This window comes from Frankia sp. AiPa1, from assembly GCF_023243075.1.
Lineage (GTDB): Bacteria > Actinomycetota > Actinomycetes > Frankiales > Frankiaceae > Frankia.
In genome coordinates this window covers 1-54,836 of sequence record NZ_JALKFZ020000118.1, presented here as the reverse complement: position 1 = coordinate 54,836, position 54,836 = coordinate 1, and the positions used below count along the sequence as shown (strand labels likewise).

General features: G+C 71.0%; 31 protein-coding genes and 2 pseudogenes. 16 read left to right on the top strand and 17 right to left on the bottom strand.

Annotated features, from left to right (window positions below):
* Positions 1 to 155: 155 nt before the first annotated feature.
* On the bottom strand, positions 156 to 1,028 hold the full coding sequence (locus MXD95_RS09630; RefSeq protein ID WP_250640215.1) for a hypothetical protein: 873 nt from the start codon (positions 1,026 to 1,028) through the stop codon (positions 156 to 158).
* Between the two features lie 938 nt (positions 1,029 to 1,966).
* On the opposite strand from MXD95_RS09630, the gene MXD95_RS29580 reads away from it, so the two are divergent.
* From MXD95_RS29580 to MXD95_RS28900, 6 genes and pseudogenes are all read left to right on the top strand, one after another.
* Positions 1,967 to 2,467, top strand: coding sequence for a hypothetical protein (locus MXD95_RS29580; RefSeq protein ID WP_250640214.1), 501 nt, complete (start codon positions 1,967 to 1,969; stop codon positions 2,465 to 2,467).
* On the top strand, positions 2,440 to 2,940 hold the full coding sequence (locus tag MXD95_RS09620; protein ID WP_250640213.1) for a hemerythrin domain-containing protein: 501 nt from the start codon (positions 2,440 to 2,442) through the stop codon (positions 2,938 to 2,940). Before MXD95_RS29580 ends, MXD95_RS09620 begins: the two co-directional genes overlap by 28 nt.
* Before the next feature lie 1,108 nt (positions 2,941 to 4,048).
* The gene (locus MXD95_RS09615; RefSeq protein WP_250640212.1) at positions 4,049 to 5,509 is read left to right on the top strand and encodes an MFS transporter; all 1,461 of its coding nucleotides are present in this window, start codon (positions 4,049 to 4,051) and stop codon (positions 5,507 to 5,509) included.
* A gap of 65 nt (positions 5,510 to 5,574) precedes the next feature.
* Positions 5,575 to 6,123, top strand: a complete 549-nt coding sequence (locus MXD95_RS09610; protein ID WP_250640211.1) for an alpha/beta fold hydrolase — start codon at positions 5,575 to 5,577, stop codon at positions 6,121 to 6,123.
* A gap of 107 nt (positions 6,124 to 6,230) precedes the next feature.
* Complete coding sequence (locus tag MXD95_RS09605) at positions 6,231 to 7,094, top strand: helix-turn-helix domain-containing protein (protein WP_250640210.1); 864 nt, start codon at positions 6,231 to 6,233, stop codon at positions 7,092 to 7,094.
* A gap of 134 nt (positions 7,095 to 7,228) precedes the next feature.
* Positions 7,229 to 7,455: pseudogene (locus MXD95_RS28900) on the top strand (HNH endonuclease); the annotation flags it as partial.
* Between the two features lie 661 nt (positions 7,456 to 8,116).
* Here MXD95_RS28900 and MXD95_RS09600 read toward each other — a convergent pair.
* A complete protein-coding gene (locus tag MXD95_RS09600; protein ID WP_250640209.1) occupies positions 8,117 to 8,455 on the bottom strand; it encodes a MerR family transcriptional regulator in 339 nt (112 codons plus the stop codon).
* 153 nt (positions 8,456 to 8,608) lie between these two features.
* Here MXD95_RS09600 and MXD95_RS09595 point away from each other — a divergent pair, with 153 nt between their 5' ends.
* Positions 8,609 to 9,040, top strand: coding sequence for an Hsp20/alpha crystallin family protein (locus MXD95_RS09595; RefSeq protein WP_250640208.1), 432 nt, complete (start codon positions 8,609 to 8,611; stop codon positions 9,038 to 9,040).
* A gap of 332 nt (positions 9,041 to 9,372) precedes the next feature.
* On the top strand, positions 9,373 to 9,645 hold the full coding sequence (locus tag MXD95_RS09590; protein WP_250640207.1) for a J domain-containing protein: 273 nt from the start codon (positions 9,373 to 9,375) through the stop codon (positions 9,643 to 9,645).
* A 172-nt stretch (positions 9,646 to 9,817) separates the two neighbouring features.
* Here MXD95_RS09590 and MXD95_RS09585 read toward each other — a convergent pair.
* The 6 genes and pseudogenes from MXD95_RS09585 to MXD95_RS09560 all read right to left on the bottom strand — a co-directional run.
* A pseudogene (locus MXD95_RS09585) lies at positions 9,818 to 10,043 on the bottom strand (IS3 family transposase); the annotation flags it as partial.
* A 55-nt stretch (positions 10,044 to 10,098) separates the two neighbouring features.
* The gene (locus MXD95_RS09580) at positions 10,099 to 10,410 is read right to left on the bottom strand and encodes a DUF6262 family protein (protein WP_250640206.1); all 312 of its coding nucleotides are present in this window, start codon (positions 10,408 to 10,410) and stop codon (positions 10,099 to 10,101) included.
* A gap of 446 nt (positions 10,411 to 10,856) precedes the next feature.
* Positions 10,857 to 11,684 (bottom strand): maleylpyruvate isomerase family mycothiol-dependent enzyme, encoded by an 828-nt coding sequence (locus tag MXD95_RS09575; RefSeq protein ID WP_250640205.1) that lies wholly within the window; start codon positions 11,682 to 11,684, stop codon positions 10,857 to 10,859.
* Between the two features lie 18 nt (positions 11,685 to 11,702).
* Positions 11,703 to 12,596 carry a cytochrome P450 family protein gene (locus MXD95_RS09570; RefSeq protein ID WP_250640204.1) on the bottom strand — a complete coding sequence of 298 codons (894 nt, stop codon included), beginning with the start codon at positions 12,594 to 12,596 and terminating at the stop codon, positions 11,703 to 11,705.
* 43 nt (positions 12,597 to 12,639) lie between these two features.
* Positions 12,640 to 13,761, bottom strand: coding sequence for an HAD-IIIC family phosphatase (locus MXD95_RS09565; RefSeq protein ID WP_250640203.1), 1,122 nt, complete (start codon positions 13,759 to 13,761; stop codon positions 12,640 to 12,642).
* Complete coding sequence (locus tag MXD95_RS09560) at positions 13,758 to 13,973, bottom strand: hypothetical protein (RefSeq protein ID WP_250640202.1); 216 nt, start codon at positions 13,971 to 13,973, stop codon at positions 13,758 to 13,760. The genes MXD95_RS09565 and MXD95_RS09560 overlap by 4 nt, the downstream gene beginning before the upstream one ends.
* A 278-nt stretch (positions 13,974 to 14,251) precedes the next feature.
* Here MXD95_RS09560 and MXD95_RS09555 point away from each other — a divergent pair, with 278 nt between their 5' ends.
* A complete protein-coding gene (locus tag MXD95_RS09555; RefSeq protein WP_250640201.1) occupies positions 14,252 to 14,743 on the top strand; it encodes a hypothetical protein in 492 nt (163 codons plus the stop codon).
* Positions 14,744 to 15,000: 257 nt separating this feature from the next.
* On the opposite strand, the gene MXD95_RS09550 is transcribed toward MXD95_RS09555, so the two are convergent.
* Positions 15,001 to 16,668, bottom strand: coding sequence for an MFS transporter (locus tag MXD95_RS09550; RefSeq protein ID WP_250640200.1), 1,668 nt, complete (start codon positions 16,666 to 16,668; stop codon positions 15,001 to 15,003).
* A 583-nt stretch (positions 16,669 to 17,251) separates the two neighbouring features.
* On the bottom strand, positions 17,252 to 17,416 hold the full coding sequence (locus tag MXD95_RS09545; protein ID WP_250640199.1) for a hypothetical protein: 165 nt from the start codon (positions 17,414 to 17,416) through the stop codon (positions 17,252 to 17,254).
* A gap of 200 nt (positions 17,417 to 17,616) precedes the next feature.
* On the opposite strand from MXD95_RS09545, the gene MXD95_RS09540 reads away from it, so the two are divergent.
* From MXD95_RS09540 to MXD95_RS09520, 5 genes are all read left to right on the top strand, one after another.
* Positions 17,617 to 19,095 (top strand): DEAD/DEAH box helicase, encoded by a 1,479-nt coding sequence (locus tag MXD95_RS09540; RefSeq protein ID WP_250640198.1) that lies wholly within the window; start codon positions 17,617 to 17,619, stop codon positions 19,093 to 19,095.
* A gap of 19 nt (positions 19,096 to 19,114) precedes the next feature.
* On the top strand, positions 19,115 to 19,264 hold the full coding sequence (locus MXD95_RS09535; protein ID WP_250640197.1) for a hypothetical protein: 150 nt from the start codon (positions 19,115 to 19,117) through the stop codon (positions 19,262 to 19,264).
* 448 nt (positions 19,265 to 19,712) lie between these two features.
* Entirely contained in the window at positions 19,713 to 22,478 is a 2,766-nt protein-coding gene (locus MXD95_RS09530) for an RHS repeat protein (protein ID WP_250640196.1), read from the top strand.
* A 336-nt stretch (positions 22,479 to 22,814) separates the two neighbouring features.
* Positions 22,815 to 22,982 (top strand): hypothetical protein, encoded by a 168-nt coding sequence (locus MXD95_RS09525; RefSeq protein WP_250640195.1) that lies wholly within the window; start codon positions 22,815 to 22,817, stop codon positions 22,980 to 22,982.
* 13 nt (positions 22,983 to 22,995) lie between these two features.
* Positions 22,996 to 24,021, top strand: a complete 1,026-nt coding sequence (locus MXD95_RS09520) for a hypothetical protein (RefSeq protein WP_250640194.1) — start codon at positions 22,996 to 22,998, stop codon at positions 24,019 to 24,021.
* 106 nt (positions 24,022 to 24,127) lie between these two features.
* On the opposite strand, the gene MXD95_RS09515 is transcribed toward MXD95_RS09520, so the two are convergent.
* On the bottom strand, positions 24,128 to 24,787 hold the full coding sequence (locus MXD95_RS09515) for a cysteine hydrolase family protein (RefSeq protein WP_250640193.1): 660 nt from the start codon (positions 24,785 to 24,787) through the stop codon (positions 24,128 to 24,130).
* Positions 24,788 to 25,209: 422 nt separating this feature from the next.
* On the opposite strand from MXD95_RS09515, the gene MXD95_RS09510 reads away from it, so the two are divergent.
* On the top strand, positions 25,210 to 25,875 hold the full coding sequence (locus tag MXD95_RS09510; protein WP_250640192.1) for a TetR/AcrR family transcriptional regulator: 666 nt from the start codon (positions 25,210 to 25,212) through the stop codon (positions 25,873 to 25,875).
* Positions 25,876 to 25,938: 63 nt separating this feature from the next.
* On the opposite strand, the gene MXD95_RS09505 is transcribed toward MXD95_RS09510, so the two are convergent.
* The 3 genes from MXD95_RS09505 to MXD95_RS09495 all read right to left on the bottom strand — a co-directional run bounded on the left by MXD95_RS09505 (position 25,939) and on the right by MXD95_RS09495 (position 48,171).
* On the bottom strand, positions 25,939 to 46,146 hold the full coding sequence (locus MXD95_RS09505) for a type I polyketide synthase (protein WP_250640191.1): 20,208 nt from the start codon (positions 46,144 to 46,146) through the stop codon (positions 25,939 to 25,941).
* A 79-nt stretch (positions 46,147 to 46,225) separates the two neighbouring features.
* Complete coding sequence (locus MXD95_RS09500) at positions 46,226 to 47,311, bottom strand: alpha/beta hydrolase (protein ID WP_250640190.1); 1,086 nt, start codon at positions 47,309 to 47,311, stop codon at positions 46,226 to 46,228.
* Positions 47,308 to 48,171, bottom strand: coding sequence for a 2-oxo acid dehydrogenase subunit E2 (locus MXD95_RS09495; RefSeq protein ID WP_250640189.1), 864 nt, complete (start codon positions 48,169 to 48,171; stop codon positions 47,308 to 47,310). Before MXD95_RS09495 ends, MXD95_RS09500 begins: the two co-directional genes overlap by 4 nt.
* Positions 48,172 to 48,675: 504 nt before the next feature.
* On the opposite strand from MXD95_RS09495, the gene MXD95_RS09490 reads away from it, so the two are divergent.
* Positions 48,676 to 50,124: a DHA2 family efflux MFS transporter permease subunit gene (locus MXD95_RS09490; protein ID WP_250640188.1), complete on the top strand. Its 1,449-nt coding sequence runs from the start codon at positions 48,676 to 48,678 to the stop codon at positions 50,122 to 50,124.
* A 148-nt stretch (positions 50,125 to 50,272) separates the two neighbouring features.
* On the opposite strand, the gene MXD95_RS09485 is transcribed toward MXD95_RS09490, so the two are convergent.
* The 3 genes from MXD95_RS09485 to MXD95_RS09475 form a co-directional block, all read right to left on the bottom strand.
* Positions 50,273 to 51,328 (bottom strand): LLM class flavin-dependent oxidoreductase, encoded by a 1,056-nt coding sequence (locus MXD95_RS09485; protein ID WP_250640187.1) that lies wholly within the window; start codon positions 51,326 to 51,328, stop codon positions 50,273 to 50,275.
* A 173-nt stretch (positions 51,329 to 51,501) separates the two neighbouring features.
* Positions 51,502 to 52,542 (bottom strand): LLM class flavin-dependent oxidoreductase, encoded by a 1,041-nt coding sequence (locus MXD95_RS09480; protein ID WP_250640186.1) that lies wholly within the window; start codon positions 52,540 to 52,542, stop codon positions 51,502 to 51,504.
* A gap of 87 nt (positions 52,543 to 52,629) precedes the next feature.
* A partial coding sequence (locus MXD95_RS09475; protein ID WP_250640185.1) for an acyltransferase domain-containing protein occupies positions 52,630 to 54,836 on the bottom strand: 2,207 nt, incomplete at its 5' end.

Genomic DNA, 54,836 nt, shown 5'->3' with positions numbered 1-54,836 from the left:
AAATAATGCAGGACCGCGCCGCCCCGCCCCGCGTAAAAAAGGGGGGGGGGGGGGGGCCGGGGGGGGGGGGCGGGCGGGCGCCCCGCCCCCCCCCCCCCCCCGGCCGTCCTGTGCGCCGCCGCGTCGCGCTGGGTCCGCCTCGCCGCACGACTGGCTCACGGCAGCTTGACCGGCGGAAAGTGCTGCTCATCGCCGGTGTCCTCGACCAGTTGTTCATACGAGATCGAACCAGTGCGGAGTAGGAAGTAGAGCAGGCCCAGGCCATGCGGGTCGTCGCCTTCTCGGGCGACCGGGAATCCGTGGTCCACCGCGACATCCCGCAGCGTCGCCAGGTGGCGTTCATGTTCCGGCCGGGGAAGTGACACCCGGCCGGCCAGGGCCAGGTCGGGGGCCCACAGTTGCGGCTCCGGGTCCGCCGGGAAGCTCAGGTAGGCGCCGTATTTGGCGTGTACCGCCCGGCGCTGGTCGGGCGTCAGGGTGCATGGCCGCTCGCCGGACACCGTCCCCCGGTCGTGCAGTGCCGAGCTGGTCAGAACAGCGGACGGATTGATCAGTCCCAGGCGCCAGCAGCTTTCCGCGGCGCCCAGCCAGATGGTCACCAGCCGGTTGCTCTGCAGGGGATCGGCGGAGACCCGCTGGTCGCCGGATGGCGGTGCCTGGGATCGGCGGATATACCGGTCCAGCGCAAGCGGCTCTCCCCAGGCCTGGTGCCGCCACGTTCCCTGACCGACGTTCAGCACCGTGATCCCGGTCGGCCACCGCGTGAGGGACAGCCGGGAGTTCGGTGGGCAGCAGGACGATGGCGTGAGCCGGTGCGTTCTGGTCGGTAGCTGCGCTGACGGCGACAGTCCTGCCCCGTTCGGACGAGGGCCGCGGCCACCCGCCGGAGCGTCGTTGCAGGCAATCAGCAGCCGGCCGTGACTGAGCTGGATGCGTTCCCGGCCCATCCGAGGATGGTCGACGAGAATTTCGGTGATGGCGCTTGCCCTTCCTTCGCCGGCCACGGACGGTTGCGGCGACTGACTCATGGCGGAGGCCGATCTATCGCGCGCAACGCGCGCGGAGTTGCGGTTCCATCAAGTGAGCCCCCGTCCATCCCCCGTGAATGGTCTGCCGGCGGGCCTGCGTCATCCGTGCATGCTAGCCAGGGCAGTCCGCGACGCCTGGCTGACAGCGGTCGGGATGACGCGGGAAGTCCCCCGACAATTCCGTGCCGGAGCTTAGCACCACTCGGTGCGGGCGGTGAGCCGTGACCGAGCGCCCAAAACGACGTTGCTTGGCTGCAAAACCGCCTCGGTCAACGCTCGAGTCAGAAATTCCAGGTCAGCGCTGGTGGGCGGCACGGACCGGGACGCGAATCAACAGACTGCTGGCCGTTGCGGAAGCGGGGATGGCGGCACACGAGATGGTCCAGCGCCTCGACCCGAATTCAACGGGAGCCGGGTCCGGACCCTGCATGACCTGCGAGTTCGTTCATTCAGCCGGGATCGGCTGCGCCCGGGCGGGCGGGCGGGCGGGGGCCGGCCCTGGCCTGGTGAGCAGGCAGTGGCGAGAGCGGATCAGGGGCCGGTGCGGTGCCAGTCCGTCCAGCCGCCGGGTTGGGGAGCAGGGCTCCGGCACCCCGCGCTGGAGGCGCTGCGCGCGGGCTACCCAACGGCGCGGCCTCGTGTATCTCGGACTGCCGTGGCACACACAGCTGCTGGGGGGCGCCCGGGCCCCTGGGACGAGGTCGATGTCGTCCCGGCCTGGCCGGGCGTGACGAGCTCCGCGCAGGATGTCCGGTTCCGGCAGCGGTGTCGCACCTGACGTCACCTCCCTGCCTCCCGGACGGAGTGCTCCGCGGTGTGGGTCTCTGTTCGTCCAGGCCCCGCTCGGGGTTTGCCTGCGCGGTCTCCGAACAGACCGGAGGAGAGCCGGTCGAATCCGGGAGGTTCCTGGTGCCTGATCGGCCAGCCAGGGAGGCAACGTGAGTTTCAATCCGCTCGAAGAGAAGGGCGTGCCCCTCGGCGACCAGGTACGGAACTGGTCGGAGCTCAATGTCGAGCCGTATGACAAGACGGCGGTCGACCCGTACACCCGGTGTCGGGTGATCGCGATGAACGGCCTCGAGGTCGAGGCGGTGCTGTTCAGTCACCAGTTCGCCCGGCACACCGACGTTCCGGAGGTGAAGGCGGCGCTGGCGGAGATCCGCCGCATCGAGCAGCAGCAGCAGAAAGCCGTGAACTGGCTGATTCCGGGCGAGGAGTCGACGCTGGAGGTGACCCTTGGCTACGAGCAGGTGGGAGAGAACCCGGCCGCGGTCTCGCCGGACAAGCTGGCCGTGGCCGCGGTGAACACCAGCGATCCGGTTTCGGCGCTGCTGATCAAAGGATTCCGCGCCCGCCCGGGGCGGGGGACCGGCTGCGCGGAGCGCTCATCTCAAGATTCGGAGGCCATGAAATGTCGACGGACGCCATCGTGCTCCTGAAGGAAGATCATAAGGCGATCAAGGCTGCGTTCAAGCGTTTCCAGGAGGCGGGGAAGAACGCCCACGCCACGAAGGGCAGGCTCGCCGATAAGATCATCGCACTGCTTACGGTGCATACCTACATCGAGAACGAGGTCATGTATCCGGAGGTGTGCGGTCTGCTGCCGGCGCTGGAGGACGACATCCTCGAATCGTACGAGGAGCATCATGTCGCGGACCTCCTTGTCGCGGAGCTGGCCGCGCTGTCACCTGAGGCGGAGCGTTTCAGTGCCAAGACGGCAGTTCTGATCGAGAACGTCACGCGTCACATCGACGAGGAAGAGCATCAGTGGTTTCCCCGGGTTCGTGAGGGACTCGGCCGCAAGCAGTTGTCCGAGATCGGGGAACGGTTGCTGGAAGCGAAGGAGAGGGCTCCGCACAGCCCAGCCCAGCCGAGTGCCCTCAAGAAAACTGTTGACGCCGTCATCAAGTAGCCACGCCGTGCCAACGCGGTGGATGGTGTCGTCACCGGTCGGGGCCGGAGGCGCGGTCGGGGCCCGCTCCGCTGGAGACCCAGCGCTGTGATCCACTGCGCTGGTGCTCGCCCCAGACGGGCCGCAGCGAGCTGGAGGCTGTGGCCCTCGGGTGAGCTACTGGTGGCGTCGCCGGCCGAGGGCCGCCGCGGCGGCCGCGGCTCGGACGCCCACGGCGGCGGTGACGGAGATCGTCGCGATAAGGCCTGCCGCGCGCCACGGCCCGTGACCGCCGCCGCCCCCCGTACGGCGCGCCGGGCCGTGCGGGCATGAGAGCCGTCGGCTCCGGCGGCTCTGGGCGGCGGCCAGTGGGCAACCCGAGGGCATGGGTCATGTGACCGACGAATCGGATCCTCGGCTGTTGGGCACCTATCTCACGACGTGCTGATCCTGTGCTGCGACGGCCTGTCCGGCCTGCCCGAGGCCGCCGTCGCGGTGTTCCCGACACCGAGGTGAGCCGGAGCGTTTCGCTGCTGGATTTCGGGTTCTGGTGCGGGAAAACGATTGCAAGGGTAGTGGCAGGAATTTCGATCCGCCAGAATTGCATTCTGGGTCAACTTCGAGCTGAACCCGACGGGCGAATTGCTACCAAACGGTGACGCGGTGACGCCCAACGGTCGTGCGAGTTCGGTGCCAATGCGACTTTGCGGGCTGTAATCCCCTATTAATCTAACGCTGGCTTCGGTCGCCCGTCAACCTGCTTACAGATCGCGCCGACCGTTGCGAATCGGTCAGCTGTCGGCCGAACAGAGTGGCAGTACGATCAACCAGCAAATATGTTGCTCGTAGTGATCTTCGTCACGTGGTCCTGGGGCCGCCGGGAGGCTCGGAGCCGCAATTTCGATTGTGACCTGGAGTAGCCGGTGCCGGTTCTGTCGTCGCTGTCCGAGTAGCCCTGTGGGGTACCGCGAGCAGGCGGAGGGCGAGACGTGGGTTGGCCGGCAATGGTGGTCACTTCATTACCTCCGAGGTAGGCGTCGAATTACCTCTGACGTAATTGACGAGCCGACGGCGAGGCGTGGAGGGTGGCGACGCAGACATTTTTCGGCCAGCCTGTAGGAGATCGCCCATGACCTCTGGCACGAGCACGCCCACCGCAACCGGGGAAGCATTGGCAGACCCGACTACGGCGGCCGAGGCAACCGCCTGGGGCACGCTGGCCGTGCTGATGGTCGGAACCTTCATCACCGTCCTCGACTACTTCATCGCCAACGTCGCCGCGCCGTCCGTCCAGCGTGACCTGAACGCCAGCTCGGCGCAGATCCAGGGCGTGATTGTCGGCTACGGCGTCGCGTTCACCGCCGGCATGATCACCGGCGGCCGGCTGGGCGACGTCTACGGCCGTCGGCGCATGTTCGCGCTGGGCCTCCTGCTGTTCACGGTGGCCTCGGCGGCCTGTGGCGTCGCGCCCAACGCCGAAGCGCTGATCGTCGCTCGGGTGGTACAGGGAACCGCCGCCGCGCTGATGGTTCCGCAGGTGCTCGGCATCTTGGGCACGGTCTACACCGGGCCGAGTCGGGCGCAGGCATTCAACGTGTACGGTCTCGTCATCGGGCTTGCCGGCGTGTTCGGGCAGGTGATCGGCGGAGTGCTCATCACGGTCGACGTCGCGGGCCTCGACTGGCGGGCGGTGTTCCTGCTGAACGTGCCGATCTGCCTGGTGGCGTTGGCCTACACCTACCGCGTGGTGCCCGAGTCGCGCGGCTCGGCCCGCACGCGTCTCGACCTGACCGGCGCGGCGTTGGTGACGGCGACGCTGGTGCTCCTGGTGGTCTCCCTGGTCGAAGGGCGCGAGCAGGGGTGGCCGGCGTGGAGCTTCGGCTGCCTGGCTCTCGCGGCGGTACTGTCCGGCGCGTCCGTCCTCCACCTGCGTCGCCGTGCCGCACGCGGCGCTGACCCGTTGATCGACCCGGCGTTGTTCCGGGGGCGCGGCTTCTCGGTAGGGCTGGCCGCCATGGTGGCCTACTTCCTGGCGATGGGTTCCTTCTTCTTCCTGCTGGCCCTCTACCTGCAGCAGGGCCGAGGCCTGTCGCCGCTGGAGTCCGGGCTGCTGTTCCTGGCACTGGGAGCGGGCTACTTCGGCTCGTCGTTGGCGTCGATGCAGCTTGTCGCGCGGATGGGCCGGTGGCTCGTGGTGGCCGGTCCGTTGACGATCGCGGTCGGCTACACGCTGGTCGGGATCACGGTCTGGGCGACCGGCTCGACCGGGAGCCCGGTGTGGCTGGTGCCGGCGTTGGTCGTCGCCGGGCTCGGCATGGGGATGACCACCGGCCCGCTCACGAACGTCGTCCTGACCGGTGTGGCGCCCGAACACGCCGCCTCCGCGTCGGGAGCGGCCAACACCGCGCAGGAGGGCGGTGCGGCGCTGGGCGTGGCGGTCGCTGGGGCGGTCTTCTACCCCGCCCTCGGCGTCGCGGCGCGCGCCACCGACTATCCGGACGCCTTCGACGTCGCGTTGATCCCGCTGGTTGCCTGCTGTCTCGTCGCCGCGACGCTGGCGCTGTTGCTGCCCGGCCGCCGCGCGCAGTAGCCCGCATTCCACATCCGCAGCTCGAGGCTCGAGCTCCGCGCCGGCCGCAGGGAGGAGACGCCGCCATGCCAGTGGTCACCGTCCGGGACGGAACCGAGCTGTACTACCGCGACTGGGGGCGGGGGCCGTTGGTGGTCCTGCTCGGGGCCGCTGTCATGAACTCTCGGATGTGGGAGTCGTTGGCGTACCACCTGGCCGGCAACGGGTTCCGCTGCGTCGCCTACGACCGCCGCGGCACCGGGCGGTCCGACTGGCCCTGGTCCGGCTACGACTACGACACCCTCGCCGACGACCTCGCCCACCTGCTCGAGCACCTTGACGCGAGGGACGCCGCCCTCGTCGGCTACGGGGTCGGCGGTGGGGAGGCGGTCCGCTACCTGGCGCGCGACGGTGACGCTCGCGTCTCGAGCCTTGTCCTCGCCAGCAGCACCACGCCGATCATCATGAAGTCCGCGGACAACCCCGACGGGACGGACGTCGCGGTCTTCGAGCAGACCATCGCCGCCGCCGAGCAGGACCGGGCGCGATGGGTGGCCGAACTCGTCGCGCCCTTTTTCGGCGGGTCCGATGGGTCGCCGAACACGGCTCGGCCCCCATGGTCGGTAAGGCGCTGAAGCGCTGCGGCGCCGCTGCGACAGGTTCGGACGGAAGGTCGCAAACGGGCAGAATCGAAACTTTCGGTTCGAGCTTGCTTCGTTTGGACGATGCTATACTCGACCCAGTGACCATCATCGATACGCGGGCCGGCGTGGGCCCGTTGGTTCGTGACTGGCGTCGTCGAAAAAATCTTAGCCAGTCAGAGTTGGCCTTGCGGTCAGGAACTTCGGCTCGGCACCTGAGCTTCGTCGAAACCGGGCGTTCGAGCCCGAGCCGGGGGCTACTCCTCAGGCTCGCGGAGCAGCTCGAAATTCCGCTTCGACAGCGCAATACGCTGCTTGTTTCGGCGGGCTACTCACCGACGTACCACGAAACGCCGCTCGAAGCTCCCAGATTGAAGATCGTCAAGGAGGCTGTCGACCGGCTGCTCGCCGCCCACGACCCGTACCCGGCGTTGGCCGTCGACGTGGACGAGAACGTGGTAGCCATGAATCTCGGTACCAAGCTGCTGCTACGCGAAGTGTCGCCGACGCTGCTCGTGCCGCCGGTCAATGTGATGCGCGTGTGCTTGCACCCCGAAGGATTGTCCCAGCAGGTAGTCAACGGCAAGGAATGGCGCAGCCACCTCGTCGGTCGGCTCTACCGCCAGGCGATCTATTCAGGCCGAGAAAGCCTGCGTGAACTCTACGACGAGGTTTCGCAGTACGCGCCGCGGGGCGGTGGCAGCTGCGAAGGCCTGGCAGACTCGATCGTGGCCTCGATTCGGATCCGCGGGCTCGGCACGGAGCTGCAACTGTTCAGTACCATCACCACGTTCGGTGCGGCGACCGACATCACGGTCTCGGAACTTTCCCTGGAAACCATGCACCCGGCCGACGAGCAGACGGCCGAGGCGTTCCAGGCCGCTGCCGCGCAGGTCAAGGAGCGATCGTTGTCGGGCGTCAACGGGCCGCGCCTGACCTTTCGCCGGCCCGATCGCCCTAGCTGACTGTCCAGTTCGGGCTCGATGCCCTCCTAGTAGATCGTCGCTGCTAACGTTTGGGGTATAGGTGGCGGAGTTTGGTTCGGGCGTCGTTGGTGGTGAAGTGCCACTGGACCTGCCGCTGGTCGGCGTTGGGGCCTGAGGCATGCGGAGCAACGACAATGTGGAAGTCCACCACATCCGTCATCTCGCAGACCTCAACAAACCAGGACGACGCGAGAAACCGGCGTGGGCTCGGCTCATGGCGATGCGGCGGCGCAAGACGCTTGTCGTCTGTGTCCCTGCCAGTCCCTGCCACGAAGCGATCCACGCCGGTCGGCGGACCACGCAATCCACGGCACAACCACTGGAGAGCGATATGCGCTGAAAGGCGCACGTATCATGCTCGGTGGGAGGCCGACGGAAAAGGACCCGTGAAGCGGGGACCTCGCCGGCGGCCTACTCGACTCTGAGTCAGCGGCGGGTGAAACTCCCGCCGCTGACTCACCTCGTAGCAGATTCCGGTCCGGTCGACGGACTGGCGGATCCCGAGTTTGTTCAACGTAGCAGCGAACTGGGCGGAAGTATTAGTTACTTCCGCGGTCCGAGTGGAAAATGGCTCCGTCGGTGAGCTGGTGGTTGCGGGCGACCATGATGAGACCGCGCACTCGCCCTACTCGCCAGCCTTTTGCGGGACTTCGAGGGCGACGAGCAGCACCACCTGATCAAGCTCATTGACGACACCACTGCCGCGGACCGCGCGGCCGCCGCGACCGGAGGATCTCCGCGTCGCTTCGTGGATGTCGGTACTCGTCGGCGTCGCTCCAGGTCGGACTCAGCCGCTCCCAAAGAATGAAGGGGGCGCAGCACTCGCCAGTAGATGGCCAATGGCCGCGATAGTCGGCCACTCGGCATGGTCACCGCGCTGGTTCAGGCGCGAGAGACGGGAAGACCGATCGGCGGGAGCGCGATCTTCCTCGGGTTCGTCGCCGGGCTCGTGCTCGTGACGCTCAACGCGCCGGTCGGCGTCTCGGAGCGGTCCTCCTGCCTCAGTCCGCGCTTCGACGGCGGGCCGGCGGACGAGTCGGCGCCACGTCTGCGGCCTGCGCCAGGTCGAGCGCGGCGCGCAGCCGTGCGTTCTCGGTCTCCAGCTCGAGCACCATGGCGATCCCGGCGAGGTTCAGCCCGGCCGCGAGCAGATACCCGATCCGTTCCAGCCGCGCCAGGTCGTCGCTGCTGTACCGGCGGGTCCCGCCGTCGGTACGGGCCGGCTCCAGCAGCCCGCGCCGCTCATACAGGCGCAGGCTCTGCGGGTCCATCCCAACGAGATCGGCGGCGACCGAGATGCCGTACACCCCCTGGGCCGGGTCCACATCCGACGGTCTCACGGGGCGCCTCCAGGGACTCCGCCCGGACAGCCGACCGGGGAGTTGCCTCAGTGTGCCCCCAGTGCTATACAAGAATCTAGGTCAGCCACAACAGATAAGTGGAGGGCCCAACGCTCTACTCAGCAAGATCGTGATCGTGGAGGTGGAGTTCCGATGTTGGTACGCACCGACCCGTTCCGGGAACTGGATCGGCTCAGCCAGCAGGTGTTCGGCACCCTGGGCACGGTGGCCCGGCCGACCGGGATGCCGATCGACGCGTGGCGCGAGGGCGAGGAGTTCGTGGCGGAGTTCGATCTGCCCGGAGTGGACCCCGCGACCGTGGACCTGGACGTCGAACGCAACGTGCTGACCGTGCGGGCGGAACGCCCGGCGCTGAAGGGGGAGGGCGAGGTCCTGGTCGCCGAGCGGCCGCGCGGTGTGTTCAGCCGCCAGTTGATCCTGGGTGACAATCTGGACACGGAGAAGATCACCGCCAGCTTCCATGCCGGCGTGCTGACCCTGCGGATCCCGGTCGCCGAGAAGGCCAGGCCCCGGAAGATCGCGATCGAGATGCCCAGCGACGACCGCCGGGCCATCCACGCCTGACCCGGGGCGGGACCGACGACGACCCTGCAGGGGGAGGCGCCGGTCCGGCCGGTCGCACCGTCGTCCGGACCACCGGCGAGCGCGGGCTGTCCTCACCCGCACCGATCCGGACCACCGGTAGCCCGACAGCTCCAACGCCGAGCCGGGCAGCGGGCGCCCCAGCAGACCGACCTCGACACCGACTCGGCGGCACAGCGAGGGGAGGCACAGCCACCGCTCACGACCCCGAAGGAATGTCCCTTAACACGTCGATTCGTGCGCAGGTCTGGCCTCCGGCCACCCTTACCGGGGGCCAGACCGGCCTCCCGATCAGGTCAGATGGGACGCGGCCCATGCCCACCGACCAAGACCACTACCTGGTGCTCGGGGTCGAGCCCTCGGCCTCGGCCAGCCAGATCACCCACGCCTACCGCACGCTGATGCGCCGCCATCACCCGGACACCCGCATACCAGCGCGACAGGCCACGCATTCCAACCCCGGCCACGACCCCAACCACGCGCACGACGCGGCTCTCCAGCGGATCGCCGCCGCCTACGCCGTGCTGCGGCGACCCCAGACAGCGAGCCGACTACGACGCCCGCCGCACCGAACGCGCCCGGCGTGATCAAGACGTCCTTTCGCGAGAGGATTCCATGCCAGCCCGCCCGGCCGCCCGACACACCGGGCCGCCCGTCCTCCTCGGCGAGGTAGCCGGCAGCTACCCACCACTCCCACTCTGGACCGTCATCTGAAGAGCTGCCCGTTCCGCGGACACGCGCTAATTGGCCGTACCAGCTTTACGCCGCCTCGGCTATTGATGTCTGGTCTGTCAGGTAGAGGCGTTCGACGTGTTCCGGGGTGTGGTAGCCGAGGGTGGAGAGAAAGTCGCTGCCGGTTGTAGAAGCCTTCGATGTACTCGGCGATTGCACTGCGGGCGGCCTGGCGGGTGGGGTAGGTTTCTCGGTAGACGAGTTCATTTTTGAGTGTGCCGAAGAATGATTCTGCGGCGGCGTTGTCCCAGCATTATCCGGCTAATATCGGGTGCTTTTGTCCGATTGTGTGGGCCGGGTCTTCGGCGTCAGCGCGTGTTGCTGGCGGGCCGGTTCTCGAGCTGGCGGAGTCGTTCTTCGTGCTGCCGGACGCGTGTGGCCAGGGCGTTGAGCGCGTCGGCGAGGTGCGCGATCTCGGTGGCGACGCCGGTGGGGGTGCGCGCGTCGCTCGCGTGGTTGCGGTGCTCTTCGACGAGGACGCGTAGCTGGGCGTTGCGGTAGAGGGTGGTGCGCGAGATCCCGGTGGCCGTCGCGACGGCGGTGAAGGTGATCCGCCGGTTGGTGCTGGTCAGCGTGGCGAGAGCGCGCTCGACCTGGCGGTGGATTGGCTCGTCGGTCATCCGGCCTGTGCCTGGGCGATGAGGGCGTCGAGACGCGCGACGAGCTGGCGATGCCGGTCGGTCTCGGTGATCCAGCCGCGGGCGGCGGCGTCGCGGGCAAGGGCGTCGGCGTCGGCGCGCTGGGCGGAGAGGACCTGCAGGTGTGCGGAGTCGGTGTGGAAGCTCGGGCAGTGCTCGCAGATATTCGCGTAGGTGCATGCTCCCTGGGCGGGGGCGCGCAGGCAGAAGCCGCCGGCGCGGCGGGTTTTCAGCGCGGGGGTGTCTTTCCAATCTGCTCCGCCGGTGATGTCGAGCAGCGGGAGGGCGGGGCGTCCGGTCGGCAGGGTCCCGAGCTGGCTTCTCGCGAGGTCGAGAGCTCGTTGGTATTCGGCGCGGACTGTGGTGTCGAAAAGCCGCTCTGGCGGAGTCGGATATAGCGACTGTCCGAATGCCTTCGGTTTCGGCTGCTAACGGATGATCGACAGGATGTTGAGCGCGGCGGTGGTGAGGTGTTGATCCCCATGAGTGTGGGCGCGGGTGGCGGCCTGGTCGGGGGTGATGCTGCGGGTGCACAGGCGCCAGGCGGTGTCGGCGTCGAGTTCGATCAGCGCGTCGGGAGGGCGCCGGCTGGGGGTGGTCAGTTCCCATCGGGTCGGGGTGCGGGTGGCGGTCCAGGTTCCGCCGGCCGGTCCGGTCACGGTGATCTGCAGGGTTGTTCCCGCGGCGGCGGGGGTGTCACGCAGGGTGTGAGGCAGCGCCCGCAGGAAGGTGTCGAGGACCGGGGCGAGATGTTCGGGCCGGGTCAGCCCGGGGCGGCCGGTGGCCTCGGCGATCTGCTGGTGGTGGGTCCAGTACTCGGTGAGCTCCCGGGCTGCGTCCAGCCAGACGGGTGCCGGGTCGGGGCCAGCCCAGCTGACCGGCCAGCCAAGAGCATCCAGGTCGACGGTGCGCCAGTAACTCATGGCCTGGGCCCCGACACTGGACAGCAGGTCGAGCAGCAGTGGGGGGCTGATACGGCGTGCCGCGATCACCCACTCGTCGTTGATGCGGTCGATGAAGGCGGGGAACGCCTCGTCGTGATGGGGGTGCAGGGGCCCGAAGCCGTCCCGGTGGATGGACAGCCGCCCGAGGTAGTCACCCAGCACGTGGGTGGCCACATCCTGCACGGTCCATCCTGGGCAGGCGGTGGGGCGCGCCCAGTCGCCCGCGTCGAGGCCGTCCAGGAGCGCGAGGAACGCGGCGTGCTGCGGGGCGAACAGGGGCCGGACATCGAGGCGAGGGCCGAGCCAGGACATATCGCTGATCATGTGACCTCACTGGCCTTCCGGGGTATGCAGCGACCGGCGGGCGACGTCGGCGGCGTAGCCGGTCCAGTCTCCGTTGCTGGCGCGTTGCCAGGCGGCGGCGACGGCGGGTCGAGACGAGCTGTTGGACGAGGCCGGCGAGTGGCTCGGGCAGGTTGACCGGTTCGCGGGCTCGTCGTGGTCGAACACGCCGGTCTCGCGGTTGCGGGTGATCAGCCGGCCGAGCAGGTCCCCGGTCGGCTCGTTCTCTTTGGCGGTGACCAGGCCGTCGAAGTACACGCGCAGCTGCTCGGCGATCTGCCCGCGCTCCATCGGCGGCGTGTCGTGCTTGACCAGGCCGACGGTGCGGGACTGGAAGAACTCGCGGTCGGAGTAGGGCACGCCGAGCAGCTCGCAGATTACCAGTGACGGCACCGGCAGCGACAGCGCCGACACCAGGTCCACCGGGCGGTCCGCGGCCAGCATCTGGTCCACCTGGGCGTCGGCGATCTCCTGCACGCGCGGCCGCAGGTCGGCGATCCGACGCACGGTGAACTCGCCGATCAGCATCCGGCGCTGCGGGGTGTGCTCCGGCGGGTCGAGGCCGATCAGTGCCTGCAGGAAGCCGCCGTGCTGGCGCAGCTGGGCCCGGTCCACCGTGACGGTATACGGGAACGCCGGGTGGGTGCGGTCGGAGCTGGCCCGTGGGTCCGCGAGCAGCCGCCTGGCGTCCTCGTACCGGGTGATCAGCCAGGCCAGCTGGCCGTCGGGCATCCGGACCGGCGAGATTGGGCGTTCCGCGCGCAGCTCGGCATACTCGGCGGGTGGGTGCATCGGGCACTGCCGGGACATCGGTACGGAGTGGCGCACCCCGTCCGCGCGGTCCTCGGCGTCGGTCGGCGTCGTCGCCGCGACCTCGGTCATTCCGGTTCTCCTCAACTGGGCGTGCTGGTACGGCAGGGTGGGGTCAGGACCACGCGACGAGGTCGTGGCCGGGCGCGCCGAGGTCGGCGGCGAGCACCCGCATGGTGTCGGGGGCTGGCTGCTCGACCGGCGTCAGGTGCAGGCGCTCGACGCCGTCCGCTGCCGGCAGCGCGGCCAGGCAGGCGCAGTCGGCTTCGACGAAACCGGCGAACCGGTAGGCGACCTCCATCATCCGGTTGCGGTCGGTGCGCCTGAAGTCGGCGACCAGGTGCACGCCGGCCCGCGAGGCCCGGTCGGTCAGCCAGCGCAGCAGCATCGCGCCGACGCCGAAGGCGACCACGCGGCAGGATGTGGCCAGCAGCTTGAGATGCCAGACCCGGTCGGACTTCTGGAGCAGCAGCACGCCGATCGCGCCGTGCGGGCCGAACGTGTCCACCAGTGTCGGCACGAGCACCTCGTGTGCGGGGTCGCGGATCAGCTCCCGCAGCGTGGCGTCGGAGTAGTGCACGCCGGTGGCGTTCATCTGGTTGGTGCGCATCGTGAGTTCCTCGACGCGCGAGATCTCCTCGTCGCGGGCGCGGCCGATGCGCAGCACGAGGTCCAGCGTGCGCAGGAAGTCCTCGTCGGGGCCCTGGTGCTCGGACCGAGCGGCATCGCGCTGGAAGCTGGCCTGGTACATCTGCCGGCGTCGGCGCGCGTCCACGGTGACCACGGCGGGGCTGAACTCCGGCAGAACGGCCAACTTCGCGGCCTCCTCGGCCGGGTAACAGCGCACGTCCGGGTGGTGGTGGGCGACCTCGGCCCGCTCGACCGGCATGTCGTCGATGAACGCGACGGTGTTCGCGCCGATGTTCAGGTCGGCCACGATCTCGGCGACGGAGTCGGACTTGCGGCCCCAGCCGATCTTGGGTGCGACGAAGTACTCGGCGACGCCGAGGTCCTCCAGCCGGGCCCAGGCGTGGTCATGGTCGTTGCGGCTGGCGATCGACTGGAGGATGCCGCGGGAGTCCAGTTCCACGATGACGTCCCGGATCTCCGATGTCAGCCGCACGGGGCCGTCCTCCAGCAGCGTGCCCTGCCACAGGGTGTTGTCCAGGTCCCAGACCAGGCACTTCACGAGGGGCTTGGTGTCCGACACGGCGGTGGCGTCCTTCTGCGGGCTCACGGCGTGAGGGTCATGGCGTGAGGGTCGTGGCGTGCTCGGCGAGCCAGCTGGCAGATCTCGGTGCTGCCCTCGATGACTTCCATCAGCTTCGCGTCGCGGTACGCCCGGGCGACCATGCCCTTGATGAGCGCGCGGGCCCGGGCGAGCTGCCAGTTGCGGGAGGCTTGAGGATCCTGCTGGTCCTCGGTGGAGACTCTGCCTGCGAAGGGCAAACCGGATCATGGGCGCTGCCTTTCGGGATGGTGGAGCGCATATAGGCCAGGTCGTTGACCCGGTGAGACGGGCAGCGCTACCCCAATCATGTTGACGGATTCCGCCTCTTCGCGTTGACAGGATCGCCGCGCAGAGTCCACTCTCGCCGCAGCAGATAGATAAATCACCAAGACATGCCGAGCGCGCATGCGCTCCGCCCGTCTCAAGCGCGCCAGAAAAGAAGGTGCGACACGAATCCTTCACGGCAAACGGTATATGGTACGGCATCATGACAGTCATGCTGATCAACATCGCGTGCGGACTCGTCCTGGTGGGAGTTCTGTATCGGTTCCCTGCCCTGCGGGTGTGGCGGCGGGTGCCGCTGCAGTCGACATCGCGCTGGCTGGCGAGATTCCTGGTGGTCTGCGCGATCGTGCTGATCCTCTGGATCGGGATGTTAATCCTGCACTTGCAGGGACAGGTCGGCCAGCGCAGCCTGGACAGTTCCTGGGTGGGCCTGGACGTGGCCGAAGTAGTCGGCATGCTGCTGGTGGCCCGGTTGCTCAACCTGCGCCACGCCGCGGTCAGCCCGGTCGCTGCGGCCACCGCCACCCTGCTCGCCGTCGACGCCTGGTTCGACTGCGAGTCGGCCGATCCGCGCCTGGACTACCTGCTGTCGATCGCGCTGGCCTTGCTCGCCGAACTGCCCCTGGCACTATTGCTGGCCTGGGTGAGCTCACAGACGCTGGCCTGGACCAATCGAACGGTGCCAGCTCAGCCCTTGAGGTAGGCACGCACAGCCAGCACTCGTCAGCCGGGGTATCAGCGAGCGGCGGGTCGAGCAGCGCGGCGTCGAGCGCCTGATCTCGACCTCGTTGAGGAAGCGGCGGATCGTCGCCTCGTCGGGCAGCAGGTGCCCGTCCCACGGGTTCCACGGCCACCGCAACCGGACCCGCTCGGCGCAGGTGGTCGCCGCCGCCTCCTGACATCGGCACCCCGCGCCAGCGCCGGCCGACACACGAAGGTTGGCTTGCACGGATACCGGCGTCACCGATTCGGATCCATCACACTTTGTGGCGCCTGGGCGGCCCTGGCCTCGGAGCTGCGGGCCTCATCGTAGTCCGGCTCCGGTATCGGGCCCTTCTTCTTTCCGACAGCTGGCAAGGTAATCAGCAGCACGGCTGCTCCGAGGAGTGCGATGACCGCGATCCAGCCCGCGCCGACGTGCATAGAATGGACAAACGCATTATTAGCAGCCTGAGCAAGAGTGGGCCGGTGGATAGCAGTGGCGACGTGGCGGGCCTGTTCGGCGGAAACTCGCGCCTGATCCTGCACCGGACCGGGCACACCCTCCAGCGATGGTTCGATCGCACGTCGGTATGTCATCGACATGATCGTGCCGCCTACTGCGATTCCGATCACACTGCCGGTTTGTCGCACGGTGTTGGTGACGGCCGATCCTGCACCGGCCTGTTCCAACGGCAGGTTGCTGATCAATGCGGCCGTAACGGGGCCGATCACTATGCCGATCGAGAGACCCTGTATCAACAACAGGATCTCGATCCAGACGAGTGAAGTTTGCAGTCCGAGGAACCCGTACCCGCCCATGGTCAGCGCAGCCACGGTTAGCGCTGGTACGGTTACAAGGCGTAGCGACAAGCGGTGAACCAGGCGCGGAGCAAGGGGCGCCCCCGCGAGCGCACCGAATGCGGTCGGGATATTGGCCAAACCCGCCTCCATCGGCGAAAATCCGAGCGCTCCTTGCAGGTAGAACGCGTTATAGAAGGTGATGGCGGCCACACCAAAAAGCAGCAATCCAAGCGCCACATTGCCGCCACCGAATGTGCGTTGCGCGAGCAGTCGCGGATCAAGGCTGGGCACCTTGACACGCAGTTCAACGAGTACAAAAACGGCCAGCAGAACCAGACCGACAACGATCGGCGCCCAGACATCGGTACGACTCCACACAGCCACCTGCCCCGCCCGGATCAGCCCGTAGGCCAACGCCACGAGCCCACTGATCGACAGCAACATTCCAGCGGGGTCAAGTGGCCGCAGAGTGGGGCTGCGGAAATTCGGCACCAGCACGGCGAGCCCGACCAACGCCAGTACCGCGATCGGAACATTGATCAGGAAGACCGAGCCCCACCAGAAATGATCGAGCAGGAGCCCCGCCAGCACCGGGCCAGCGGCCATTCCGACACCGGCCGACGTCGAGAAAATGCTGATCGCGGCAGCCCGCGCGGGGCCGGTGAAGGTCCACATAAGGATGGCCAAGTTGGCGGGGGTGATCAGCGCGCTGCCCACCCCCATCGCAGCTCGAGCCGCGATCAGCTGGCCCGCATCGCTTGCGTACGCCGCCCACAGCGAGGACCCGGCGAAGATCGCCAATCCACCGGAAAACACAGTCCGGTGACCGAAACGATCGCCCAGTGCGCCTGCGGTGAACATCAACGTGGCGAAGGCCAGAGTGTACGAACCGGTCGCCCATTGCAGTTGACCGGGATTGGCCCCCAGCCCACGGACCGGGTCTGCCAGGGTCTCCAGCGTGGTACTCAGGACGGTATTGTCCAGCCAGATCAACAGCGAACACAGCATAAGAACGGCAAGAATCAACTGCCGCCTGAACTTCGGCAACGTTGGAGGCGTGGTCATGAACACCTTCGGGTATCGATCAACGGAGACCTCAACGGCTGAAATGTAAGCAGAGTCCACGGCGCTGTCAAGCTTAGAGTGTCTTGTCAAGACTGTTGCAGTCGAACGGACTATATGCCCTCCGCCGGATTTGCCGACTGAACCATTCTGTGCCCTCTGGCGGATTTTCGGGCTGAAGGATTTCATGGTTTCCGGAGGCTTGCGACTGAGCGGAATTCATGCCCTCCCACAAGCCCGAGCCGGAGTCATCGACGTGCTCGTCGTCAGCCACCTGTACAGCGAGGGCTCCACCATGTCTCGACGGCCGGCTGCGACGGTTCTGAGTCCACTGGCCCGATCGGGCCCGATCACGCCGAGCTCAGCTGCGCGCACGCCGAGGCACGGACCCGGCAGCGCGGCACCGCTGGGATGGCGACCACGGACACCGCGGAGTACGGCACGGTCCTCGACCGGACGGCGCTGCGGATCACTGTCGAGAACACCGTCGATGATCTGGCCGGGACGGTGTCGGCACCGGTCCGCGGGGAGTGGACGTTCGGCGTGCTGCTGGACGGGTCCACCGCGCTGCGCGGACCTCGGCAACCTCACAGACAAGACCACGACACTTCACCCCTCGACCTGGTCGACGGCCTCGATCACGCGATTACCGTGTGTCGAGGCGACATCTGCCTACGTGTTGGCTGTGCTGCTCGGCCAAGCGCGCCTTGGCCTCGGCCTTGAGAAGGTCGAACAGGTCGAACGAGGCGATCTGGCTGAGAAGCCCCTCGCGCGGGCACTCGGCAACCCGGATCGGGATCAGCTTGCCCACGCGCACCGGCGCAGGACCAGCTATACTGACCGCATCAGCTCGTCGAGCTCCTGCCGCGAGTTGTCCGCGCGTCGTAGCCCCCGCTGCCCAGCAGCGGGCCTCCGCTCCGCGCGTAACCGGTGGAGATCCTCGGATCCCCGGTTTCGGCGGGACATCCGCACAGATAGCGATCTTTCTTGTCTTCGTTCACCGATCTTGGCGTGCCCACGCGCCTGACCGACGTCCTCACCCATCTCGCCATCGAGACCCCCACCCCCATCCAGCGGGCGACGCTGCCGGACTCGCTCGCTGGACGTGACGTCCTCGGCCGCGGCCGCACCGGCTCCGGCAAGACGCTCGCGTTCCTGCTGCCCGTGGTCGCACGGCTGTCCGGCGGGCCCCGGGCCCGAGCCAGGGCCCCGCGTGCGTTGATCCTGGCACCCACCCGGGAGCTCGCCGCGCAGATCGACACGGCTCTGCGGCCGCTCGCCGCCGCGGCCGGCCTCACCTCGTGCACCGTGTTCGGCGGCGTTGTTCAGAACCCGCAGGTGGCCGCGATCCGGCGGGGCGCCGACATCGTCGTGGCCTGCCCCGGCCGGCTTGAGGATCTCCTCGCGCAGGGGCACTGTTCGCTGGCCCAGGTGGAGATCACCGTGCTGGACGAGGCTGACCACATGGCCGACCTGGGGTTCCTTCCCGTCGTACGCCGGCTGATCGGCCAGACCCCGGCCGGCGGGCAGCGCATGCTGTTCTCGGCCACCCTGGACAAGGCCATCGACACCCTGGTGCGCCAGTACCTCAGCAGACCCGCGGTGCACGAGGCCGACTCCGCCCAGTCCCCGGTGGGCACCATGGCGCACCATCTGCTGCACGTCGAGCGGGACAGCCGGCTCCCCGTGCTCGTCGACCTGTCCAGCGCACCGGGCCGCACGGTCGTGTTCACCCGCACGAAGCACGGGGCCAAGGCGCTCGCCCGCCGCCTCAACCGCGCGGGCGTGCCCACGGTCGAACTGCACGGCAACCTGAGCCAGAACGCCCGTACCCGTAACCTCGACGACTTCCGCACCGGCCGGGCCTCGGCGCTGGTCGCCACCGACATCGCCGCCCGCGGTATCCACGTCGACGATGTGGCCCTCGTGATCCACGCCGATCCGCCGGCCGACCACAAGGCCTACCTGCACCGTTCCGGGCGCACCGCGCGCGCCGGTAACAGCGGCACCGTCATCACACTGGCGACCACGGAACAGATCGGTGAGGTCACGCAGCTGGCCCGCGCCGCCGGCATCAAGCCGACGACCACCCGGGTCGCGTCCGCCGACCACCCGATCCTCTCCAGGCTCGCCCCCGGCGCCCGCTCGCTCACCAGCCCCGCGGACGCGATCGAGCCGGAAACCAGAATCACTCCAGGCCAACGCACACCGGCCGGCGGACACCGCGGCGCCGAGCCGACACCTCAGACGGGCAGACGGCGTGGACGCCGCCCCGCCAGCGGCCGCGGCCACCGTGCCGGGCGGGCCGCGGCGCCCCGGCCGCTCGCGGCCACAGCGCCTCGCCCGCGCACGGCCACAGCACCCCGACCGCTCCCGGCCACGGCTCGTGGCAGCTCACCCGATCACGAGGCCGGCCCGTCGTCCGCGGAGCGAACCAGGTCGCAACCGACCCACAGCGCCGCGATGTTCAGCGCACGCCGCGCCCGCTGACCAACCGCACCGGATCGCGGTGAGGGCCCGCGGGCATGCTCATCAATCCGCGGGGGAGATCGAGCAGAGCCGCCAGCTCGAGCGGGGCGTCGCCACCCGCACCGCCGGCCGCCGACACGCCTTCGAGGCCCAGCCGTCCACGATCACCGTGGACGGCTGGGCGGCCTGAGCGAGCGAACCGCTCTACTCGAAGGCACGTTGTGGTCGCCGGCCCACCGCACAGAGGTGGTTCGCCGCCGCCCAGCGCCGCCCAGCGCCCAGCTCCACCCCATTGAGCTGCCTGAACACGCGCTCGCGCGCTACCCAACGCCACCAACACGCCGTGTGGCTGCGCGGATATTTCGCAACAAGGGACGCGACCCGCCGGGCCGGTTACACTGAACAGGTCGCCAGGCGCGTCCAGGACGGTCTGCCGAGAACATTTCTCTGTGCAGGTCGGAACCACCGTCATCGGCTGAGCCGGCACCCGCCGGGAAGCGCATCACCGCCTCCCATCGAGCCATCCAGCCGAATCTGCCGACTCTGTCGGGCCTTCGCCATACGAAGATCATCGGCGGCATCCGAGGTCGTCGGCAGAGTGGGGTTCCTGGCTCACCGGCGTGAGCATGCCAGGCGGGATGTCCGAGACGGCCTCCTACACCAGCGACGGCCACCAGTTCCCGCAGAGCTGCGACCTGCCGCCGCTTCCCCGGGTCGTCCAGTTCGAACAGGTGCCGGGCGGCGGGCAGCCGACGATCGAGGCGACCTACAGCTATACCTCCAACAACTTCGTCGGCGGCTTTTCCGGCGCGAGCTGCGATGCCGACTCGGACAACCTGTACGGAGTGTCGACCGGATATACGTACGGTTCCACGGAGTCCCGGACCTGCCAAGGAGACACCAGGACGATCACCCGTACCTATGATTCGTATCACCTCCTGGTGGACGAGACGACAGCGCAGAACGGCTCCTCCCTGCAGGTTCACACCGACTACTACGCGCGGATCGGCGAGTCGTTCGACGAACAGCCGGCCCAGTTCCAGCTCCCGGCGCAGCACACGGTCACCTGGACCGATGCGACGAGAAGTGCGCGCAGCGAGGTCACGACAACCAGTTTTGACGAGCAGGGCAATCCGCGGAGCCAGACCGATCCGGTCGGGCGCCGGACCGACTGGACGTTCTATCCGGTGGGTGGAAGTGGTTCGGACTGCCCGCCCGATCCGAACGGGTTCACTCGTTGGCTGAGAGACGTCACCCGGACGCCGCCGGCCACCGAATTCGATGCGCCTGTCCTCAGGGTGTCCTACCAGTACACCGCGTACGCCACCCCGGATCCGCAGGTGAACACCGTGGTGCTGAAGTCCACTGAGAAGAGGTTCGCCGGTGACCAGGCGCTGTCGTCGGTAGATTTTCACTACATCACCTCGGGTGATGAGTTCAGCCGTATCCAGAAGCTGGACAGTCTCGAGACGTTGGGCGGCGACGGGGGCAACCCGTTCGTCACGGTCGGCTCGACCCACACCTTCAGCTTCTCGGTGGACGGGGAAGCGCTGTCCCAGACCCACACGTTGGCGACCGACACCGGCCTAACGGTGCGGTGGTCGGAAAAGTGCTCGCGGTTCACCGGGCGTCTGTGGTCGGCCACCGACACGCAGGACGACCGCATGACCGCGGCCTATGACGGGCTGGGCCGGGTGCTGAGTCGCATCGTCAATCCGGGCACCTCTTACCAGGCGGAGGAGACCTACACCTACGAGCTGGGCGGCAGCGCGCCGTTCGTGGTGACGTCTGCTTCTCCGATGATGTCCACGGACGCGAACGAGCCGGGCGATCAGATCCGGGTGAGCTTCGACGGTGCGGGCCGGCCACTCCAGCGGGAGCGTAAGGCCGTTGACGGCGACGGCGGCTGGCACGTCATCCAGCGGACGACATACGACGAGCAGGGCCGCACATCGTCGATCACGAATCTGGACCACCTGCCCGATGGCAGCAAGGGCGCGGAGCTGGCCGAGACGTTCGTCTACGACGACTGGGGCCAGGTGTCGGCCACGGAGCGCACCGACGGCTCCACCCGCGTCACCCGCACCGATCCCATCGCACTGACGTCCACGACCCGGCTGGACGGCAACGGCAGCCCGGTCACGGGAACGACGGTGACGATCTGCAACCTGCGCGGCGAGCCGGTGCGGGCACAGCGCTTCGACCTGCGGGGGGTCTCCAGGGGCTCCCGGACGCTGGACCGTGACGGCTGGGGCAGGGTGCGCCGGGAGACGGACGAAGCCGGCAACACCATCCACTACGACTACAACCCGCGCGGCCTGCTCACCCTGACCGCGTTGCCGGACGGCACGCGGGTCTCGCATGCGTACGACGTCCCACGCGACGCTGGCGGTCTCGCCACGGAACTCACCGTGGGCGACGCCGTCCACGGCAAGCAGACCTTCGACGAACTGGGCAGACTGGTCGACACCAGTTCCGGCGGCCGCACCTGGCACTACGAGTACGCCCGCGACAGCGACGTCATCCCGACCGGGGCCACCATGCCGGACGGGCAGCGGCGCGGGTACACGGTCGTCCCTCAACTGGACAACACCCTGTCACAGGTCCAGGCCGACCCGATCGTTCAGGATCTCACCCCCCATCCCGTGACCGGGTTCCCGACCGAAGCACGAGAGGGCGATGTCACCATCACGCGTGGCTACTACCCGTCCGGGCTGCCGCGCACCGAGACCGTCACCCGGTCCGGCCAGCCGGACACCACCGCGACGTGGCAGTTCACGCTGGGCGGGAATGAATGCGGTTACGCGGGGGTGGATGGCGCCACCCGGCGGACCGCCCGGGACCAACTCGGCCGGTTCAAGGAGATCACGGATCCGGACCTGCAGGTGCTGCAGCCGACCTACGACTCCGCGAGCCGCCTGACCGGGTGGACCGTCAAAGACCTGCGGTCGGGATTCACACTGGCCACCGCACTGACCCTTGATGACTTCGGCCGCGAGGTGGAACGCGACTTCACCTACCTCGCGCCAAACTCGGGTGGCGCCGAAGTCTGGAAACAAACCCAGGAATGGCATCGCGGGCCTCGCCCTCGCCGTCGTCACCGGCGGCATGGCCATCGCCGCGGAGGGCGGCGTCCTCGCAGCCCTCAGCGCGGCCTCCGCCACCACACTCGTCGTCGGCTCCCTGGGCGTCGCCTCGGACGTCACCGCCATCGCCAGCGGCGCCCTCGAAAAGGCCTCGCCCAAGGCCTCGTCCATCCTCGGCTGGGTCTCGCTGGGCACCGGCCTGGCCGGCCTGGCCGAAGCCGGACTCACCCTCGCGCGCGCCGCCACCGGACTCGGCACACGCGCCCCGGAAATCGTGGGAGAAGCCACCCGCGGCCGCGAGATCTTCCGCGCCCTTGACGACTACCCGACGATTGCCGACATGCCAGCAGGCGGGCCCCTGATCGTACGGATTCCCGGGCGAATGCACGGCGAATACGATGCGGTGAGGTACTTCAGTCGCACGCCCAACCCCAGATACCGGAACGCGATCTGGACCACCGAATACCGGGCCACGCGCTCGACAGTCGAGACCGCCGCCCGGTACGCGCGGGTGCAGGACGACGTGCGGGAAATCCACATCCTGTCCGGAACGCACGGCGCGCGAGCCGGGGACCGAGATTTCAATCATCTCCACCCACCTTTCCTCGGAGAGGACATACACCTGGCGAAAGGATGAATGGAGAGGATCCGCGAGTGTTCGTGGAGGCCCACCACCTGCCCACGATGACCCGGAGCGATCTGGAGGCGATCCTGACGCGTCCCAACGCCGAGATCATCGCGGCATTCTGCTATAGCCGCAACGACCAGGCCATCCGGGAGATCCTGGGGCTGAACCCAACCTTCTCGTTCACCAAGTCGTAGGAGGAGACCGCACGTGACCCAATGGGCAGGAGTGTCCAAGCTCTCGGTGATGCTCGAGACCGGCGGTCTTGCTGCCGGCATCTACGCGAACGGCCGGAACCAGGTCGCCGTGACAATCAGCGTAAAACCAAGCGACGAAAATGTAAAAACCTACTACGGGTCCATCTCCTGGCTGAACAGGGTAAACCTCGTCGACTATGTCAACGGTGCGAAGCTGAATTGGCAGGGCAGCACGGACTGGTGCTTCACGGATCGTGAGGACCCGCATTTTCATCATGTCCCCGGAGTGGGCCAGGCCGCCGAACCCGAACTCCTGGACGACGGAACCCAGAAATTCACGTTCTACGTGACCTGCTGGCCCGGGGTGAGCCAGAAGGCGATCGCCGCCTGGGTCGAGACCGACACCGGAAAAATCTATACCACCACGGCAGGGTCAGGTGCCACGGAAGGCAAAGTCACACTCAATCCGCTGGTAGCCCTGACGCACCGGAAGGCGGACGTCAACTGGGATTACTCGAAGACGACAACCCAATACGGAAACGACACCAGGTATGTCACCACCCAGGCATGGAACTACTATCTTTCCCTGAAATACACGGACAACTACTTCGTCACCTTCTCGGTGTCCGGCTACTGGAGTGACCCCGGTTACGAGGGGTTCTTCGCGTGCGACATCACTCCTGAAAACCGCCACAAGAACCTCTACGGCTCCTACGTCTGGTATAAGGAACCGCACGACAGTTCATATTACTCGAATGACGGGTTCGGCGGGATGATCGTCAACTTCCCAGAAGGGAACAATTGGTGGGACTACGCGAAGATCTACGACCGGCCATACCCCAGTCAGTACCTGTGCTTCACCTGGGTGCACGCCACCACGGGCGGCAACGGATGGCACATCCCGAACGGGCCGATTGACATGTGGCGGGAGTACTTCATCCCGGTGATCACCGCGTGGGACATGTACGGCAACATCGGCGAATTCGGGATAGACGGATCGGGCGTCGACAATGGGATCGACCTCGCCGACTATCCGTAGTAGCAGGGCCGGCGCAGGGCCGGCGCAGGGCCGGCGCAGGGCCGGCGCAGGGCCGGCGCAGGGCCGGGGCGTTGTCGACCCGGAAAACTCACGCCTTGAGGCGGGGCTACTGGTTCGCGGCGCCGGACCTTCTGCTGTCGAGAAGCGTGAGCAGTTCGTCCGTCACGAGGATGCGCGCGCCTATCCCGGCGCACTCGTCGAGGCCTTGGGGATAGGCCCGGGACAGAGCGTCGGCGACGATGACGAGTTTGAAGTCCCGCTCGCTGGCCTCGTAGATGGTGGTGCGCGGGCAGTTAGGGAAGTTGGCGCCGACGGTGGTCACCGTCTCGACGCCCAGCGTGCGTAGATGTGCCTCTAGCTCGGTGGCGAAGAACGCGCCCCACCGCGGTTTGTACATCACCCACTCGTTCGGCCCGACCGGTTGCAGGCTTCCGGCCAGCAGCGACTCGTGGTCGAGGGTGAACGGGGGGCTGGGCTGCAGTTCGGTCCGCACCTGGCTGCCTTCGGTGCCCGGTCGGACAAGCGGCACGCCCGAGGTGAGCAGCGGGCGTCGACACAGGTCCGCGTTGGAGCCGTCCGCGAGGTAGAGGCGAACAACGTGTATGAGTGGCAGCCCGGCCGCTCGGAACCCCGATACGACACGGCCGATGGTTGGCACCAGTTCGTCTGTCCCAGGGACGGCATGCGGTGAGGATCTGAGGCTGAAGTCGTTCTGGACGTCGATCACGAGCAACGCCGGCTGGTCCAATGCAGACAATTCTGCCACTGAGTACTCCATCCGATCCGGCGAAGGAGAGGCGGAGGAGAGCGTTGACCGCCATGCGACCATCATCTGTGGGATTCCGTCGCCACGTCCAATTATCGGCAGCTATGTCGACCAGAAGGACAGCTCATACCCCGAGGGGGAAGCCACCACCCCCACGGCCGCTCCCCACGCCGGCCGCGTGAACAGTCCACCCGCCGTTGCGTTCACCGCCGGGGTTGGGGGCCTCGCGGCGCACCGCTCCGATGTGCTCCGCGTCCAGCGGCGACGCACCGGGCGGGTGGCAACTGTTATGATCTTGATGTTCGTGTCGATCGAGCGCTGCCGCTTGGCTGCTCGCTTTCGCCGTGCTGTCCGTATGGTCGTTCGTGGGTGAACCTGCAGGTCCCGGAGGCCTCCAGGCCTGGAAGGTAGGGTGATGTGGCGTGCGACGGGCCACGGCCGGAAGTTCTGGCACACGAGGCAGGATCGACAAGCGGCAGGCGATTCTGGACGCCGCCTTCGTCGTGTTCGCCCGGGAAGGCTACGCGCAGGCCAGCGTGGATGCGATCGCGGCCGAGGCGGGCGTGGCGAAGCCGACGATCTACAACCATCTCGACAGCAAGGAGAACCTGTTCGTGCGGGCCATGACCACGACGGCCGAAAAGGCCGTCGCGCGTAGCCGAGCTGTGGTCACCCGGCTCGCCGTGGACGCGACGGATCTGCATGCCGCGATGACCGAGGTCGGCGAGGGGTTGTTGGGCTGCTACTCCGCGCCGGAGTCCTGGGCGCTGCGGCGTCTGCTCAATGCCGAGATCGTCCGGTTTCCGGAGCTGTTCGACGCCATCGATTCGAGCGGGCCCGATCAGGTGCAGGAGGCCTTCGCCGACCGGCTGGCCCGGCTCGCCCTAGCCGGGCGGCTCACACTGACGGACCCGGTGGAGGCGGCTGAGCAGTTCCTCGCGCTGCTCACCGGCCCGGTGGCGACTCGTTCCGCCCTGGGAACCAAGCCGCTGGACGAGACCCAGATGCGACGAGTGGCGGAGTCGGCGGCCACCACCTTCTTGCGGGCCTTCGCCACCGCGCCCGTGAGTCTGCCGACAGTCGACTGACCGCGGTACGGGCAAGAACCGGCGGCACCGCCACCGAGACCCGCGCCCGTACCGCGGGTGGGTTCACCCGGTTCCGAGTGCGTTGTCGATGAAGTCGAAGAACTCGTCGTCCGAGGCGTCGGCGGCCGGCGCCACCCCGCCCGGTCCGCGCTCGACCCCCGCTGTGGCTGTGTCGGCGGTCGCGGAACCCCGCGCCAGGGAACCATTCCCGTCAGCGGCGTTCAGAGCGTTGAGCAGAGAGTGCAGCTGCTGCCTGAGCGCGGTGCGCTGCTGCTGATCGGCGGTGAGCGACGGCAGCAACGCCGCGATCTCCGCCAGCCGGGTCAACGCGAGTGTCGGGTCAGGAGCGGCGGCGGCCACCAACTGGTCGCGGACGTGCCCGGCGAGCGCCTCGATGGTCGGATGGTCGAAGACCAGCGTGCTTGTCAGCCGCAGACTCGTTCCGCCAGCGAGCCGGTTGCGCAGCTCGACCGCGGTCAGCGAGTCGATTCCCAGGTCGAGCAGACCACGCCCGTCGTCTGAGGCGGACAGGGAGTCGTGGCCGAGGACGGCCGCCACCTCGGCGCGTACGAGTTCGCGGATGGCATTCGTGCGCGCCGGTTCGGCGAGGGCGACAATCCGTTCGACCGCCGCCGGCTGCCCGGGCGCGCCGGGCGTCGGTGGCGTGCTGGCCGTGCCGGGCCGCGTGACCGGGCCGCTGCGTGCGGCGGCCGGTGTCCACGTGCGGACCATCGCCTGCGCACCAGGCCGGCCCGCCAGCGCCCGCAGGTCCAGCCGGGCTGGGATGACCAGCGACTCCTCGGCGGTCAGGGCGGCGTCGAGCAGCCCCAGGGCGTCGTCGGTGGCCAGTGGCAGGATGCCGGAACGTGCCAGCCGGTGTAGCTGGGCGTCGTCGAGGCCGCCGGCCATTCCGGCGCTGTCCGCCCACAGCCCCCAGGCCAGTGAGACCGCCGGGAGGCCCCGGCTGCGTCGGTGGGCGGCGAGGGCGTCCAGGAAGGTGTTGGCCGCCGCGTAGTTCGCCTGCCCCGGATTGCCGAGGACACCCGCGATCGACGAGAAGACCGCGAACAGCGACAGACCACGGTCGGCGGTCACGGTGTGCAGCGCCCACGCCGCATCCACCTTGGGCCGCAGCACCGCGTCGAGCTGTTCAGGCGACAGGGCCGTGACCGCCCCGTCATCGAGGACGCCCGCGACGTGGACGACGCCGGTGAGCGGGTGGTCCGCGGGTAGCCCGTCGATCAGCGCGGCGAGGGCGCCGCGGTCCGCGACGTCGAGTGCTGCGAAGACCACCTCGGCGCCGCGGCCGGCGAGGTCCGCCCGTAGCGCCTCGGCTCCCGCGGCCTGCTCGCCCCGCCGGCTGACCAGCAGCAGGTGACGGACACCGTGCTCGGCCACGAGATGGCGGGCCACCGGACCGCCAAGTGCCCCGGTGGCCCCGGTCACCAGGACGGTTCCCGCGGAGATCGCCCCGGGTACGGCGGCGCGAGGCTGGGCCGACGGGCGGTTGCGGGCCAGCCGCGGCGCCAGGACCGTCCCGTCTCGCAGGGCGAGCTGCGGCTCGTCTAGGGCCAGCGCGCCGGCCAGCGTCGCCGCGAGAGCGGTCGGCGCCGGTGAGGCGGCGCGGTCGTCCAGATCCAGCAGGACGAAGCGGCCAGGATGTTCCGCCTGCGCGGTGCGCACCAGCCCCCACACCGTGCTCGCGGATAGATCGTGGATGTCGTCCGGTCCGGTCACCGCGGCCGCCCCCCTGGTGGCGAGGACGAGCCGCGCACCCTCGAAGCGTTCCGCGGCCAGCCACCGTTGGACGAGGTCCAACGCCCGGCGGGCCTGGACGTGAGCGACCCGCGCCGCTGTCGCGTCCACCGCGCCGGTTCCGCCGACCCCGTGTACCGGGGCGCCCGTACCGACCGGGTCGCCGAGGACGACCAGCGCGGTCGCCTGGCCGGCGATCTTCGCGGGTTCACCCACGGTGTCCAGATCGGCGTGTTGGTCGGCTCCGGGCAGGCCGAGGGAATCGGTGCCCAGCACCGTCCAGCGCACGGGCGGCTCGACCGGGGTGACCGCCAGCGGATCCCAGCACAGCGTGTACAGCGGTGGTCCACCGGCGTCGAGCTGGTCAGCCGTCGTCTCCCGGACGCGCAGCGAGGCCACCTCGGCCACCACCGTGCCGGCCGGGTCGGCGACCACGATCCGTAGTGCGTCCCCGCTCCCGTTGCTGGCCAGGGTGGTCAGCCTGGCCCGCAATGTCGTGGCCGTGGTCGGCGTGAGGGTGACCCCGTTCCAGGCGAACGGCAGCCGCAGACGTCCCGGTCGGGAGCGGGTGTCGGCCAGCAGTACGTGCAGCACGGCGTCGAGCAGCGCGGGGTGGACGGTGAAACCGGCCGGATCCACCGCGGTCGGATCGAGGGAGATCTCGACGAACCTGTCCGGCCCGGAACGCCAGGCGGCGGTGAGACCCTGGAAGGCTGGCCCGTAGCCGTGCCCTCGGGCGGCGAGGTCCGCATAGAAACCGGCGAGTTCGAGCGGCTCCGCGTCCGCCGGCGGGTTGCCCACGGACGCGACCGGGCCGGCCCCGGGCGGCTCGTCGCCGGCAGGACCGTCGGCGGACGGCCTGGACCCGAGTATCCCTGTGGCGTGTAGCCGCCAGGAGCCTTCCGCCGCGCCGCCGGTGAGGGTGTGCACGGTGACCGTCCGGCGGCCGGTGCCGTCGTCGCCGCTGACCGCGACCCGCAGCGGGACGGATGTCTCCTCGGCCAGGACCACCGGTTCCGCCAGCACCAGTTCCTCGAGGTGGTCGAGCCCGCCGCGGCTGCCCGCGTGCAGGATGAGTTCCACCAGGGCGGTGCCGGGTAGCACGACGACACCGGCGAGGGTGTGGTCCGCCAGCCAGCTCTGGACGCGGGGAGACAGCTGCCCGGTGAAGACCACCCCGCCGCTGTCGGGCAGGTCGATCTCGGCGGACAGCAGCGGATGCGTGGTTGTCCGCTGGCCGGCGGCATCGACATCGGCCAGCGGGCGGACCGGGTCCAGCCAGTAGCGGTGGCGCTGGAACGGGTAGGTCGGCAGCGCCGGACGCTCGGCACGGGCGGCGGGGAACACCGCCGGCCAGTCGATCAGGGCACCGTGCGCATGCGCTTCGGCGATGGCGGTGGCCAGCGCGCGCGGCTCCGGGCGGCCACGGCGCAGCACCGCGATGAGCACCGGCATCGCGGCCGAACCGGACGCGATGCCGGCCACCCCGCCGCCGGACCTGTTGCCGGACCCGTCGTCGGCCCGGGCCGCCTCGTCCGCGGCGAGGACGGCATCCGCCATCGGGGTGAGCACGGCGTCCGGACCCAGCTCCAGGAAGCGCCCGACGCCGCGGGCCCGCAGCGCGCGAACCGCGTCGGCGAACCGGACGGTATGGCGCGCGTGCCGAACCCAGTACTCAGGCGAGCGCAGATCGGTTCCGGTGGCGGACGCTCCGGTCACGGTGGAGACGACCGGGATTCGCGGCTCATGGTAGGTGAGTCCGGCCGCGATCCGGCCGAACTCGGCCAGCATCGGCTCCATCAGGGGCGAGTGAAAGGCGTGACTCACCCGCAGCCGCCGCGTCCGCACGCCACGTGCGGCGAAGGCGGTGGTCACGGCATCGACCGCCGGGCGGGCGCCGGAGACGACCGTGGCGGTCGGACCGTTGACCGCGGCGATCCCGATCTGCTCTCCGACCCCATCGAGGTCGGAGAGCAGAGACAGCACCTGTTCCTCGGACGCCTCGATGGACAGCATGGCGCCCCCGGGGGGGAGCTGGCTCATCAGCCGGCCACGTGCGGCCACCAGGGCGCAGGCGTCGGCGAGAGTGAGGACACCGGCGACATGGGCCGCGGCGACCTCCCCGACGGAGTGGCCGGCGAGCTGATCCGGTGTCAGGCCGAAGGAGCCCAGCAGACGGTGCAGCGCCACTTCGAAGGCGAACAGGGCCGGCTGCGCGAATCCGGTGTCGTCCAGTACGGCAGCGGCCCGGTCTGCCGGGCCTGTCGCGATGTCACCGGGGGTGAGCACGACCTCGGTCAGGTGCCGGTCAAGGTGCGCACTGAGCAGGTCGGCGGTCTCGTCCCAGGCAGCGGCGAAGACCGGGTGGTGGCGGTGTAGCTCACGGCCCATGCCGGGACGCTGGCTGCCCTGTCCGGGGAAGAGGAACGCTGTGCGTCCCGGCGCCGAGGCGACCGCGCGGACGATGCCGGGGTGGGGCTGGTCGGCGGCGAGTGCGGCAAGCGCGGTGACTGCCTCGGCCCGGTCGGCGGCGACGACGGCCGCCCGGTGGGTGAGCCTTGCCCGGCCGGTCGCCAGCGCCAGGCCCACGTCGTGCAGGCCGGCGTCCGGGTGCTGGGTCAGGAAGGCGGTGAGCCGGTCGGCCTGGGCGCGGACCGCCGGTGCCGTCGCGCCAGAAAGCACCCACGGCACCGCGACCGGGCCCGCATCGTCGTCCGGGGCGGCGTGGGCATCGCCGGGTGCGCCGCCCACGGGCGGGTCGGCGACCGGCGCGCCCGAGGTGTCGGATCCGCGCTGCTCGGGGATCTGGTGATCCGCCGGGAGGCCGCTGTCGGAGCCTGCGTCCGGGGGCTGCTCGAGGATGACGTGGGCGTTGGTACCGCTGATCCCGAAGGAGGAGACGGCTGCGCGGCGGGGGCGGCCCGTGGTGGGCCAGGTGGTCGTCTCGGTGGTCAGGGTGATGCTGCCCGCGCTCCAGTCGACATGCGGCGTCGGGGTGGCAGCGTGCAGGGTCGCCGGCAGGACACCGGCGCGGAGCGCGAGGATCATCTTGATGATTCCCGCGGCGCCGGCGGCGGCCTGGGTGTGCCCGATGTTGGACTTCAACGACCCGAGCTGGAGGGGATACGGGCGCGCCTGGCCGTAGGCGGCCAGCAGTGCGTGGGCCTCGATCGGGTCGCCGAGGGTCGTGCCGGTGCCATGAGCCTCGACGGCGTCCACGTCGGCGGGAGCGAGCCCGGCGCTGGCCAGAGCGGCCCGGATGACCCGCTGCTGGGCGGGGCCGTTGGGCGCGGTCAGCCCGTTGGACGCGCCGTCGGAGTTGACGGCGCTGCCCCGGATGATGGCAAGGACCCGATGGTGGTGCCGGCGGGCGTCGGCGAGCCGCTCCAGCAGCAGGACGCCGGCCCCCTCCGCCCAGGCGGTGCCGTCCGCGTCGGCGGAGAATGGCTTGCAGCGGCCGTCGGGTGACAGCCCGCGCTGCCGGCTGAACTCGACGAACGTCGCCGGGCTCGCCATCACGGTGGCGCCGCCGACGAGCGCGAGCGTGCACTCGCCGGAGCGCAGGGCCTGCGCGGCGAGGTGGAGCGCGACGAGCGAGGAGGAGCAGGCGGTGTCGACGGTCACGGCAGGCCCCTCCAGCCCGAGAGCGTAAGCTATCCGGCCCGAGGCGACGCTGCCCGCGCTACCGCTGACCAGATAGCCCTCAAACCCGGCCGGTGCGGTCGCCGACTGGTGCAGCCGGGCCCCGTAATCGTCGTACATGACCCCGGCGAAGACGCCCGTGGAGGTGCCGGCGAGGCTTGTGGGGTCGATCCCGGCCGCTTCGCATGCCTCCCACGCCGTCTCGAGCAGTATGCGCTGTTGGGGGTCGATGGCCAGCGCCTCCCGCGGGGAGATCCCGAAGAACTCGGGGTCGAAGTCGCCGGCGTCGTGCAGGAAGCCGCCGTGCCGGGTGTAGCTGGTCCCGGGATGGTCCGGATCCGGATGGTAAAGGCGGTCCAGGTCCCAGCCGCGGTCGGTGGGGAAGCCGGTCACGGCGTCGGTGCCGTCGATCAGCAGCCGCCACAGGTCGTCCGGACTGTGCACGCCGCCGGGCAGGCGGCAGGCCATTCCGACGATCACGATCTGGTCGTCGTCGGAGGTCACCCGCGGGTCGACGGCGGTGGCGTTGTTGCGACTGGATGGTCCGGCCGCTGCGGGAACCGGCCCAGGGTCGGTGGGGCCGCCTGGTCCACCCGACTCACCGGTGGTAAGCGTGGTGAGGACCGCGAGATGGTCGGTGAACAGATGGTCGGCGAGGGCGGTCGGGGTCGGGTGGTCGAAGACCAGGGTGCTTGGCAGCGGGAGCCCGGTGGCCGCGGTCAGCCGGTTGCGCAGTTCGACCGCGGTGAGCGAGTCGAAGCCGAGTTCGGTAAACGCCCGGGCGACGTCGAGTGCGTCGCCGGCCTGATAACCGAGCACTGTGGCGACGGTCTGCTGGACGAGGTCGGCGACGGCGTCGCGCCGTTCTGCCTCGTTCGTCAGTTCGGCGAGCCGCGCGGCCAGGTCGCCGGCCTGCGCGTGCGGATGGGAGCTGGTGGTACCGGTGCGTCGCGGGGCGCCGGCCAGGCCGCGCAGCGGCGGCGGTACCGCCTCGGCCGACAGACCGGCGAGCTCGATCTGGGCCGCGATGACGACCGGGTGGTCGCCGCCGAGCGCGGCGTCGAACAGGTGCAGGCCCTCCTCGTCTGACATCGGGACGATGCCGAGGCGGGCTATCCGGGCCAGGTCCGCGCGGGCCAGCTCTGCACCCAGGCCCGTCGTCGCGCCCCACAGTCCCCAGGCCAGGGAGACCGCGGGCAGCCCGCGGGTGCGGCGGTGCTGGGCCAGGGCGTCGAGGAAGGCGTTCGCGGCGGCGTAGTTTGCCTGCCCGGCCGTGCCGACCGTCCCGGTCACCGAGGAGAACAGCACGAAGGACGCAAGGTCCAGATCGGCGGTGAGCTCGTGCAGGTTCCAGGCCGCATCGGTCTTGGGCGCCAGCACGGCGTCCAGGCGATCTGAGGTGAGTGAGGCGACGATCCCGTCGTCGAGCACACCTGCCGCGTGTACGACAGCGGTAAGCGGGTGCTGCGCCGGCAGGCCGGCGAGCAACGCCCGCAGCGCCTCGCGGTCAGTCACGTCGCAGGCGGCGAGGTCGACCTCCGTCCCGAGCGCGCGCAGCTCGGCGACCAGCTCAGGCGCACCGGCGGCAGCCGGGCCGCGCCGGCTGACCAGCAGCAGCCGGCGGGCGCCGTGCCCGGTCACCAGCCGCCGAGCGACGAGCCCGCCGATCAGGCCGGTCGCACCGGTGACGAGGACCGTCCCGGCACCGACCGATGTGCCGCTGCCAGCCGGCTGGCTGGCAGCGGCGTCGGGACCGGCGCTGCGGTGCGTCGGCGCCCGGACCAGCCGGGGTGCGAACCCGCCCGCCGCCCGCAGCGCGAGCTGCGGCTCGCCTGCTGGCAGCGTCGTGGGCGGATGGGCGTCGGCGGCGACGTCGACGAGGACGAACCGGTCGGGGTGTTCAGTCTGTGCGCTGCGGACGAGCCCCCAGACCGCCGCTGCTTCTGGACGGGGCCCGGCCTCGTCGGACGTCACGGCGACGGCGCCGTGGGTCACGATCACCAACCGGTCGTCGGGGGCTGGCTGCGCGCTCAGCCAGTCCTGGACGGCGCGCAGCGCGGCGTGGGTGAGATGCCGGGCCGCCGCTGCGGCGTCTGTGCTGTCGGTGCTGTCGGTGCGCAGATCGAGGACTGTCCAGCTCGGCGGGATGTCCACCAGGGGGCCGGGTACCGGCGTCCAGTCTGGGACGAACAGCGAGTTGGTGGTCGCGGTGGCCGCGAACCGGCTGCGGCTGACCGCCGCGAGGGTCAGGGCGTCCACCGTCACGATCGACGCCCCGTGCTCGTCGCTGATGGTCAGCGACACCGTGTCCGGCGCCGTGGGTGTGATGCGTACCCGCGTGCCGGTGGCGGTGGCGGTGCCGGTGCCGGTGGCGGGGTGCAGCCGCACCCCCGCCCAGCGCCAGGGCACCCGCAGTGCGGCGGCCGCCGTGGCGCCGGGAACGAACTTGTCAGCGCCCGGCATGTCGGGGTTGGATGTGTCGGACGTGTCTGCGCCGCGGGCGAGGGCGTCGCGGTGCGTCGTGGCGGTCTGGAACGCAAGGGGATGTAGCGCCGCGTCGAGCAGCGCCGGGTGCACACCGAAACCAGGCTCGGGGGCGGGCAATTCCACCATGGCGTGGCTGATGTCACCATCGCGCCACAGCCGCCGTAGGCCCTGGAATGCCGGGCCGTAGTCGTAGCCGTACGCTGCCATCAGGTCGTAGGCCGCGTCGAGGGAGACCTCCGTCGCGGTCGCCGGCGGCCATGCGGCGGAATCCTGAGTGTTCGATCCGTCCTCGCCATCGGGCTCGGACAAGGCCGCGGCGAGCGTGCCGACCGCATGCCGGGTCCAGATCGGCCGCTCGTCCGCCGCCAGGCTGGAGTGGATGGTCAGCGGACGGCTGCCGTCCGAGCCCGGGGCGCCGATCATCACCCGGATGTGGATCTCCATCTGGTCGGGCAGCGCAAGCGGACGGTCCAGGGTGAGCTCCCGGACCGTGTCCGCGCCGACCTGCTCGGCGGCCCGTAGGGCCAGGTCGACCAGCGCGGCCCCGGGCAGCACCGGTCGACCGTCCACGGCGTGATCGGCCAGCCAGGGCTGGGCGGTGCGGGAAATCGCACCGGTGAACACCACGCCCGCGTCGTCGGGCAGATCCACGGTCGCGCCGAGCAGCGGGTGCCGGATGGGCCGCAGCCCGAGCGGACCCGTCTGGGTCCCGGCCGGGGCAGCCTCCAGCCAGTACCGGCTGTGTTGGAACGGGTAGGTCGGCAGCGGTAGGCGCCGGGCGCCGGGCAGGGTCCGGGCCCAGTCGAGCGTGCCGCCGTGGGCATACAGGCGGCTCAGAGCGGCCAGTGCGGTCTCGGCCTCGGGGCGTCCCGCCCGCAGCATCGGTGCGAGGGCGCGGGCCTGGGAACGTCCCAGGCAGTCGTCCGCCATGGCGGTGAGGACCGCGCCCGGGCCGACCTCAAGGAATCCGGAGACACCCTGGGAGCCCAGGTACCGGACGGCGTCAAGGAAACGGACGGTGCCGCGGGCCTGCCCCGCCCAGTAGTCCGGGGAGCGCAGCAGCTCGGGATCGGCCACCCGTCCGGTTGCCGAGGACACCAGCGGGATCCGCGGCGGGTGGAAGGTCAGCGAGGCCGCCACGGCACGCAGCTCGTCGAGGACCGCGTCCAGGTGCGGGGAGTGGAAGGCATGGCTGACCCGCAGCCGGCGGGTGCGCCGCCCGCGGGCCCGCCAGCCGTCGGCGACCGCGGCCGTGGCGGCGGCGTCCCCGGAGATCACCACGGACGTCGGGCCGTTGACCGCCGCAACCGCCACCGCCCCCTGCTGGCCGGCCAGCGAGTCGAGCACCTCCTCCTCGGTGGCCGCCAGGGCGATCATCGCCCCGCCCGCACCGGCCGCCTGCATGAGCCGCCCGCGGTGCACCACCAGCATGGCGGCGTCCGCCAGGGACAGCACGCCGACCGCGTGCGCGCCGGTGAGCTCGCCGATCGAGTGGCCGGTGACGAAGTCGGGAACCAGCCCGCGGTGCTCGGCCAGCCGGAACAGCGCGATCTGCAGGGCGAACAGCGCCGGTTGCGTTATCTCGGTCTGATCCAGCAGATCCGCGCCCGGGCTGCCAGGCGTGGCGAACAGCACGTCGAGCAGCGACCGTCCGGCCAGTCTCGTGCCGGCCGGCGACGCGGCGAGCAGGGGGTCGAGCTGCGCGACGGCCTCCCGCAGCGCAGCGCGAAAGACCGGTTCGTCGCGGTGGAGTTCCCGCCCGGCGCCGGCGCGCTGCGAGCCCTGCCCGGAGAACAGCACCGCGGTCCGGGCGTGACGGACCGTGGACTCGACGACCACTCCGGGGTGCGGCTCGCCGCGGTCGAGGGCGGTCAGGCCGGTGAGCAGGGCAGGAACGTCCGTGCCGAGCACGACTGCGGTGCGGTCGAGCCGGGCACGGGTCGTCGCCAGCGAGAGGGCGACGTCGCGCGGGTCCAGATCGGGCAGCTTGAGGACGTGCTGGCGTAGCTTTCGGGCCTGGGCGCCGAGCGTGACGCCGTCGCGGGCCGAGACCACCCAGGCGACGGGGGTGGCCTCGGGCGTCGCGGCCGCTGCCCCGTCGCGGGCGCCCGGACCAGCCGGGTCAGGACCGGTCGGGTCCGAACCGGCGCGGTCCGGATCGGCGGCGGTCCGGACGGTCTGCTCCGGCGGTGCCTGTTCGAGGATCACATGCGCGTTGGTGCCACTGATGCCGAAGGACGACACCGCCGCCCGTCGTGGCCGCCCGTCCGGGGGCGACCAGGCAACCGGCTCGGTGAGCAGCCGCACGCCGCCCGACGCCCAGTCGACGTGCTCGTTCGGCGCGTCGACGTGCAACGTGCGGGGTAGCTCGCCGTGCCGCATCGCCTCGATCATCTTGATGATGCCGCCGACGCCGGCCGCGGCCTGCGCGTGCCCGATGTTGGACTTCAGCGAACCCAGCCAGCAGGGACGCTGCGCCGGCCGGTCCTGTCCGTAGGTGGCGAGCAGGGCCTGGGCCTCGATCGGATCCCCGAGGGACGTTCCAGTGCCGTGCCCCTCGACCGCGTCGACGTCGTCGGGGGTCAGACCCGCGCTGGCGAGCGCGGCCAGGATGACCCGCTCCTGGGCCGGACCGTTCGGCGCGGTCAGCCCGTTGCTGGCCCCGTCGGAGTTCACCGCCGAGCCGCGCAGCAGCGCCACCACGGGATGACCGTTGCGCCGGGCGTCCGAGAGCCGCTCGACGAGCAGTAGCCCGACGCCCTCGCTCCAGCCGGTGCCGTCGGCCGCGGCGGCGAACGACCGGCAGCGGCCGTCTACGGACAGGCCATGCTGGCGGCTGAACTCGACGAAGGTCGACGGCCCGGCCATCACGGTGACCCCGCCGGCCAGCGCCAGGTCGCACTCGCCGTTACGCAGCGCGGCTGCCGCCAGGTGCAGCGCCACCAGGGAGGACGAGCAGGCGGTGTCGACCGTGACGGCCGGCCCCTCCAGACCGTAGGTGTAGGCCAGCCGGCCGGAAACCACACTGGAGGTGTTGCCGGTGAGCAGGAAGCCTTGAACGTCGTCAGGGGCGGCCGGTAGCCGGGCGGCGTAGTCGTCGTACATGACGCCGGCGAAGACACCGGTGCGGGAGCCGCGCAGGGCCGCGGGCTCGATGCCAGCCCGTTCGAACGTCTCCCAAGCCACTTCCAACAGCAGCCGCTGCTGTGGATCGGTGGCCAGTGCCTCCCGCGGCGAGATGCCGAAGAACTCGCGGTCGAACTGGTCGGCGTCGTGCAGGAAGCCGCCGTGCCGGGTGTAGCTGGTACCGAGATGGTCGGGATCGGGATGGTAGAGGGCCGCCAGATCCCAGCCTCGGTTGGTCGGGAAGCCGCTGACGGCATCGGTGCCTGTGGCGACCAGCCGCCACAGGTCGTCGGGGGAACGGACGTCACCCGGGTACCGGCAGGCCAGCCCGACGATCGCGATCGGGTCATCGTCGGCGGCCCGCGGCCGGGGGATGGCTGCGGCGCCCGGCGCCTGCCGGCGGGAAACGCCCGCCGCGTCCGGGAGCAGGGTGTACAGATAGGTGGCCAGGGCGCTCGCGGACGGGTGGTCGAACACCGCGGTCGCCGGTACCGGCAGGCCGGTCAGCCGGGCCAGGCGGTTGCGCAGCTCGACTCCGGCGAGGGAGTCGAAACCGAGGTCGCGGAAGGACAGATCGGGATCGAGCCCGGCGTCCGGCGCGTGCCCCAGCACCACGGCCGCGGTGCTGACGACGAGATCCAGCAGTGCCCGGGTCCGCTCGTGCGCGGCCAGCGCGAGGATGTCGGCGAGGCCGGCACCGTCACCGGTTGTGGCGCCCGTGCGCTGCGCGGCCGCCCGTGGGCGGCTGGCGGCGGCCGCCACGAGGCCGCGCAGGACGGCGGGTGGTTCGCCGTCGATCGTCCCCGGGGTGAGCCGGGCCGGCACGACCAGCGCGTCGCCGTGCGCCAGCGCCGTGTCGAACAGCTCGGTGCCCAGCTCGGCCGCAATCGGTGCGACGCCCGCCCGTCGCCACCGGGCCACGTCGGCGGCTGTCAGACCCGTGGACATTCCCCCGGCGGTGCTGTCCCACAGCCCCCAGGCCAGCGCGACCGCGGATTGCGCCGCCGCGCGCCGGTGGGCCGCGAGCGCGTCCAGGAAGGTGTTGGCCGCGGCGTAGTTCGCCTGGCCGGCGGTCCCGGTGAGCCCCGAGATCGAGGAGAACAGGACGAGCTCGGCGAGCGGATGTCCGGCGGTGAGCTCATGCAGGTTCCAGGCGGCGTCGAGCTTGGGGCGCAGCACGGCGTCGAGCTGGGCGGGGCGCAGGGTGGTGACGGTAGCGTCGTCGAGAACCCCGGCGGCATGGATCACCGCGGTGAGCGGGCGGTCCGCGGGAACCGCGGCTAGCAGGGCGGCGAGCTCCGCGTGATCGGCCGCGTCGACGGCGGCCACAGTGACCTGCGCGCCCTGGCCGGCGAGCTCGGCGACCAAGGCGTCCACGCCCGGGGTGCGTGGCCCACGCCGACTAGCCAGCAGCAGGTGGCGCGCCCCGCGGGTGGTGACCACGTGGCGGGCGAGCAGCACGCCGAGACCGCTGGTCCCCCCGGTGATCAGAACCGTGCCGTCCGGATCCCACCCGGTCGGTGGCTGGGACGACCGCGACGCCGGGTCCGCCCGGACGAGGCGCGGCACCAGCCACTGGCCGTCCCGCAACGCGAGCTGGGGTTCGTCACCGAGCGCGACTTGCCCGAGCCCGGCGAGCTCCTGGGTCCGGGCAGGTGCGCCCAGGGGGTGGAGGGCGGGGTCACCGCCCTGGTCGACGAGGACGAACTGGCCGGGATATTCGGACTGCGCGGCCCGGATCAGGCCCCAGACCGGAGCGTTCACCAGGTCGGGCACCGCCTCGCCGGGCCGGGTGGCCACCGCGCCGCGGGTCACAAACATCAGCCGGCGATCGGTGCCCGGGTTGGTGGCGAGCCAGTCCTGGACCAGCCGCAGGGACCGGCGGGCGGCGCGCCCGGCCCGATCCGGCAGGCCTGTCGCCGCGTCCGGGGCCGGCTCAGGCAGTGGCGGGACGACGACCACGTCGGCCTCGGCGACTGCGGCTGGCCAGCTGTCGATCGCCCGGCCCCTCCCTTCCGGCTGACCCGTCTCGTCCGGCAGCAGGTCCTCGGTCAGGACGGCGACGCGCGGCGTGGCCGCAGGCAGGGATGTCGGGACCCAGGCCAGCTTGTGCAGCGCCGCGGCGACGTCGCCGAAATGGCCGAGCCTGCGCTTGTCCACCGGACGCAGGACGAGCGAGTCGACCGAGCCAAGCTGGGCGCCGTCCTCGTCGGCCAGCACCAGTGCGAAGGTGTCCGGTCCCACGTGGGTGGCGGTGGCGCGCAGCGTCGTCGGCGCGGCGCGGCGCGAGGTGGGGGCCGCGACACGGCGGGAGGCGGGGCCCGCAGCGGAGTGCGCGGTGGCGGGGTCGGCGCCACCCGGGCGCAGTGACACCCCGGTCCACACGAAGGGCAGGCTGATCCGGTGCGCCGCCACCGCCGCCTCCGGGGCGACCGCCTGCACCAGCGGATGCAGCACGGCGTCCAGCAGAGCCGGATGCAGGGCGAAACCGCTGGGACTCAAGGTCGGTAGGTCGGGCAGGCGGGTCTCGATGTGCAGCCGGTCTCCGTCGCGCCAGAGTCGCTGCAGACCGTGCAGGGCAGGTCCGTACTCGTAACCGAGTTCGGCGAGCCGCCTGTACGCGTCGTCGAGGTTGACCGGTTCGGCGCCGGGAGGCGGCCACACTTCCTGCTGCGGCCTGATCGGGTCGGCCGGGAGCGCGCCGGCGTCGGACGGATCGGCGGTCAGGGTCCCCGAGGCGTGCTTGGCCCAGCCCGCTGCCGTGTTGTTCGCAGCCGTGCCGCTCGGAGTCGAGGCCACGCTATCGGCCTCGGCGCGGGCATGGATGCTCAGCGCCCGTCTCCCGAACTCGTCCGGGCCACCCACGACGACCTGCACCTGGACCGAGCCCGTCCGGGGAACGGACAGCGGCGCCGCCAGCGTCAGCTCGGCGAGGTGCGGCGCGGCGACCTGCTCGCCGGCGATGACCGCCAGCTCCAGGAAGGCGGTACCGGGCAGCAGTACCCGTCCGTCGATCGTGTGATCGCTCAGCCAGGGATGTGCCGCCTGCGACAGCCGCCCGGTGAGCACGACCGCGTCCCCGTCGGCGAGCTCGACCCGGGTGTCGAGCAGCGGATGCCCCAACTGGTCCGGCCCGGCGGCGGCCGCCGGCCCGGCGGTGAGCCAGTAGCGGCTGCGTTGGAAGGCGTAGGTCGGCAGGTCGATGCGGTGCGAGTCGGGATAGACGGTCTGCCAGCGCGGCGCCGAGCCATGCGCCCAGAGGGTGCCCAGGGCGGCGGCGAGGGTGCCGGGTTCGGGCCGGTCCGCCCGCAGCAGCGGCACCAGGACGGCCGAGGTGGCCGTGGCCGGCGGGTCGAGGGACTCCCGGGCCATCGCGGACAGAGTGGCGTCCGGACCCAGTTCGACGAAGGTGGTGACACCACGGGCGGCGAGGGTGCGCACGCCATCGTGGAAGCGCACGGTGCCGCGCAGCTGGCTGGTCCAGTAGTCGGGGGAGGCCAGCTGGTCGGCCGTCGCGGGTTCGCCGGTCACGGTCGAGATCAGCGGGATCCGCGGCGGCGCGAAGTCCAGGCCTCGCGCGATCTCGCGGAACTCGGCCAGGACGGCGTCCATGTGCGGGGAGTGGAAGGCATGGCTGACCCGCAGCCGTCGGGTCCGTCGCCCCTGCTGCCGGAAACGGTCGGCGACCTGTTCGGCCGTGTCCGCGTCCCCCGAGATCACCACCGAGCGCGGCCCGTTGACCGCGGCCACGGCCAGCTGCGCGTCCAGTTCGGCCAGGCTCGCGCGTACCTCGTCCGGGTCGGCGGCGATGGCGATCATCGCCCCGCCGGACCGGGCGGACTGCATGAGCCGGCCGCGCGCGGCCACCAGGGCGGCTGCGTCGGGCAGCGAGAGCACCCCGGCGACGTGGGCCGCTGCCAATTCACCGATGGAGTGGCCGACCAGGAAGTCGGGGACGATTCCGACCGAGGTGACCAGCCGGAACAGCGCCACCTCCAGCGCGAACAGTCCCGGCTGGGCGTAGACGGTGCGGTCGAGCAGCTCGGCCGCAGCGGAGTCGGGGGCGGCCGCGAGCACCTCGGACAGCGGTCGGTCGAGCCCCGCCAGCTGCCGGTCGAGCTCGTGGACGACCTCGTCGAAGGCCTGGGCGAACTCGGGCCATGCCTGGCGCAGCTGCGCCCCCATCCGGGCGCGCTGCCCGCCCTGCCCGCCGAACAGGAACGCGGTGGGGCCGGCACCGGACCGTGCGTCGCCGCGGATGACGACCGGGTGCTCTACGCCGCGGGCGAGGGCGTCCAGCCCGGCGAGCAGCTGCGCGGCGCTGCTCGCGGTGACCGCGGCCCGCTGTTCCAGGGCGGCCCGCCCAGCGCCCAGGGAGAAACCGATGTCCTGGAGTCGGGCGACCGGGCCGGGCGGTGTGTCCGGGTGGGCTCCGGGATGCTCGCCGCCGTCGGCCTCGGACACCGCCGTGTGCAGGCGACGTGCCTGTTCGCGTAGCGCCGCGTCGCTGCGGGCGGACAGCGGCCACACCAGCGCCGGCTCCGCGGCCGCGAGCGCTTCCCGCGCGGTGACCGGCGGTTCCAGGCCGGCAGCAGGATCCTGGCCGGTCAGCGGTGCCGGGCCGGGCGGCAGCGCGGGAGCCGCGCTCGGGGAGTCCTGCCGCTGGGGGGCGGCTTCGATGATCACATGAGCGTTGGTGCCGCTGATCCCGAAGGACGACACGCCCGCGCGGCGCGGCCTGGTGCCCGTCGGCCAGGCGGTCGCCCCGGTCAGCAGCCGGGCCTCGCCCGCCGACCAGTCGACGTGCGGGGACGGCGCGTCCACGTGCAGCGTGGCTGGCAGGACACCGTGCCGCATGGCCTGCACCATCTTGATCACGCCGCCGACGCCGGCCGCCGCCTGGGTGTGGCCGATGTTCGACTTCAGGGAACCCAGCAGCACCGGCCCGTGCGCGCCGCGATCCTGCCCGTAGGTGGCGAGGATCGCCTCGGCCTCGATCGGGTCGCCCAGCGCGGTGCCCGTTCCATGTGCCTCGACGACGGCCACGTCCCGGGGCCGCAGGCCGGAGCTCGCCAGCGCTGCGCGGATCACCCGCTCCTGGGACGGGCCGTTGGGGGCGGTGAGGCCGTTGCTGGCCCCGTCCTGGTTCACCGCCGAGCCGCGCAGGACGGCGAGCACCGGGTGCCCGTGCCGGCGGGCGTCCGAGAGCCGTTCCAGCAGCAGGACGCCGACACCCTCGGCCCAGGCGGTGCCGTCGGCCGCGGCCGCGAACGGCTTGCACCGGCCGTCCGGGGCCAGCCCACGCTGTCTGCTGAACTCGACGAACATGCCCGGACTCGCCATCACGGTGACGCCACCGGCAAGGGCCAGCTCGCATTCGCGCAGGCGCAGCGCCTGGCCGGCCAGGTGCAGCGCGACGAGCGAGGATGAGCACGCCGTGTCGATGGTGACCGCTGGGCCCTCCAGCCCCAGCACGTAGGCGACCCGACCGGAGGCGACACTGGCGGCGCCGCCGGTGAGCAGGTATCCGTCGGCGCCGTCGGCCGGCTCGTGCAGGCGTGGGCCGTAGTCCTGCGCCGAGCCGCCGACAAAGACCCCGGTGCGGGTGCCGCGCAGCGACTGTGGGTCGATGCCGGCCCGTTCCACCGCCTCCCACGACGTCTCCAACAGAAGACGCTGCTGGGGGTCCATCGCCGTGGCCTCGCGCGGGCCGATGCCGAAGAAGGCGGCGTCGAACTCACCGGCGTCGTGCAGGAACCCGCCGGTGCGGACGTAGGAGCTGCCCGGCCGGTCCGGCTCGGCATCGAACAGGGCCTCGGTGTCCCAGCCGCGGTCGTTGGGGAACACGGAGATGGCGTCCGTGCCGGCGGCGACGAGCTGCCACAGCTCCTCCGGTGACGTGACGTCGCCCGGGTACCTGCAGGCCATGCCCACGATGGCGACCGGCTCGTCGAGACCGCCCGCTTCGCCGGGGACGCCCGCCGCGCCGTCGCGCGGGTCCGCCCTCGGCGTGGGGCCGCTGGTGCCGGCCGAGGCTAGCCCGGCGAGCAGGTGCCTCGCCAGCGCCGTCGGGGTCGGATGGTTGAAGGCCACGCCGGTGGCCAGCCGCAGGCCGGTCGCCCGGCTTAGCCGATCGCGCAGCTCGACGGCGCCCAGCGAGTCGAAGCCGAGCTCGCGGAAGGTCCGGCGGTCATCGATCTCCTCGGCGCCGACGTGGCCTTGCACGATCGCGACCGTGGTCAGGACGAGGTCCAGCAGTCGGCGCTCGCGTTCGGGCTCGGCCAGCCCGGCGAGGCCCTCGGCCCAGACGTTCGTGCCATCCGGGTCGGCGGCACCGGAACCGACGGGGGCATGGTCGGTGCGCTCCCCGGTGCCGTCCATGCCGCCGCTGCCGGTGTCGTCGGCCGCGCTGTCGGTGTCCGGCTTGGTGCCCGCAGCCGGGTGCGGTGCGGCCGGGTGCTGGGTGGGTGGTACGGCATCGAGCCAGTACCGCCGTCGCTGGAATGGATAGGTGGGCAGCGCGACGGGACGTCCGGCGTGTCGGCCTAGCACCGCCGACCAGTCGACGTCGCCGCCGTGGGCGAAGACGCCGGCCACGGCGGCCAGCACGGAGTCGACCTCCGGGCGACCCCGGCGCAGGGCCGCCAGCAGCACCGCCTCGTCACCGGGCGACGCCGGCGTGCCGGCCGCGGCCGAGGACGCCCCGGCGTGGTCGGCCGGGGCGTCCCGCAGCACATCGCGGGCCAGCGCGGTCAGCGAGGCGCCGGGCCCGAGTTCGAGGTACGTCGTCGCGCCGAGATCGGCGAGCGCGCGCACCCCGGCACCGAATCGGACGGGCGCACGCACGTGCGCGACCCAGTGATCGGCGTCGAAGGACTCGGGTCCGGCCAGGCCACCGGTGAGGTTGGAGATGACGGGCGTCGTCGCGGCCGAGTACGACAACCCCTGCGCGACCTGGCGGAACGATGCCAGCATCGGTTCCATCCGCGGACTGTGGAACGCGTGGCTGACCGCGAGCCGCGAGGTGCGCCGGCCCAGGGCGCGAAAGTGCTCGGCCAACATCGCCACCGCGGCGTCGTCACCGGACACCACCACCGCCCTCGGCCCGTTGACGGCGCCGAGGCCGACCCGATCTGACAGCAGCGGACGGACCTCCTCCTCCGAGGCCTCCAGCGCGGCCATCGTTCCGCCCGGCGGTAGCGCCTGCATCAGACTTCCCCGGGCGGCCACCAGCGCCGCGGCGTCGCGCAGCGAGAGCACGCCCGCGACGTACGCGGCGGCCAGCTCCCCCACGGAATGCCCGAGCAGCAGATCGGGACGCACCCCCCAGTGCTCCAGCAGGCGGTACGACGCCACCTCGAGGGCGAACAACGCCGGTTGCGTGTACCCGGTACGGCCGAGCAGGTCGGGCGGTCCCTCGAAGGCCAGGGCGCGCAGCGAGCGGCCCAGGTGGGGGTCCAGCCGCCTACAGACCTCGTCGAAGGCGTCGGCGAAGGCCGGGAAGACGTCGTAGAGCTCACGGCCGGCGCCGACCCGCTGGCTGCCCTGGCCGGAGAACAGGACGGCCAGCCGACCCCGACCGCCGTCCGGGGCGCGGCGCACGATGCCGCGCACAACGTTCGCCGCCTCTCCGTCCGCGGCCAGGACGGTAAGGCCGGCGCGCAGCGCGTCGGCGCTGCGGCCCAGCACGACGGCGCGGTCCTCGAAGGCGGTCCGGGTGGTGGCCAGCGCCAGGCCGACGTCGACGGGGTCGGCGCCCGGGTGCTCGTCGAGCCGGGCGGCCAGCCGGCGGCTCGCGGCCGCCAACGCGCCCGGCCCGCGCCCGCTGAGTACCCAGGGCAGCGGCAGGCCGCCGTGGTCGTCCCCGCCCGCCGGGGCCGGGTCGTCCGGCCCGTCCCCGCCGGCGGCCGGGCCGGTGCTGTCCGCAGCGGGCGCCGGCGGCGCGGCGGACACGACAAGGTGGCAGTTCGTGCCGCCCATGCCGACCGAGCTGACCCCGGCGACCCGGGTGTGCGCCGGGCCGGGCCAGGCGGTGAGCTCGGACTGTACCTGCAGGTTCAGCTCGTCGAAGGCGATGCCCGGATGGGGCCGGGTGAAGTTCAGGCTCGGCGGGATCTCCCCGTGCCACAGGCTCAGCGCCACCTTGAGCAATCCGACGATGCCGGCGGCTCCTTCGAGGTGACCGATGTTCGTCTTGACCGAACCGACCAGCAGCGGAGAGCCGGCCGGCCGGGCCTGGCCGATCACGGTACCCAGCGCCGCGGCCTCCACCGGGTCGCCCGTCGGCGTGCCGGTGCCGTGAAGCTCGACGTACGAGACGGCGCCGGGGTCGAGCGCCGCCCGGTGGTAGGCCGCCCGCAGCGCGGCCCGCTGCCCGTCAACACCGGGGACCGTCAGACCGTCCGTCGCTCCGTCGTGGGTCACGGCCCCGCCGCGGATCACGCAGTAGATCGTGTCGCCGGCGGCCAGGGCGGCCCGCAGCGGGCGCAGCACGATGAGCCCGCCACCCTCCCCCCGGACGTAGCCGTTGGCGCGGGCGTCGAAGGTGAAGCAGCGCCCGTCCGGGGAGAGCGCTCCGAATCGGGCTGCGGCGACACTGCTCTCGGCGGTGAGGGCCAGGCTCACCGCACCGGCCAGCGCCAGGTCGGCCTCGCCGCGGCGTAGCGCCTCCACCGCGGCGTGCACCGCGACCAGCGCCGAGGACTGACCAGTGTCGATCACCATGCTGGGGCCGCGCAGTCCGAGATGACGCGAGATCCGGTTGGCGATGATGCCGCGGTTCAGTCCAGTCAGGGTGTGTCGGCTGATCCCGTCGAGCCCGGACCGGTCAGCCACCGTCGTGTAGTCGCCCGCGGTGGCCCCGACGAAGACGCCGGTGGTGCTGCCGTGCAGCCGCCCGGGGACGATCCGGGCGTCCTCCAGCGCCTCCCAGCCGAGCTCCAGCGCCAGCCGCTGCTGCGGATCCGTCGCGGCCGCCTGAGCGGGGGGCAGATCGAAGAAAGCGGCATCGAACGTGTCCACCTGATCGAGGAACGCGCCGTGCCGCGGCACGGCGGGCGCGCCGGCCCCACCGCTGACCTGCCACCGGTCCGCAGGGGTGTCGATCACGGCGTTGCGGCCCTCCCGCAGCAGGCGCCAGAACGCCTGCGGATCCGGGGCCTGTGGCAGCCGGCAGGCGAGTCCGATGATGGCGACCGGGTGGGCGTCATCGGCCGGCTCGGTCGGCGCTGCGTGGTCTCGATGTACCTGCTCAGTCGTCATGGTCTGGTCAGTCCCTCGTGGTGACGCAGCGTCGGCCCCGCTGTCAGCACGGGGTGTGGCTGTCGGCGGGGTGTGGCTGTCAGCGGGGTGTGGCGTCGCGGATGGCCACCAGCGCGCGGGTCATCCACTCGCGGGTGGCCACGGCATGCCCGGGAGCACCGTGGATGTCGTCGTGTTCGAGGACGTCCAGATCCGACACGGTGCGCCGCAGCAGCGCCACGTCGGCCGGTGGGATGATCTCGTCGCGGGTGCTGGCCACGTAGCGCACCGGCACCGTGATGGCGGCTAGCTGCTCGTCGGACAGCGCCCAGCCGGGCAGTAGGTCGGGCAGTGCCCGGGGGTCCGTTCCGGTCAGATGGGCCAGGGTCGCCACCGTGGCCGGCGGCAGCCCGCGCTGCCAGGCCCGGTCGGTGAACAGCGCGCGCACCGGCGCGCCGGTTGTGATGATCCCGCGCACCCGGGTGTCCTCGGCCGCCCAGCGCAACGCCATCTGCCCGCTGAAGCTCAGTGCGAGCGTGAAGGTGCGCGAGACGTCGGCGGCCCCGGCCAGCGTCTCGAGGATCGCCGGGAACATCCGCCAGCTGTCCGGGGTGTAGCGCAGGGTGTTCTCCCCGACACCTGGCATCTCGGTCACGGCCGCGGCGAGTCCGAGCCTGGCGGCGAGCAGCAACAGGGGTGCCCACTGCTCCTTGACGCTGACGATGCCGCCGCTGACGATCAGCAGGGGGCGGTTTCCGGCCGCGGCTGCCGGCCCCGCCGCGGTGGGGTGTCCGTCCGCGTGGCCGTGCCCGTCGGCCAGCCCGGTCGTCCAGGCGGCGACCGTCGCTCCGAGGATGTCCAGCTCCACCCGTTCGATCGGGCCGGCGTCGGGGGCGATCCCGCGCCGCCACCTGTCCGTGGCGCGGACACAGTTGTCCAGCGCGCCGCGCCGTGCCGCGCCGTCGACGAACGGGAACCTGGCGAAGCTGTAGCAGGCTGCGGCGCCCAGCAGGTCGCCGCGGGCCTCCCGCGTTTCGGCGAGGCTCGACCACTCGTGCACCCAGGAACCCGGGCCGGTGCCGTCGTGCCGGATGCGCCCGGTCAGCTCCCGGTACCCGGCCGCATCCATGTCCAGGGCCGCCGCATGCGCGGCGACGTGCACGGTGAGTTCGGCGACGTCGTTCATGACAGTCCTTCCCCCGCCGTCGTGACCGGGGCGGCCTTGGGCGCCAGGGCCGGCTCATCCGTGCGCTGCGTCGACGGGTCCGGGCCAGGCTGCCCCGGACCCGTAGGCGCCGGAAAGGTCTGCAACGTGTCCCGGATGCCGGCCAGGACGTCCGCGGCCTCCGCACCGTCGATCACTCGGTGGTCGAAGGCCAGGCTCAGCCGCAGGACGGGGGCCACCACGATCTGGCCGTCGCGGACCACCGCACGGTCGACGATGCGCCCCAGACCCAGCGTCACGGTGGTGCCGCCCACCGAGTGGAAACTGTCCACCACCCCGTGCCCGAGCGAGGTGACCGCCACCGTTCCCCAGACCGCGGCCCTGTTTTCCAACGGCCGCACGACCCGGCGGAAGGCTCGCTCGGCGCGCTGCCATCCGTGTCGGCCCGACCCGGCCTGGTGCAGCGCGCGCACCCCGGCGAACTCGGGCATCGTGGCCGGGTCACCTGTGCGGAAGCGTTCCACCTGTGCCTGGATCTCATCGAGGTCCAGCCGGTCGAGGTCGCGCAGCACCGTGGCGAGCACGACCCGGTGGCCGGCGAGGGTCTTGTCCAGAGTGAGCTTGCCGTGCACGGCGTCGTGGCGGACCACCCGCGGCCGCCGGCCGTCGAGGATAGCCGCGTTCGCCTCTGGATGCCGGGCCAGTACCCGGCCGGCGGCGTACAGCACGTAGGTCACCACCGAGTGCCGCCGCGCTGAGCGCAGCGCCTGGACCCGGCTCATGTCCACCTCGGTGTCCAGGAACACGGGCGCGAACGCCCGGGTCTCCCGCAGGAAGTACAGGGTATGCCGGCGCTGCGGGGCCAGATCGCTGATCGTCATCGGTGTCCCACCCTCCTGCCGAACGCGCCCGGATCTCGTCGCCGCGGCCGCAGGGACATCGTTTCCCGCGGTGCTAGCCGAGCCCTTGCTGCCTGCTAAACCGCCGGACGCACCAGGTGGAGCTGGCGGTTGTCCCTGCCGCCGACGCGGTGCAACATTCAGGCAATAAAAATGAACTCATGGGTCCTGAAAACATGACCGATGAATCGGTTTACTTCACGGAAAATCGCCAAGACGGGCGGCCTGGCGGCCGGATGTCCTGCTGGCCCCGCCCTGACGTCGTGTCGCCGGCGGTCCGGCCGGGTCGGCGGTGGCTGGCGTCCCGCCCGGTGAAAGGTCCATGCCTGTCGGCGGATTTTCTCGGTCCAGGGTGGATTCGGCCTCGGTCGCGCCCGCGGTGCGCGGCGCGGTGACGTGGGGGTTGAACCCGTCCCCTTGGGCCGACCTTGATGTAAAGTCTTTTTTACTACTCAGTCAAGCAACCCGGATGAAGTGGGGAAGGGCATGGCTCAGGGACAGGATGATCGCCTGGATCCCGCGCTGTTGCGGCTGATCGGGGTGCTGCTGCTGGGCGGGCTGATGGGTCTGCTCGACGGCACGATCGTCAACGTCGGGATAGACACGCTCGGGAAGCACTTCGACGCACCGTTGAGCACGGTCGGCTGGGTTGCCACCGGCTACCTGCTCGCGGTGACGGTGGCGATCCCGCTCAGCGGGTGGGCGGTGGACCGGTTCGGGACCCGTCGGATCTGGCTGTCCGGTCTGTCGCTGTTCCTCGCGGGGTCGTTGGCCTGCGGCCTGGCGCCGTCGATCGGCGCGCTGGTCGTTTTCCGGGTGATCCAGGGATTCGGCGGCGGGATGCTCGACCCGGTGATGCTCACGTTGCTGGCGCGGGCGGCGGGCCCGGCCCGGGTCGGGCGGGTCATGGGGCTGATGGGAATCGTCATCCCCCTTGGTCCCGTCCTGGGCCCGATCGTGGGTGGTGTGATCATCGAGCATCTGAGCTGGCGGTGGATGTTCCTGGTGAACCTGCCGATCGGACTGACGGCGCTGGCGGCCTCACTCAAGGTGGTTCCGGTCGACGCGCCGGATCCCGGGCAGAGCACGGCACGCCTGGACACCGTGGGGGTCTCGTTGCTCTGCCCGGGGTTCGCCGTGCTGGTGTACGCGCTGTCGCAGGCGGGTGAGCACGGGTTCGGCGCGGTCCGGGTGCCGGTGACGCTGGCGATCGGAGGCGTGTTGCTGCTCGCCTACATCGGTCATGCCCTGCGGGTGCGAGAGGCAGCCCTTATCGACCTGCGGCTGTTCGCCAGCCGCGGCTTCAGCGCGAGCGTGGCGGTGATGGCGGTGACCGGCGTGATGCTGTTCTCGATGCTGTTCGTCGTGCCGCTGTACTATCAGCAGCTGCGCGGCCACGATGTGCTCGGAGCCGGCCTGCTGCTCGCGCCGCTGGGGGTGGGCTCGTTCATCGCGATGCCGCTGGCGGGACGGCTCAGCGACCGGGTCGGCGCGCGGGTTCTCGCGCCGGGGGGCGCGGCGCTGATCGCGGTGAGCGCGCTGGTGTTCACCAGATCCGGGACGGACACCAGCGAGGCGCTACTGGGGGTGGCCGCCTTCGTGACAGGGCTCGGGCTGGGCTTCATCGGGGCCCCGACGATGGGGGCGCTGTACCGGACGCTGCCGCCGGCGTCAGTGCCGCAGGGCACCTCGGCGCTCTACGTGCTCAACCAGCTCGGCGCCTCGCTCGGAATCGCGATCGTGGCATTCATCCTGCAGCGTGGTATCTCCGGCGGGGTGCCGTCGGTACACGCCTTCCAGTCCGCGTTCTGGTGGGTCCTCGGCGGGGCGATCGCGGTCCTGCTGTCCGGGCTCTTCCTGCCCGGACGGCCGCAGCCCGCGCCGCAGCCTGACGCTGAGCAGCGGGAGAGTGAACCCGCGGCAGCGACTGGGTGACCAGACCCCCGGCCTACCTGCCCCGGGGCCGGGATCGGGTGCGGCGGAGGGACCGCCGCCCTCCGCCGCACCCGCGTGATGCGGGAGCCGGATCCGTGCCGGCACTGGGTCGATCCGCCCGAGGCCGGGCTGGGTCGTGTGACGGGGGTCAGCGCACGGCGGCCTGGTCGCGGGACCCGGGCATCGTGGGGACCGCGCTGGCCAGCAGCTCGTAGGAGCGGACCCGGTCGCCGTGGTCGTGGATCAGGGACAGCGCCAGCAACTCGTCGGCGCCGGACCGTCGGGCCAGCTCTGAGATCTTCTCCGTCAGGGTTGCGGGACCGCCGAAGAGCTGGTCGGCGCCGTGCTCCTCGACGTACTTCTCCTCCAGGTGGGAGAAGTGGTGGGCGGCGACCTCGGCCGGACCCGGGTAGAGACCGTAGATGCGTCCCTGTTGGATGTGGATCTTACGTAGCAGGTATGGCAGTGCCAGCCCGCGTGCGTGTTCGTCGGATTCGCCCGCGACCACCACGGCGGCGACCAGGGCGTATGGCTCGGCCAGCTGCGACGACGGACGAAACGCCGAACGGTACGTGTCGAGGGCGGCCACCGTCAGGTGCGGCACGAGGTGGTGGGCGAAGGCATAGGGCAGCCCCAGGGCACCGGTGAACCGGGCGCTGGCTAGGCTGGAGCCGAGCATGGCCAGCCACGGCTGCCCCGGCGGGGCGGGGATCGCGGCCACGCTGTGCTCGGACGCCGCGTCGGCAGTGCCCGCCAGGTAGGCGGTCAGCTCCCGCAGCTGGTGCGGGAAATCGTCGACCGCGAACGGGCGGCCCAGCGCCCTGGTGGTCAGCAGGTCGCTGCCCGACGACCGCCCGATCCCGAGGTCGATCCGCCCCGGGTGCAGTGCGTGCAGGGTGCCGAACTGCTCGGCGACCACAAGGGGAGCGTGGTTGGGCAGCAGCACTCCGCCGGAGCCGACCCGCAGGCTCGTGGTGACGCTGGCCAGGCGACCCACGAGCACCGCGGGCGAGGACGTCGCCAGACTGGGGACGTTGTGGTGCTCGGCGACCCAGTAGCGCTGATAGCCCAATGCCTCCACCCGCGGCGCGAGATCCACCGCGTTGCGCAGCGCCTGCGCCGTGCTGCTGCCGGTGAAGACCGGGGCTACATCCAGGACGGACAGCCGCAGAACTCGGGTGTGGGCCGCGGAAGAGGTCGGCATGCCATGCGCTCCTTGCATCGCGGCGGGAACCGGAGGTCTGCCAGGCCGAGCAGACGTCCCGCGTTCCGTGCGCCGCGGTCTCGGTTGACGCCTGCAGAGACCTCCGCCGGTGCCGACCGCCGTTTCCGTCCGGTCGCGGCCTGTTAACCGACCAGTTCAGTATATCGCGATGGTCAGTTTTGAACGGCTCTGGTGGTGGTGAGATCCGCCAGGTGCGGGAGGACCTCGGTGGCGAACCGTTCCCGCGATCGCCGGGCCGTTTCGGTGTCGAGATAGCCGAACGCGAAGCCGGCGATGACGTAGCTGATACCAACGTCGGCCAGTGCTCTGAACTGGTCGATCACCTCGTCGGCCGAACCGGTGATGAGGATGCCGCGAACCTTGTCCTCCACCGCCGGGTCGATCTGGTCGGGAGCCGGGGCGGCGCCGAACTCGGGGTGGACACCATTGGTCAGGGCGGCCGAGGTCTGGAGCTGGCGGGCGATCTCGCGGACCACCCGCTCGCGGCCTTCGTCGTCCCCCAGGTACACGAACCGGTTGACCTGGAACTCACGCCCGGCGGGCAGCCCGCCGGCCTGGTCGATCCAGGCCCGGCGCTCGACGATCTCGTCGTGGGTGGTGACAGCCGGCAGCATGAAATGGAACCCCCGGTCGGCGGCGAACCGCAGTGACTCGGGGCTCGTCGCCGCCATCCAGATCGGCGGATGCGGCTGCTGGGTCGGGCGGGGCAGCAGGGTGACCGGTGCGTCGATCTGGACGTGGCGGCCCTTGAAGTCCCGGTCCTGCTGGGTGAACAGTTGCTCGAGGACGTCGACCGCCTCGGTGAAGATCTCCCGGTTGTCGGCGGCGTCCCGGCCGAACCCGAGGAACTCGTGCGGCTGGTACCCACGGCCGATGCCGAAGTCGAACCGTCCTGCAGACAGCGCGTCCAGGGTGAGCACGTCGGCGGCGAGCCGGACCGGGTCCCAGAAGGGCAGCACGAGGATCGACGTGCCCAGCCGCAGCCGGGGGGCGGCCGCGGCGGCCTGCGCCAACAGCAGCAGGGGGGACGAGGTGAGGCTGTAGGTGGAAAAGTGGTGCTCGGTCACCCAGATGCCGGCGAAGCCGCGGTTCTCGGCCCAGCGGACGTCATGCAGAAAGTCGGCGTAGATCGCCCGGGCGGTCGCCGAGTCGCCTGCCGGGGCCATGTTCAGATATCCGAGTCCTACTCGCATATGAGTCCTCCAGACGGGGGCCGGTGCCCCGGTGGGGGCCGCCCGGCGGGATGCCGTGCGGCGACGATGGGTGGGCGTCGGCGACGGTCAGCCACCGACGCGGCTCTGTGCCGCAGCGCTGTCGGGGGTCTGGGCGGCAGGGGGCGCGCCGACGGGAACCGGCACCGGTGCTGCGGGCGGCCCCGACTGCCCGGCGAGTTGGGCCCGCAGATGGGCGGCAAGGGCCCGCGGGGTCGGGTGGTCGTACATCACGACCGGGGCGAGCAGCAGCCCTGTCGCCTCGCAGAGCCGGTTGCGCACCTCCAGCGCCGTGAATGAGGAGAAGCCGATCTCGAGGAAGCTGTCGCCGACGCCGATATCCTGCGGGCTGGGGTGCCCCAGCGCCTCGGCTGCATGGCTGCGCACCAGGTCCAGCAGGGCCGACTCCACCTGTTCGGTGTTCGCCGTGGCCACCAGCGCCCGCAGGGCTGCGATGTCCACCGCACCGTTCGGCCCGGTCAGGTCGGTCCGGTCGGTAGTGCGGGCGTCAGCGGCATCCGTCGGCCACGGCCCACCCGGCGGCGTGGACGCGGACCGGTCCCGCCGCCACTGAGCGAAGGCAGGTAGGAGCGAGGCCAACGCCGGATGCTCGGCTGCGGCCAGCCGCAGCGCGCCTGCCACGGTGTCGAGGTCGCCCCGTCCGACGGCGTCCCAGAACCGCGCCTCGTCCGGCCCGACGGATCCGTGGGCGCCGGCGGCTGCCTGCGAGTCCGTCGGCCCCGCGGTCAGCCAGTGATGCGTGTGCTGGAAGGCATAGGTGGGCAGCGGGACGGTCCGGGCGCCGCCGTGCGCGAAGAAGGATCGCCAGTCGACGGCAGTGCCCTTTGCGTGCGCCTGGGCCAGCCCTCCCACCAGTGTCGCCGGCTCCGGGCGCCCGCGGGCCAGCAGTGGCGTCACCGTGGCGACACCCACCGGCAGGCATGCGTGGGCCATCGGGGTCAGGACCGCGTCCGGTCCCAGTTCCAGGTAGGTGGTGACGCCGAGGGTGTGTAGGTGGTGGATGCCGTCGTGGAAGCGGACGGGGTGGCGGATGTGGTCGGTCCAGTAGTCGGGGGAGCGGAGTTGGTCGGGGGTGGCGGTGTGGCCGGTGAGGTTGGAGATGAGGGGGATCCGGGGTTCCTGGTAGTCGATGGTGGTGGCGATCTCGCGGAAGCGGTCGAGGATGCCGTCCATGTGCGGGGAGTGGAACGCGTGGCTCACCCGCAGCCGCCGGACTCGCCGGCCGATGGTCCGGAAATGCTCCGCGACCAGGTCCGTGGCCGAGCGATCACCGGAGACCACGGTGGCCCGCGGGCCGTTCACCGCGGCGAACGATGCCCGCCCGGCGGATTCGGTCAGTACGGCCGTGACCTCGTCGGCGCTCGCCTCGATCGCGACCATCGCCCCGTCGGTGCGGGCGGACCCCATGAGTCTCGCCCGCGCGGCGACCAGGGCGGCCGCGTCGGGCAGCGACCAGACGCCGGCGACGTGGGCGGCGGCCAGTTCACCCACCGAGTGGCCGATGAGCAGGTCGGGGACGATCCCCCAGTGCCTCAGCAGCCGGGCCAGGGCGACCTCGACGGCGAACAGCGCCGGCTGGGTGTAGGTCGTCTCGTGCACCAGATCGACCGGAAGGTCCGCATCGGTGCCCAGGACGACGTCCCGCAGGGGGTACGGCAGGTGCGGCGCGAAGTGCCCGCAGATCTCGTCGAACGCAGCGGCGAACTCCGGGTACGCGGCGTGCAGCTCGCGGCCCATCCCCGGCCGCTGGCTGCCCTGCCCGGTGAACATGAACGCCGTCCGCCCGGACTCGGTCGTGTTCCCGCGGACCACCGCCGGTGAACGGCGGCCGTGGGCCAGCGCGGCGAGTCCGTCCAGCAGCGTGGTCCGGTCCGGGCCGATGACGGCCGCCCGGTGCTCGAATGCCGTGCGGGTGGTCGCCAGCGACAGCCCGATGTCCGCCGCGGACGGCTCCGGATAGGTGGTGATGTGCGCCCGTAGCCGGCGCGCCTGGTCCCGCAGCGCCTGCGGGCTGCGGGCGGATAGCAGCCACGGCACGGGCGCCCCGGCCGCCGCCGCAACAGCGGGGACTGTGCCTGCGGGGACTGTGCCTGGTGGGACGTCGCCTGGCGGGACCGTGTCTGGCGGGGTGGTGTCGGCCGGCGCCGTGTCCAGTGGGGCGGCATCCGGCGTGGCGAAGCCGTCGGGGTTGGTGTCCTGTTTGTCGGGTTCTTCTAGGATGACGTGGGCGTTGGTGCCGCTGATGCCGAAGGCGG

What these genes read in the sequence shown, in the direction of transcription:
- MXD95_RS09555 (WP_250640201.1), top strand. Translation starts at nt 14,252, where the DNA reads ATGCTGATCAACATCGCGTGCGGACTCGTCCTGGTGGGAGTTCTGTAT.
- MXD95_RS09500 (WP_250640190.1), bottom strand. Translation starts at nt 47,311, where the DNA reads ATGAACGACGTCGCCGAACTCACCGTGCACGTCGCCGCGCATGCGGCG.
- MXD95_RS09615 (WP_250640212.1), top strand. Translation starts at nt 4,049, where the DNA reads ATGACCTCTGGCACGAGCACGCCCACCGCAACCGGGGAAGCATTGGCA.
- MXD95_RS09575 (WP_250640205.1), bottom strand. Translation starts at nt 11,684, where the DNA reads ATGTCCTGGCTCGGCCCTCGCCTCGATGTCCGGCCCCTGTTCGCCCCG.
- MXD95_RS09630 (WP_250640215.1), bottom strand. Translation starts at nt 1,028, where the DNA reads ATGAGTCAGTCGCCGCAACCGTCCGTGGCCGGCGAAGGAAGGGCAAGC.
- MXD95_RS09595 (WP_250640208.1), top strand. Translation starts at nt 8,609, where the DNA reads ATGTTGGTACGCACCGACCCGTTCCGGGAACTGGATCGGCTCAGCCAG.
- MXD95_RS09495 (WP_250640189.1), bottom strand. Translation starts at nt 48,171, where the DNA reads ATGACGATCAGCGATCTGGCCCCGCAGCGCCGGCATACCCTGTACTTC.
- MXD95_RS09580 (WP_250640206.1), bottom strand. Translation starts at nt 10,410, where the DNA reads ATGACCGACGAGCCAATCCACCGCCAGGTCGAGCGCGCTCTCGCCACG.
- MXD95_RS09490 (WP_250640188.1), top strand. Translation starts at nt 48,676, where the DNA reads ATGGCTCAGGGACAGGATGATCGCCTGGATCCCGCGCTGTTGCGGCTG.
- MXD95_RS09570 (WP_250640204.1), bottom strand. Translation starts at nt 12,596, where the DNA reads ATGACCGAGGTCGCGGCGACGACGCCGACCGACGCCGAGGACCGCGCG.
- MXD95_RS09610 (WP_250640211.1), top strand. Translation starts at nt 5,575, where the DNA reads ATGCCAGTGGTCACCGTCCGGGACGGAACCGAGCTGTACTACCGCGAC.
- MXD95_RS09590 (WP_250640207.1), top strand. Translation starts at nt 9,373, where the DNA reads ATGCCCACCGACCAAGACCACTACCTGGTGCTCGGGGTCGAGCCCTCG.
- MXD95_RS09480 (WP_250640186.1), bottom strand. Translation starts at nt 52,542, where the DNA reads ATGCGAGTAGGACTCGGATATCTGAACATGGCCCCGGCAGGCGACTCG.
- MXD95_RS09530 (WP_250640196.1), top strand. Translation starts at nt 19,713, where the DNA reads ATGTCCGAGACGGCCTCCTACACCAGCGACGGCCACCAGTTCCCGCAG.
- MXD95_RS09485 (WP_250640187.1), bottom strand. Translation starts at nt 51,328, where the DNA reads ATGCCGACCTCTTCCGCGGCCCACACCCGAGTTCTGCGGCTGTCCGTC.
- MXD95_RS09620 (WP_250640213.1), top strand. Translation starts at nt 2,440, where the DNA reads ATGTCGACGGACGCCATCGTGCTCCTGAAGGAAGATCATAAGGCGATC.
- MXD95_RS09505 (WP_250640191.1), bottom strand. Translation starts at nt 46,146, where the DNA reads ATGACGACTGAGCAGGTACATCGAGACCACGCAGCGCCGACCGAGCCG.